Genomic DNA, 57671 nt, shown 5'->3' with positions numbered 1-57671 from the left:
CCGTGAAGACGGCGAGCGACCCGTCGCGCCGGGTGATCGTGATCCGGTCGCCGGCGGTGGCGTCGGCGAGGTCGGCGAAGACGCCGCGCTTCCCGTCGCCGTCGACGTGCCCGACGACCACGGCCGGACCGCGCTCCCCGGGCGTGGGCCCGTGGCGGTACCAGCCGGCCTGCTCCGGGGTGTGCACCGACGGCACCTCGATCCGCCGCCGGGCGTCGACGCCGACCGGCACGAGCGAGGAGCAGGCGTCGAGGCGGTCGACGGTGATGGCGAGGGGGTCGGACGCGGCCATCGGTGCCGGGTCGGCACGCCACGGCGTCGTGACCGGCGGGCACGGGTCGGCGCTCGCCCCGGCCCCGGCCCCAGCCGAGGTCATGGTCGCGGTCGCCACGCCCATCGCCGCGCACGCGGCGCTGAGGACGAACGCGAGCACGGCCAGGAACCGGACGACGAGCGAGGAGTCGACCGGGGGGTCCGCGCGACGGTGCCGGTTCACCGCTGCGACGACGGCCGGCGTGCCGCGACGGCACCCGCCACCAGCAGGCCGATCCCGCCGCCGGACCACCAGAGCACCGACGAGGAGACGGACAGGGCCGGGACCTCCTGCTCCACCACCTCCTCGAGATCGGCCGCCGACCCGTCACCGGTCGGCGCTGCGCCGACGGGGATCACGTCGAACGCCTCGGTGCCGTTCGCGTCGTAGACCGTCGGCGCGGCGGACGCCGGTCCGGCCGTCCCGAGGAACAGGAGGGCCGACATCCCGGCCACCACCGCGCAGTGCCTGGATCGCTGCATGATCACTCCACAGACGACTCACGACCCTCCCGCCCCGCGCGGGAGGAGCCGACGCAGTCAACTCCAGTGAGTGTTCAAACCACACGTAGCGTGACGGCGCGTCGGCCGACACCTTCGGGGGATCCCGGCGGACGCGACGGATCGGGCGCAACGGACGTGGGTACCGCCCGAGTCGCCTCCCGGGAGATGTTCTCGGACCGCAGAGCGGGGGGCCGGATCACGTCCCGCGACGTAGCGTGGAGAGGTGAGCTCTTCTGCTGCTCCCTCCGTTCCTCCTGTTCCCGCAGGTCTCCCCACCACCGCCGGTGAGCTGGCCCGCAGCGGCCACCCGGCGGCGACGGTCCGCGGTGTGCGGACCGAGCTGCGTGAGAACCTGCTGGCTCGCCTGCGCGCCGGCTCCCAGGACGGCAGCGACCCCTGGCCGGGGATCGTCGGGTTCGACCGCACCGTGCTGCCCCAGTTCGAGCGCGCGATCCTCGCCGGGCACGACGTGGTGCTGCTCGGCGAGCGCGGCCAGGGCAAGACGCGGCTGCTGCGCAGCCTCGTGAACCTGCTCGACGAGTGGACCCCGGTCATCGAGGGTTCCGAGCTGGGCGAGCATCCCGCCGAGCCGATCATCCCGGCCAGCAGGCGCCGTGTCGCCGAGCTCGGCGACGACCTGCCGATCACGTGGCGGCACCGCGACGAGCGCTACGCCGAGAAGCTCGCCACGCCCGACACGAGCGTCGCGGACCTCATCGGCGACGTCGACCCGGTCAAGGTCGCCGAGGGCCGCAGCCTCGGGGACCCGGAGACCATCCACTACGGCCTCGTGCCGCGCGCGCACCGCGGCATCGTGACGATCAACGAGCTGCCCGACCTCGCCGAGCGCATCCAGGTCGCGCTGCTCAACGTCATGGAGGAGCGCGACATCCAGGTGCGCGGCTACACGCTGCGCCTGCCGCTGGACATCATGCTCGTGGCCAGCGCGAACCCCGAGGACTACACCAACCGCGGGCGGATCATCACCCCGCTCAAGGACCGCTTCGGGGCCGAGGTCCGCACCCACTACCCGCTCGAGGTCGCCGGCGAGGTGGCCCTGACGCGCCAGGAGGCCCACCTCGTCGCCGAGGTGCCCGACCACCTCGTCGAGGTCCTCGCGCGCTTCACCCGCCACCTGCGCCAGTCCGGCGCGGTCGATCAGCGCAGCGGCGTGTCCGCCCGCTTCACGATCGCCGCGGCCGAGACCGTCGCGGCCGCCGCGCTGCGTCGCGCCGCGGTCACCGGCGAGGAGGTCGCCGTGGCCCGGCCCGTCGACCTCGAGTCGGTGCCGCCGGTGCTGCGCGGCAAGCTCGAGTTCGAGTCGGGGGAGGAGGGCCGCGAGGCCGAGCTGCTGACCCACCTGCTGCGCCGCTCGATCACCGAGACCGCCCGCGCCCGGCTCGCCGGGGTCGACCTGTCCCCGCTGGCCGACGGCGTGTCGGCCCTGGAGGGCGACCGCCGGGTCGTGACCGGCGACCGGGTCGCGGCCCGCCAGGTGGTCGACGCCCTGCCGTCGATCTCGGTGGTCCACACCGTCGCCGAGCGTCTCGGCGCCGCGGGCACCGAGGCGCCCGGCCCGCTGGCCAGCGCCGTCGAGCTCGCCCTGGAGCACCTCTACCTCACCCGCAAGCTCGCGAAGGACAACCTGTACGGCGGGGACGCCGAGGACGGAACGGTGGCCTATGGCGGCTGAGCCCACCGGCCCGGAGGGGCAGGGCCCGAGCGGGCACTACTCCTACGGGCGGTACGACGACGGCCCCGACCCGCTCGCCCCGCCGTTCGATCTGCGCGAGGCGATGGACCAGCTCGGCCGCGACGTGATGGAGGGCACCTCGCCGCGGCAGGCGATGCAGGAGCTGATGCGCCGCGGGCTGCGTCAACAGGATGGGGAGGAGCAGCAGGGTCTCGACGACCTCATGCGCCGGCTCAACGAGCGGCGCAGCCGGCTGCAGCGCACCCACCGCCTCGACGGCACGCTGCAGGAGATCCGCGAGCTGCTCGAGCAGGCGCTCGAGGCCGAACGGAACTCGCTGCAGGCCGAGGACTCCGACGATGCCCGCTTCCGCGAACTGCAGCTCGACGCGCTGCCCCCGTCGCCGGCGGGCGCGGTACGCGAGCTGCAGGACTACGACTGGCGCAACGCCGAGGCGCGGGCCGCCTACGAACGGATCCAGGACCTGCTCGGCCGGGAGGCGCTCGACCAGCGCTTCCAGGGCATGAAGCAGGCGATGGAGAACGCGACCCCGGAGGACGTCGAGCGGGTCCGCGAGATGATCTCGGATCTCAACGACCTGCTCGAGGCGCACGGCCGGGGTGAGGACACCACCGACCTGTTCCGCGAGTTCATGGGCAAGCACGGCGAGTTCTTCCCGGAGAACCCGCGGACCACCGACGAGCTGATCGACCTGCTGGCGGAGCGGTCGGCGGCGGCCCAGCGGATGATGAACTCGCTGTCGGCCGAGCAGCGCGCGGAGCTCGAGGGCCTCATGCAGCAGGCCTTCGGCGACCCACGGCTGGCCGAGCAGCTCTCGCGGCTCGACCAGCAGCTGCAGGGCATGCGCCCGGGCGAGGACTGGCAGGGGCGCGGCCGCTTCCGGGGCGAGGACCCCCTCGGCATGGGCGAGGCGACCCGGGCCATGGAGGAGCTCGGGCAGATGGACGCCCTGGCCGAGCAGCTCTCGCAGTCCTACCCGGGCGCGCGCATGGAGGACATCGACCTCGAGGCGCTCGAGGCGACGCTCGGCGAGCAGGCCCGCGTCGACGCGCAGCGCCTGGCGGAGCTCCAGCGTGAGCTCGAGCGGCAGGGGGTGTTCCAGCGTGCGGCGGACGGCTCGCTGATGCTCTCGCCCAAGGCGCTGCGCCAGCTCGGGCAGTCGTCGCTGCGCGACGTCGTCGGGTCGCTGTCGACGCGACGTGGCGAGCGGGAGACGCAGCGCTCCGGCGCGGCGGGCGAGGCGACCGGTGCCACGCGGCCCTGGTCGTTCGGCGACACGGAGCAGTGGGACGTGCCGCGGACGCTGCTGAACGCGGAGATGCGGCACGCGTCCGGGGACGCGCGGGCCCTCGACGTCACCGACGTCGAGATCGTCGAGACCGAGCAGCGGACCCGCGCGGCGGTGGCCCTGTGCGTCGACACCTCGTGGTCGATGGTCGCCGACGGGCGGTGGGTGCCGATGAAGCGCACGGCGCTGGCGCTGCACCACCTGGTCTCGACGCGGTTCCGGGGCGACGCGCTGCAGCTCGTCACCTTCGGGCGCCACGCCAAGGAGGTCGAGCTCGGGGAGCTGACCGCGCTGGAAGGGGCGTGGGAGCAGGGCACGAACCTGCACCACGCGCTCCTGCTGGCCGGGCGGCACCTGCGCAAGAACGCCGACGCGGCGCCGGTCGTCCTCGTCGTCACCGACGGCGAGCCGACCGCGCACCTCGAGCCCGACGGGCACGCGGCGTTCGACTACCCGCCGAGCCCGGAGACCCTGCGGGCGACGCTCGGCGAGGTCGACGCGCTGGCGCGGCTGAACGCGGCGATGACGGTCTTCATGCTCGGGGACGACCCGCGCCTGGAGGCGTTCGTGGATCTCGTCGCCCGGCGCGCCGGCGGACGGGTCGTGAACCCCGATCTCGACGGGCTCGGAGCCGCCGTGGTGAGCGACTACCTGGCGAGTCGCCGACGACGCTGAGCGCATCGGCGCAACGGCGAACGCCCTGACCGGGTGAACGAACCGCCCGCACTCGGGCGTCACGACTACGAGGGGCGACACCGCGTACGCTCGACCGTGGCTGGAGCCGATCCCCCCCCCGCGGCTCCCGGCCACCCCGGCCGGGTCCGTCATCCCGTGCAGGGGCGACGTGCTCGCCCACGACGGCCCTGCTGACACGACCCGGCCGGGGTTCCACCCGGGTGTTCGCGCCGGACGCGCGAGCGGTTCGCCACGAGCACCGGACGCCGCGGCCCGTCGGGCTTAGGCTCGTGACCATGCGAGCCTGGTCATCGGTCGACATTCCGCGGGTCCCCGGAAGCCCGCCCCCGCTGCGCCTGCACGACACCGCGAGCGACAGCGTCCGGCCGACCTCGCCCGGAACGACCGCGCGGATGTACGTCTGCGGCATCACGCCCTACGACGCCACCCACCTCGGCCACGCCGCGACCTACCTGGCGTTCGACCTGATCAACCGTCTGTGGCTCGACGCGGGCCACGACGTGCACTACGTCCAGAACGTCACCGACATCGACGATCCCCTGCTCGAGCGGGCCGAGCGCGACCGCGACGACTGGGTGGTCCTCGGGATGCGCGAGACCGCGCTGTTCCGCGAGGACATGACCGCCCTGCGGATCGTCCCGCCGCGGGAGTTCATCGGCGCCGTGGAGGCCGTCGACGAGATCAGCGAGCTGGTGGGCAAGCTCCTGGCCAGCGGCGCGGCCTACCGTGCCGACGACGAGCGCTTCCCGGACGTCTACCACGACCACACCGCGACCCGGGACTTCGGCTACGTCTCGCGCTACTCCGAGGCGCGGATGCTCGAGGTCTTCCCCCAGCGCGGCGGCGACCCCGAACGGCCCGGCAAGCGCCACCCGCTCGACGCGCTGCTGTGGCGCGTGGCCCGCGAGGGGGAGCCGTCCTGGGCCTCCGACCTCGGCGAGGGGCGCCCCGGATGGCACGTCGAGTGCGCCGCGATCGCGCTGAACCGCCTCGGCGACCAGTACGACCTGCAGGGCGGCGGGTCCGACCTCGCCTTCCCGCACCACGAGTTCGGCTCGGCCCACGCCGAGGCGCTCACCGGCGCGCACCCGCTGGCCCGGCACTACTGCCACGCCGGGATGATCGGCCTCGACGGCGAGAAGATGTCGAAGTCGAAGGGCAACCTCGTCTTCGTCTCCCGCCTGCGCGCCGACCGCGTCGACCCGATGGCGGTGCGCCTCGCCCTGCTCTCCGGACACTGGCGCAGCGACCGGTCCTGGACCGCCGACCTGCTCACCGCCGGCCAGGCGCGTCTGCACCGCTGGCGCGAGGCGGCCGCGGCCCGGACCGGCCCGGACCCCGAGGACACGATCGCCCGCGTGCGCGCGCACCTCGCCGACGACCTCGACACCCCGGGCGCGCTGGCCGCCCTCGACGCCTGGGCCGACGAGGTGCTCACCCGCCGGGGTGGCGAGTCCTGGACCCCCGACGGCCCCACCCGCATCGCCGACGCCGTCGACGCGCTGCTGGGCGTGCCGCTGCGATAGGCGCTGGATCGGCTCCGCGCGGGTACCTGGACCCCATGGCCCGCAACGTCCTCGGCGGCGAGCTCGCCGACTGCAGTCACGACCCCGTCACCGGCTTCTACCGCGACGGCTGCTGCCAGACCGGTCCCGAGGACGCGGGCGTGCACACCGTGTGCGCCCGCGTCACCGAGGAGTTCCTGAGCTTCAGCGCGTCCCGGGGCAACGACCTCACCCGCCCGGCGCCGCACTTCCCGGGCCTCACGCCGGGCGACCGCTGGTGCCTGTGCGCGGACCGGTGGTCCGAGGCCCTGGACGCCGGCGTCGCCCCGCCGGTCGTCCTCGAGGCCACCCACGCCCGCACCCTGGAGTGGGTCGACCTCGCCGACCTGGAGAAGCACCGCGCCCCGCAGTGAGCGGCACGCCGCGCATGTCGGCGGGTCGGTGGAGCTGCGGGACGTCCCGGTCGCTGCCTCGTCGTCTCGATCTCTCGATCCCTCGCGGCCGATCGGCCCACGCGCGGCGTGCTGATGCGGTAGGCATCGCTGCGTGCCCTCGAACTCAGCGGGGTCGAGATCCCCTGTCGGCGCGCTCCTGTCGCCCATGCGACTTCCGCCGCCGACGACGACCCAGGTGCAGGCGCACCGGTTCGCCGTGCGCCGCCTGGAGTCCGCGCTGGTGGGCCGCGACCCGACGCCGCGGCACGACCCCGGTCGCCGGCAGAACCGCGCGCTGCTCGTCGGCGCGGCCCTGGGGGCGCTCGCGCTCGCCGGGTTCGCCGTCGTCGGGCTGGTCCGGGGCGACGAGGACTGGCGTGACGAGGCCGTCGTGCGCGGCGAGCCCTCCGGCGCGCTCTACGCCGTCGCCCACGGCCCCGACCGCCTCGTGCCCGCGCTCAACCTGACCTCGGCGCGCCTGCTCGCCGCGGCCGCCGGGAACGACGACGTCCTGGGCCCGCCGGTCCCGGTGCGCGACGACCTGCTCGCCGAGGCCCCCCGCACCGCGCCGGCAGGTATCCCCGGCGCGCCCGCGGTGCTGCCGGATCCCGCGGCTCCCGCTCCCGACGCCTGGGCCGTGTGCGACCAGGTGACCCTCGACCCCTCGGTGCCCGATCCGGCCGCCGACCCCGCGCTCACGACGGTGGCGCTCGGGGGCCTGCCGTGGCCGGGACGTCCGCTCGCCCCGGACGAGGCCCTGCTCCTGCGCGGGGGAGACGGCGCGTTCTGGCTGGTCACCGAGGGACGGCGCGCCCTGATCACGCCGGGGGCCGGGGCCGTCGTCCGGGGCCTCGAGCTCACCGGCGCCCGTGCGCGGGCCGCCAGCCCGGCGCTCCTGGGCACCCTGCCCCAGGGCCCGCCCCTGCAGCAGGTGACCGTGCCCGGCACCGGCACGACGCCCACCGACGCGCGGACCGCCGCGCTCGGCGTCCAGGTCGGCACGGTGGTCAGCCCGGACGACACGCGCTTCTTCCTCGTCGCCGCCGACGGGGTGCAGGAGGTGCCCGCGGTCGTCGCCCAGCTCGCCCGGTTCGCCAACACCGACCCCACCGCCGACCCGGGCATCGCCGCCGTGCCGGCCGGGCGCCTCGTCGAGGCCCCGCGCGTGTCGGTCGTCGACGTCCGGGCCTACCCCGCGACGTTCCCGCGCCCGGTCACCTACGACGCGGCCACCACCGTCTGCGTCCGCCCCGACGCGACGGGCGCCGCGGCGGTGTTCGCCGCGCCCGCCCTGCCCGGCCCGGCCGCGCCGACCCCGCTGGTCGGCCCGCCGCTCGACGGCGCCTGGGTCGCCGGCGCCGGCGCGTACGTCCTGCCCGTGGCGCCCGGCGCCCCGGCCGGAGCGGCGGTGCTCGTCGACCCCGGCGGCCGCGTCCACCCGGTGCCCGACGCGGCCGCCGCGGCGGCGCTCGGCCTCGGCACCCCGCGCCCGGCACCGCGCGCCGTGCTGGATCTCCTCCCGCGCGGGCCCTCGCTGGATCCCCTCGCGGCACAGACCGCCCGCTGAGGTTTCCGGTACGGCAGGGTGCCGGGCATGAGAGGTGCGCTCGCCGCGCCGTGGGCGCTGTGGACGGTCGTGCTCGTCGTCGCCTTCGGCACCAACGTGCCGACGCCCCTGCTCCTGGTCTACCGGGAGACCCTCGGACTCGCACCGACCACGCTGACCGCCGCGTTCGGCGTGTACGCGGCGGGGCTGATCCCCGCGTTGCTGCTCTCGGGCCCCGCGTCCGACCGCCTCGGGCGCCGGCCGGTGGTCGTGCCCTTCGTCGTGCTCGCGGGGCTCGTCTCGATCCTCTTCCTCGCCGCGAACTCGTCGGTGCTCGTGCTGTTCGCCGGGCGGTTCCTGCAGGGCGCGGTGTCCGGGGTGGTGTTCAGCGTCGGCACCGCCTGGCTCGGCGAGCTGGTCGGGGAGCCCGGACGCTCGGCCCGGCTGACCACGATCGCGTTGGCCATCGGCTGGGCGGGCGGTCCGCTGGTCGCCGGGCTGATGGGGCAGTGGGTGGTGCTCCCGACCGTGCTGCCCTACCTCGTGCACGTGGCGCTGATGGTCGTCGCGGTGGCGCTGCTGCCGCTGGTCCCCGAGACGCTCCCGACTGATCGCCGACGCGTGGGCGGCCCGATCGTCAACCTCGGCGTCCCGGCGGGCACGCGGCGCGCGTTCGTGCTCGTCGTGGTGCCGATCGCGGTCGGGGTGTTCGCGTTCCCCTCCACCGCGGCCACCGTGCTGCCCCTGCTGCTCACCCCGCGGATGCCGCACATCGCGGTCGCGATCGCCGGCATCGTCGCCGGGGTGACCCTGTCGACCGGCGCCCTCGTCCCGGCGCTGGCCCGTCGCCTCGGCGCGCAGCGGGCGGGCCCGGTGGGTCTGGCTCTCGGGGCGGCCGGGCTCGGGCTGGCGCTCCTGTCGCTCGCGACGGGTGCCCCGTCCATGCTGCTGCCGGTGCTGCTCCCGGTGGCCCTGCTGCTCGGCGCGGGCTACGGGCTGTGCCTCACGGCGGGGCTGACGATCGTCGCCGGCCTCGCGCTGCCCAGCGAGCGCGGTGCCCTCACCGGCACGTTCTACGCCTGCGCCTACCTGGGCTTCGGCGTGCCGTACCTGCTCTCGGCGCTCGCGGGGGACGGCAGCCTCACCGGCCCGCTCGCCGGGCACGCGATCGTCGCGGCCCTCGCCGGCGCGGCCCTCGCCCTGCCCGCGGCGCGCCGCCTTGTCGCGCCCTGACCCATCTCACCGCCGCGGCGCCAGCATCCCCGCGGCCAGCAGCACGACGCCGGCGAGACCGAACCCGGCCACGGGGGAGAGGTGGTAGGGCGCGAGGAACAGCGCGGGCGACGCGGAGGCCCCGAGGAAGCGCCCGGCCTGAACCACCGACACCCCGCCCGCGGTGGTGCTGCGCAGGACCAGGGTGTTGACGGCGACCAGCACGAGCTGCGCGGCCGCGCCCGCGAGCGCCCACACCGCGGCGACCGCGACCGCCGACGGCAGCACCCCGACCGCACCGACGAGCAGGGCGCCCGCGACCGCCCCGACGCGGATCGTCACGCCCGGACCGAAGCGGTCCACGCCGGACCCGATGAGGCGCGCGGTGAGCAGCCCGCAGACGCCGAAGCCGGTGAGGAGGGCGCCGCGCACCGCGGCACCGAGGGTGAAGGCGTCCTCGACGCGCAGGGCGACGAGGAACGACAGCCCGCCCAGCGCGCCCCACGCGAGCCCGGCGACGAGCCCGAGCCGCAGCACCGAGGGCCGCCACGCGTCGCGCAGGCGCGGCGGCCCGGCCGGGTCCCGTGGGGGATCGGCGGGGATCCCGGCGACCGCGAGCAGCGCGGCCACCGCCGCCACACCGATGAACGCGAGACGCCAGTCGACCGCGGCGGCCAGCCCGCCCACCAGCGGCGCGAACGTCATCCCGGCCGCCTGCAGCGAGCCCATCACCCCCAGCGAGCGGCCCAGACGTTCGCGCGGGCCGACCGCCGCCAGCGAGGCGAGCAGCAGCGGCGTCGTGAACGCGTTCGCCGCCCCCTGCAGCGCCCGCGCGGCGAGGAAGAGCCATCCCGTGCCCGCGATCGCGCCGAGCAGCGAGAACACCACGTACGCCACGTAGGCCACGCGCACCGTGCGACGCGCGCCCCAGCGCTGCCCGAGCGTTCCGGACACGAGCATGAGCAGCGCGAACGGCAGCAGGTACGCCGTCAACGACGCGGAGGCCGCCGACGGCGACAGCCCGAGGTCGGCGCCGAGCTCGGGCAGCATCGACGCCGTGATGCCGCCGCCGAACGGCCCGAGGAACCCGCCCGCGTAGAGCGCGCCGACGCGGACGCGGTCGACGACCGACCGTGGAGGTGCCTGGGTCACCGCTCCCAGGGACCCTTGCCGGGCCCGGGCGGGCCGCCGGCGGTGCCACCCGGGCCCGGCGGGCCGCCGCCCGGACCGCGGCGGCGCAGGTAGCGCTCGAAGTCTGCGGCGATCTCCTCGCCCGAGGCCTCCTCGAGGTCGGTCTCGGCGTCGCCGGCCTCCTCGAGGGCCTTGACGTACTCGCGCACCTCGTCGTCCTCGTCGGCCATCTCCGAGACCGTGCGCTCCCATTTCTCGGCCTGCTCGGGCAGGCCGCCGAGCGGCACCTCGACGTCGAGGACCTCCTCGACGCGCTGCAGCAGGGCGATCGTGGCCTTGGGAGCGGGCGGCTGGGAGACGTAGTGCGGCACCGCGGCCCAGAACGAGATCGCGGGGATGCCGGCCTGCACGCAGGCGTCCTGCAGGACGCCTGCGATCCCGGTGGGCCCCTGGTAGCGCGAGCGCTGCAGGCGGTAACGGGCCGCCGACGCCTTGTCGAACGAGGTGCCGGTGACGGGCACCGGGCGGGTGTGCGGCGTGTCGGCGAGCAGCGCGCCGAGCGTGATCACCGTGCCGACACCCAGCTCGCGGGCGTAGGAGATGATCTCGGAGCAGAACGCGCGCCACTTCATGTTCGGTTCGATCCCGCGCACGAGCACGAGGTCCTGCGCGGACCCCGGCGGACGGCAGCGGGTCAGGCGGGTGGTGGGCCAGTCGATGGCCCGGCTCACGCCGTCGACCAGGCGCATCGTGGGCCGCGAGACCTGGAAGTCGTAGTACTCGTCGGGGTCGATCGCGGAGAGCTCGGTGGCGTCCCAGTGCAGCGCGAGGTGCTCGACGGCGGTACTGGCCGCGTCCCCGGCGTCGTTCCAGCCCTCGAACGCCGCCAGCATGACCGGCGCGGCGGGATCCGCGGGTGCCGCGGCGGGGTCCTCGTTGACGTCCGGGGTGTCTTCCGGGGTGTCTTCCGGGGTGGGATCCGGAGTGGTCTCCGGGGTCGGGACGGGCTCGTCGGGGCGGTCGTCGGGCACGGACACGCGAACAGCCTACGACTCGTGACGAGGCTCGCAGTGCGCCTGGCACTGCTCCTCGATCACGTTACGATCGTGTGATGACTACTTCGAGTGAGTCTGCATTCCTGTCCGCTCTGCATTCCCGAGTACTCATCGGTGATGGTGCCATGGGAACCGCACTCCAGGACCAGGACCTCTCGCTCGACGACTTCCAGCAGCTCGAGGGCTGCAACGAGATCCTCAACGTCTCGCGTCCGGACGCCGTGCTGGCCGTGCACCAGGGCCACCTCGAGGCCGGCAGCGACATCATCGAGACGAACACGTTCGGCACGAACTGGCCGAACCTCAACGAGTACGACATCCCCGACCGGATCCGCGAGCTCGCCCTCGAGGGCACCAAGATCGCCCGCCAGGCCGCCGACGAGTACGCCACGCCCGATCACCCGCGCTTCGTCTTCGGCTCCAACGGCCCCGGCACCAAGCTGCCGACCCTCGGCCACGCGCCCTACGCGCAGCTGCGTGACGCGTACATCGAGTCGGTGCTCGGCCAGCTCGAGGGCGGCGCCGACGCGATCCTCGTCGAGACCTGTCAGGACCTGCTCCAGTCCAAGGCCGCCATCCTCGGCGCCTACCGGGCGATGGACCAGTACGGCAAGCGCGTCCCGGTGATCTGCCACGTCACCGTCGAGCTCACCGGCACGATGCTGGTCGGCTCGGAGATCACCGCGGCGCTCACCGCGCTCGAGCCGCTGGGCATCGACGGCATCGGCCTCAACTGCGCCACCGGCCCCGCCGAGATGAGCGAGCACCTGCGCGCCCTCTCGCGGCAGTCGCGGATCCCGGTCAGCGTCATGCCCAACGCCGGCCTGCCCGAGCTCGGCCCGAACGGCCCCGAGTACCCCCTGGGGCCCGACGAGCTCGCCGACTACTGCGCCTCGTTCATCACCGACTACGGCCTCCAGCTCGTCGGCGGCTGCTGCGGCACCACGAACGACCACGTGCGCGCGCTGGCCGAGAAGTGCCGCGACCTCACGCCGCTCGAGCGCGACCCGCAGCCCGAGCCGGGCATCTCCTCGATGTACCACTCCGTGCCGTTCCGGCAGGAGACCGGCCTGCTGATGATCGGCGAGCGCTCCAACGCCAACGGCTCCAAGGCCTTCCGCGAGGCGATGGTCGAGGAGGACTACGAGCGCTGCGTCGACATCGCCAAGGCGCAGACCCGCGAGGGCGCGCACTGGATGGACCTGTGCATCGACTACGTCGGGCGTGACGGCGTCGCCGACATGGACCGCCTCGCCCACGACGTCTCGACGGCCTCGACGCTGCCGGTGGTGCTCGACTCCACCGAGCCCGAGGTGCTCGAGGCCGGCCTGGAGCAGCTCGGCGGGCGCTCGGCGATCAACTCGGTGAACTACGAGGACGGCGACGGGCCGGACTCGCGGTTCCAGAAGATCATGCGGCTCGCCAAGGAGCACGGCGCCGCGGTCGTCGGCCTCTGCATCGACGAGGAGGGCCAGGCCCGTACCGCGGAGTGGAAGACCCGCGTGGCGTTCCGGCTCATCTCCGACCTGGTCGAGAACTGGGGCATGCGGGTCGAGGACATCATCATCGACTGCCTGACCTTCCCGATCTCCACCGGCCAGGAGGAGGTCCGCAAGGACGGCATCGAGACGATCAACGCGATCAAGCAGCTCAAGGAGCGCTACCCGCAGGTCCAGACCACGCTGGGCCTGTCGAACATCTCCTTCGGCCTCAACCCGGCCGCGCGTCAGGTGCTCAACTCGGTGTTCCTCAACGAGTGCACCGAGGCGGGTCTCGACACCGCGATCCTCAACTCCGCGAAGATCCTGCCGTTCTCGCAGATCGACTCCGAGCAGCGCGAGGCCGCGCTCGACCTCGTCTACGACCGCCGCGAGTCCCGCGACCCGCTGCAGCACTTCATGAACCTCTTCGAGGGCGTGTCGGCGCAGTCGGCCAAGGACGAGCGCGCCGAGAAGCTCGCGGCGATGCCGCTGTTCGAGCGCCTCGCGCAACGGATCATCGACGGCGACCGCAACGGCCTCGAGGCCGACCTCGACGCCGGCATGCAGGAGAAGGACCCGCTGGAGATCATCAACACCGACCTGCTCGGTGGCATGAAGGTCGTCGGCGACCTCTTCGGCGCGGGCAAGATGCAGCTGCCGTTCGTGCTCGCCTCCGCCGAGGTCATGAAGGCCGCCGTGGCCCACCTCGAGCCGCACATGGAGGCGACCGACAACTCCGGCAAGGGCAAGATCCTGCTGGCGACGGTCAAGGGCGACGTCCACGACATCGGCAAGAACCTCGTCGACATCATCCTGTCCAACAACGGCTACGACGTGGTGAACATCGGCATCAAGCAGCCGATCAACGCCATCCTCGAGGCCGCGGACGAGAACTCCGTCGACGCGATCGGGATGTCCGGGCTGCTGGTGAAGTCCACCGTGGTCATGAAGGACAACCTGCAGGAGATGAACGACCGGGGTGTCGCCGACAAGTACCCGGTGCTCCTCGGCGGCGCCGCGCTGACCCGCTCGTACGTCGAGAACGACCTCGGCGAGCTGTACCAGGGCGACGTCCGGTACGCGAAGGACGCGTTCGAGGGCCTCAAGCTCATGGACTCGGTCATGACCGGGGAGGGGCCCTCGGACGAGGAGAAGGAGAAGATGGCCGAGCGCAAGGAGCGCCGCGAGCGCTCCGAGCGCATCAAGGCCAAGCGCGAGGCCGAGGCCGGCGAGGAGAACCCCGCGTTCGACCCGACCGCGATCTCCGATGTCGCGCGACGCATCGAGGTCCCGGCGCCGCCGTTCTGGGGCACCCGCGTGGTCCGCGGCCTGCGGCTGCAGGACTTCGCCGCCCTGCTCGACGAGCGCGCCACCTTCTTCGGGCAGTGGGGCCTGCGCGGCCAGAAGGGTGACGAGGGCCCCTCGTACGACGAGCTCGTCGAGACCGAGGGCCGCCCGCGCCTGCGCTACTGGCTCGACCGGCTGCAGGCCGAGGGCATCACCAGCCACGCCGCTCTCGTCACCGGGTACTTCCCGGTGATCTCCGAGGGCCAGGAGGTCGTGGTGCTCGACGAGGCCAAGCCGGACGCGGGCGAGCTGCACCGCTTCGCCTTCCCGCGCCAGAAGCGCGACCGGCGCCTGTGCCTCGCGGATTTCTTCCGCACCCGCGACGAGGCCCGCGAGCTCGGCGGCGTCGACGTCATGCCGATGAACCTCGTGACGATGGGCCAGCCCATCGCGGACTTCGCCAACAAGCTGTTCGCGGACAACTCCTACCGCGACTACCTCGAGGTCCACGGCCTCGGCGTGCAGCTCACCGAGGCGCTGGCCGAGTACTGGCACCGCCGCGTCCGCGAGGAGCTGACGTTCGCCGACGGCTCGACGATGGCCGACCAGGATCCGGCGGACGTCGGAGAGTACTTCAAGCTCGGCTACCGCGGCGCCCGCTTCTCGCTGGGGTACGGCGCCTGCCCGGACGTCGAGGACCGCGCGAAGATCGTGGACCTGCTCGACCCGAGCCGCATCGGTGTCGAGCTCTCCGAGGAGGACCAGCTGCATCCCGAGCAGTCGACGGACGCGCTCGTCGTGCACCACCCGGAGGCGAAGTACTTCAATGCCTGATCTCCTCCCGGGGCGATGACCGAGCTGCAGGCTGTCCTGTGGGACATGGACGGCACGCTCGTCGACTCCGAGCGGCTCTGGGACGTGTCCCTGGCCGACCTCGCCGCCCACCTCGGCGGCACGCTGACCCCGGCGACCCGCGAGGATCTCGTGGGCTCGTCGCTGCGGCACTCGGTGTCGACGGTGCGCGCCGAGGTCGGCCTCGACCCGGGTGACGAGGACGGCGTCGAGGCCGACGGCCGGTGGCTGATCGAGCGCACCAAGGTCCTGTTCGCCCACGACCTCCTGTGGCGCCCGGGTGCCCCGGAGGCGCTGGCGGCGGTCCGGGCGTCGGGTGTGCCGACCGCGCTGGTGACGAGCACCTACCGAGAGCTGACCGACGTCGCGCTCGACACCGTCGGGCGCGGGTTCTTCGACGTCACGGTGTGCGGCGACGAGGTGCCGGCGACCAAGCCGGACCCGGCGCCCTACCGGCGGGCCGCCGAGCTGCTCGGCGTCGACGTCACGGCGTGCGTGGCGGTGGAGGACTCGCCGACCGGGACCCGGTCCGCGGTCGCGGCCGGCGCCACCGTCCTCGTGGTCCCCTCGGAGGTGGCCGTGCCGCCCGGGGAGCGCCGGGTGCTGCGCGAGAGCCTCGTCGGGACCACGGTGGACGAGCTCCGCGCGGCGCTGGGCTCCGGGGCCGCCGCGCGGCGGGACCACCGGACGCGAGCCGACGTGCACTGAGCGCGTGACGGCCGTGGCCGAGCGGAGGGCGAGCCGTGAGCGAACGGGGGATACGGGACCCGCTCGTGGGCGTGTCCCGGCGCCCGACCGTCCGTTCGGCGCGTCGCGGAGCCCGGAGGGCGCAGCGGGACGGTGGCGAGCGGGAGGAGCCGGGACAGTGGGGACATCCCGTGGTGTGCGACCAGTTTCGGCGACGTGCGACGATGGCTCGACGTGAAGACGTTCGACGAGCTCTTCGACGAGCTGACCGTCAAGGCCCGGGACCGACCGGAGGGGTCGGGGACCGTGGCAGCTCTGGAAGCCGGGGTCCACGCCCAGGGCAAGAAGGTGCTCGAGGAGGCCGGCGAGGTGTGGATCGCGGCCGAGTACGAGACCGACGACAAGCTGGCCGAGGAGATCTCCCAGCTGCTCTACCGCGTCCAGGTCATCATGCTCGGTCGCGGGCTCACCCTCACCGAGGTCTACAAGCACCTGTAGTTCGACACCTGCGGGTGTCGGGAGGAGAAGGACCCATGCTCCGCGTCGCCGTTCCCAACAAGGGATCCCTGGCCGAGGAGGCGTCGACGATGCTGCGCGACGCCGGCTACCGGCAACGGACGGACAGCCGCGACCTGAGCCTGCACGACGAGGCCAACTCGGTCACGTTCTTCTACCTGCGTCCGAAGGACATCGCGACCTACGTCTCCGAGGGCCAGCTGCACCTCGGGATCACCGGGCACGACCTCACCGAGGAGTCCAGCGCCTCGGTGAAGCAGCTGCTCCAGCTCGGCTTCGGGCACTCCAAGTTCCGCTACGCCGCGCCCCTGCGCAACGAGTGGAGCATCCAGGACCTGGCGGGCAAGCGGATCGCCACCTCGTACCCCCGGCTCGTGCGGGCGAACCTCGCGCAGCAGCGGATCGCGGCCAAGGACGTCATCCGCCTCGACGGCGCGGTCGAGATCTCGATCGAGCTCGGCGTCGCCGACGCCATCGCCGACGTCGTGAGCTCCGGGCGGACCCTGGCCCAGCACGGCCTGGTGACCCTCGGGGACCCGATCACCGAGTCGCAGGCGGTCATCATCGACCGCAACGCGAAGTTCGACCAGGTGCCCGACGCCCCCGACACCGAGCGCGAGAAGTCCCGCTTCGTCGAGCGGCTGCGCGGCGTCGTCTACGCCCGCCGCTACGTGATGCTCGACTACGACTGCCCGACCGACCTTCTCGAGCGTGCCGTCGAGCTGACGCCGGGCATCGAGTCGCCGACCGTCGCGCCGCTGTCGAACGACAAGTTCGTCGCCGTCCGCTCGATGGTCGAGCGCAAGCGGGTCAACGACATCATGGACGAGCTCGCCGAGCTGGGCGCCACCGGCATCGTCACCTCGTCGCTGCAGTCCTGCCGCGCGATCGGCTCCGCGAACGGGCACTGACGCCTAACGGGGGCGCACCGTGAGGGCCTGCGCGGCCCGGCCCACGGGGCCGTGCTCGTCGTGCACGACCGCGAACGCCGTGCCCAGCCCCTCGGGACCGATGACGCTGTCGGCGTCGAGCCCGACCCAGGCGCCGCGTGGGGCGCGGTGGACGTGCAGGGTCAGGTCGGTGTTGACGAACAGCCAGTCGTTGAGGTCCAGGCGGGCCGCGGCGCCGTTGGTGGAGTCGGCGACGGCCGCGAGGCACTGCCACGGCGTCGGCTCCTCGCCCTCGACCACCGGCGCGCGCAGGCGCCCCCACGCCCGCCCGGGCCCGGACTCGCCGAGGTGACCCCGCAGCCACCGCCAGTCCACGGCGTCGAGGTAGCCGGGCAGCCAGCCCTCCGGGGCCGGGACCACACGGCCCTCCTCCGGACCCGGCATCGCCGGCCCGGGGTCGGTGGCCGCCGCACGCGTGTCGGTGACCGCCAGGCGCCACCCGGTCGCCCGCGCGACCGACCGGCCCGCCGCGGCGATCTCCGCGACGACGAGCTCGATCGTGCGTCCGGGCCGCTCGACCCGGGCGTGCACGGTCAGCTCGCCCATCGGCACCTTGCCGAGCACCTCGACGGTGACCCGCGAGAGCAGCAGCTCCTCGCGCGGCGCGCACCGCTCGAGCGCGCGGACCAGCAGCGCGCTCGGCGGGCCCATGTGCTGGGCGTCCGGGAACCAGGGTCCGGCGGTCGAGCCGGTCGCGAGCACGCGCAGGGTGTCGTCGCCGCTCTCCGCCGGCGGCAGGAGGCGGAAGAACGGCTCGGTGACGTTCGTGGTCATGCCTCTCCTGGGCGGGGCGGGTACGCCGGACGGCCGTGATCGCGGCGGTTAGGGTCGAGTCCTCACCCGGGGGGACGGGAGTTCGATGACGGGATCGAGGAGCCGTGTCCTGCTGGCGGTGCTGATCGCGGCGGTGGCCGTCGCGGGCGTGGTGGTCGCGACGCGCACCCCGACCGCCACGGGACCGCAACCCTATCGGGGGCCGTCCCGCGATCTCCGCGCTCATCCCTTCGCCTGGGACTCGGTCTGGAACCTGCCGCTGGCGGGGTCCGCGCAGTACACGCCGTTCAGCACGCAGGCGCGGGACGTCTACCTCGACATCGAGAACATCACCGTCGACCCGGCCGCCCCGGTCCGCGACCTCGACTCGGACAACGGCTCGCCCCGGGTCCACGTCGACCCGCGGCTGTCCGCGGACGGGTCGTACAACAACTGCTCGACGTTCCTCGCCGACACTCCCGACGACGAGACCGTCGTCGCCGGCCAGCCGCTCGAGCTCGCCCCCGGGGGCACCCCGTCGTGGAACTACACCTACCCCGCGGTCTCGCTGCGCGGCGACGGCCGGCTGGGATGCCACGGCGGGTCGAACCTCTCCGGCATCGGTGGCACCATCCGCGTCGGCGAGATGACCTCGCCGGATCCGCTGCGGCACGCCCTCAAGATCAACCTCAACTGTCAGCTCAGCTGCAGCACGGCCCACGACGGCTTCCGCTGGCCGGCGACGAAGGCCGACGCCGCGTTCCGCGACCAGTACCGGGGCTCGAACCCCGACGTCAACATGGGCACGCTGCTCGCGATCCGGCCCGACGCCGACCTGAGCTGGATCACCGAGAAGGACGTCCGCAAGATCGCCGAGGCCTTCCGCGACCACGGCGCCTACGTCGTCGACGAGACCGGCGGGTCGGACACCAACGCCATCAACGCCCAGGCGGGCGCGGAGCCCGAGCTCCCGAACATCGACTCACCGCAGATGGTTCGGCTGGTGAGCTCGCTGGCGGTGGTCACGAACAACGGGCCGGAGACCCCCGGCGGCGGGCCGCTCGGCTCGCCTCGCCGGGTGTCGTGCGCGCTGCCCTTCCCCGACGGCACCGGCGGCGCGCCGCCGGGCTGCTGAGGGATCACCCGGAGTCGCTGGTCCGGGGGCGGGGGAGGGGCGTGACTGCGTCGCCCGGCCACCCGGGGTACGGCGGCGGCGTGCCGTCCCAGGCCGGGCAGAGCGGCTTGAAGGCGCAGAAGGTGCACCCGGGGCCGGGGTTCGGGCGGAAGTCGCCGGTGGGTGCCGCGCGGCGGATCGCGGCCCAGACGGCGCCGAGCACCCCGGCGAACCTCTCGAGCTCGTCGGCGCGGGGCCGCAGGGTCAGCGTCGTGGTGTCGGCGAGGTGCAGCAGCCGCAGCGTCGGGACCACGCCGCGGCGGCGGGCGAGCAGCAGCGCGTAGAAGCGGACACCGAACATCATCGGCCCCTCGGCGCGCAGCGAGGGCGAGCGCCCGCTCTTGTAGTCGACGACCGTGAGCCCGTCCGCGCCGGTGTCGAGCCGGTCGAGGTAGCCGCGCAGCGGCGTGCCGTCCTCCAGCTCCGCCTCCACGCCCAGCTCGCGGGCCTCCGACACCACCGCCCGCGGATCCTCGAGCGCGAAGTAGCGGGCGAGCAGACCGTCGATCCCGGGCTCCTCGCCGAGCACCGCGCGCTCGTCGGAGCCCAGCTCGTCGAGGACGTCCTGCGCGAGGGCCCGCGCCGCGTCGGGTCGGCGTGACGCGGGGTCGAGGGCGTGCAGGCGCTCGAGCACGGCGTGTACCACCGTGCCCCGCAACGCGCCGGGCGACGGCGTCTCGGGCAGGCGGTCGACCGCGCGGAACCGGTAGAGCAGCGCGCACCGGCGGAAGTCGACGGCGCGGGACGGCGAGAGCGCGGGCGCGCGCGGCGCCTCGACCCCGACCTCCGTGCTCATGTCCGCGAGGCTAGATCAGCGCACCGACACCGCCGGTCCCTGCGCGACCGGCGCTGCGGGCCGCGCACCGTGCCCCTCGCCGACACGGCGACGCCGGTCCCTAGGGTGGTCCGCCGTGCACAGCGAGGAACCCGACGAGCAGCGCGGGCCCGTGCGCAGCGGCCCGTTCCGCCCTGGCGACCGGGTGCAGCTCACCGACCCCAAGGGCCGGCACTTCAGCCTCGTGCTCGAGCGCGGGCAGAGCTATCACACCCACCGCGGGGCGATCGACCACGACAAGCTCATCGGCGCCCCCGAGGGCAGCGTCGTGCACTCCGCGGCCAACACCCCGTACCTCGCGCTGCGCCCCCTGCTGCCCGACTACGTGCTCGCCATGCCCCGCGGCGCGCAGGTGATCTACCCGAAGGACGCGGCGCAGATCCTCATGTGGGGCGACGTGTTCCCGGGCGCGCGGGTGCTCGAGGCCGGCGCGGGCTCGGGCGCGCTGACGTGCAGCCTGCTGCGCGCGGTCGGCCCCGAGGGTCACGTGCGCTCCTACGAGATCCGCGCCGACCACGCCGAGCACGCGGTGCAGAACGTCGAGCGCTTCTACGGCGAGCGCCCCGAGAACTGGGACCTGCGGGTCGGCGACCTCGCCGACCACGACCCCGGCGAGACCGCCGACCGCGTCGTGCTGGACATGCTCGCGCCGTGGGACGTGCTGCCCGTCGTGCGCGACACCCTCGTGCCGGGCGGCGTGCTGGTCGGCTACGTGGCGACGACGACGCAGCTCTCCACGCTGACGGAGGCGCTGCGCGAGCAGGCGTGCTGGACCGAGCCGCAGGCCTGGGAGACGATCGTCCGGCCCTGGCACGCGGTCGGGCTCGCGGTGCGCCCCGAGCACCGCATGATCGCCCACACCGCGTTCCTGCTGACCGCTCGGCGCCTGGCCGACGGCGTGACGCCGCCGCGCGTGCAGCGGCGGCCCAGTCGGGGCTGACCCAGCGTGAGCACCGGTGCTGCTCGGTGCTGGAGGAATCACCCTGGGTGACCTCGCGCAAGGGGTCTGCGTGAGAAGTCCGTCACCGGGACGCTACTCCACGGACACCTCGATTCGCGGGTACGGTTTGCGGCACGGAGTAGCGGAGGAGGGCGCCGTGACGAATGACGACGACCCCAGGGGCCGATCCGACAGGGCAGACAGCGGCCGGGACCGCGGCGAACGACATGACCGTGGCTCGGCGGACATGGCAGCACAGGTGCGCTTCCTCGAGGACGAGGTCGCGCTGTTGCGTCGCAAGTTGACCGAATCCCCTCGGCATGCGCGCATCCTCGAACAGCGCCTCGGCGAGGCACAGCAGCGCGTCTCGCAACTGACCGAGCGGAACGACAAGCTCACGGAGACCCTCAAGGAGGCGCGGGCCCAGCTCGTCGCGCTCCGCGAGGAGGTCGACCGGCTCGCGCAGCCCCCGTCGAGCTACGGCGTGTTCCTCGAGGGCTTCGAGGACTCCACCGTCGACGTGTTCACCTCCGGGCGTCGGATGCGTGTCGCCGTGTCGCCGGCGGTCGAGGTCGCCGAGCTGACCCGCGGGCAGACCCTGCGGCTCAACGAGGCGCTCACGGTCGTCGAGGCCGGCACCTACGAGCGCGTGGGCGAGGTCGTGGCCCTGCGCGAGGTCCTCGTCGACGAGGACGGCACCCGCAACCGCGCCCTGATCATCGGGAACGCCGACGAGGAGCGGGTGATCCACCTCGCGGACTCGCTACTCCTCGACGACGCGCCGGAGCTCAAGCCCGGCGACTCGCTGATGGTCGACACCCGCGTCGGCTACGCCTACGAGAAGGTGCCGAAGGCCGAGGTCGAGGAGCTCGTCCTCGAGGAGGTCCCCGACGTCGCGTACACCGACATCGGCGGGCTCACCCGGCAGATCGACTCCATCCGCGACGCGGTGGAGCTGCCGTTCCTGCACGCGGACCTGTTCCGGACCTACCAGCTGCGCCCGCCCAAGGGCGTGCTGCTCTACGGCCCGCCCGGCTGCGGCAAGACGCTCATCGCGAAGGCCGTCGCCAACTCGCTGGCGAAGAAGGTCGCCGAGACCCGCGGCGAGGACAGCCGCGACGTCAAGGCGCACTTCCTCAACATCAAGGGCCCGGAGCTGCTCAACAAGTTCGTCGGCGAGACCGAGCGGCACATCCGGATGATCTTCCAGCGGGCGCGGGAGAAGGCGTCCGAGGGCACCCCGGTGATCGTGTTCTTCGACGAGATGGACTCGATCTTCCGGACCCGTGGCTCCGGTGTCTCGAGCGACGTGGAGACGACGATCGTCCCGCAGCTCCTGAGCGAGATCGACGGCGTCGAGGGGCTCGAGAACGTCATCGTGATCGGCGCGTCCAACCGCGAGGACATGATCGACCCCGCGATCCTGCGACCGGGCCGGCTCGACGTGAAGATCAAGATCGAGCGTCCGGACGCCGAGGCGGCGCAGGACATCTTCTCGAAGTACCTCATCGACGGTCTGCCTCTGCACGAGGACGACATCGAGGAGTTCGGCGGCAACCGTGCGGCGTGTCTCGACGGCATGATCGAGCGGGTCGTCGAGCGGATGTACGCCGAGACCGACGACAACCGGTTCCTCGAGGTCACCTACGCCAACGGGGACAAGGAGGTCCTGTACTTCAAGGACTTCAACTCCGGAGCCGTCATCGAGAACATCGTCGGGCGCGCGAAGAAGTCGGCCATCAAGTCCCAGCTGGAGAGCTCGCAGCCGGGTCTGCGGGTGCAGCACCTGCTGGACGCGGTCGTCGACGAGTTCGCCGAGTCCGAGGACCTGCCCAACACGACCAACCCCGACGACTGGGCCCGGATCTCGGGCAAGAAGGGCGAGCGGATCGTCTACATCCGCACGCTCGTCACCGGCAAGGGCGCGACCCAGGGCAAGGAGATCGACACCGCGTCGAACACCGGCCAGTACCTCTGACACCAGGTACCACAGGTACCGTGTCGTCATGAACGACCAGCCACACCGGCCGTCCCGCCAGGACCGCAACGAGGTCCGCGGGGCGGCCGGTGTCGCGTCGGAGGCCGTCGACATCGTCTCCCGCCCGGTCCAGGGCACCCACGAGGCGATCGCGGGCACCGTGTTCGGCGCGCTGCGCCGGGTCGGTCTCGGCCCCGCGTCGACGCCGGTCCAGGTGGTGCACGACGGCATCACCTCGAGCGTGTACGCCGCCGTCCGCGGCATCTCGCAGGTGGCGGGGCGGGGGATCGGGGCAGCGGCCGCGCTCGCCCGTCCCGGAGACTGGCGGCCCATCACCGGCACGCCCGCGGGCGCGGTGCTCACCGGGGCGGTGAACGGGCTCGTGGGCGACCACATGGTGGCCCTCGACAACGACCTCGCGGTCCCGATGACGCTGTACACGTCGACCATCGGGGACACCGAGGACGAGCACGCCGAACTGCCCGGCGACCCCGAGGCCCTGCACGCGGTCGTCGCCGACCACCCCGAGCGAGACCTGCAGCGCCTCGTGCTGTTCGTCCACGGTCTCGGCGAGACCGAGCACGCCTGGCGTCTCTACGGCGAGGCCAGCGCGGGGGAGGGCTACGCCGAGCGCGTGGCGTCGGCGACCGGGGCGACGCCGCTGCTGCTGCGCTACAACAGCGGGCAGCGCATCGCGGACAACGGCGCGGCGCTGTCGCTGCTGCTCACGGACCTGTGGCACCGCTGGCCCGCGGACGTCGAGCGCCTCGACCTCGTCGGGCACTCCATGGGTGGGCTGGTGCTGCGCCACGCCTGCCACCACGCGGTGCAGACCGGCCAGCCGTGGGTCGGCGCCGTGCGGCGGATGGTCTACCTCGGCTCTCCCCACCGCGGGGCACCGCTGGCCCACCGGGTCGACCAGCTGGCCTCGCAGCTGTCGCAGTGGTCGGCCTCCTGGACGCGGAGCAGCACGGGGAGCACGCCGACCGGGAAGCTGGACCGCGTGGTGGGGACCTGGGGCGAGTTCCTGGACCGCCGCTCGGCCGGCATCCGCGACCTGGTCGCCGGGGTGTCCGACACCGAGGTCCCGCTGCTCGCGCACGCCTCGCACCACGCGGTCGCCGCCTGCGTCACGAGCTCGCCGCAGCACCCGCTCGCCAACGCCCTCGGCGACCTGCTCGTGCCCGTCGACTCGGCGGGCGGCGCGATCACCGACGTCGAACCGTTGACGTCGTCACACCACTTCCATCTGCTGAACGACCCGGACGTGCACGACCATCTCCTGCGATGGCTGACAGCGGAGAACGGGCCGGAGGACGAGCCGACCCCGTAACGGGTCGTCGCGCACGTCTGGTCGTGCTGGGCGCGCTCACCGCGGCCGCCCCGCTGTCGCTGGACACCTACCTGCCCGCGCTGCCGGCGCTGACCGCCGACCTCGCCACCACGCCGTCGGTCACCCAGCTCTCGCTCACCGCGTGCCTCGTCGGCCTCGCGCTGGGCCAGCTCGTCGCCGGGCCGCTGTCGGATGTCCTGGGCCGGCGCCGCCCGATGCTGCTCGGGGCGGCCGGGTTCGCGGTGGTGTCGGTGCTCTGCGCGGTGGCGCCGACCGTCGAGGTGCTCGTCGTGCTGCGCCTGGCCCAGGGGCTGCTCGGGGCGGTCGGGATCGTCGTGGCCCGCGCGGTGGTCCGCGACACGAGCGACCGGACGACGTCGGCGCGGGCGTTCGCGACGCTCATGCTGGTCTCCGGCGTGGCCCCGATCGTCGCGCCGGTCCTGGGTGGGCAGCTGCTGCGCGTGACGAGCTGGCGCGGGGTGTTCGTCGTGCTGGCGGTCTACGGAGCACTCACCGGGCTCGCCGTGCTCGGGCTGGTCCGCGAGTCGCTGCCGCGCTCGCGCCGGCGCTCGGGCAGCGCCGTGGCCACGCTGGCGTCGTTCCGGGTGCTGCTGACCGACCGCCGGGTGATGGCGTGCGTGCTGTCCGCCGGGCTCGTGTTCTCGGCGATGTTCGCCTACATCTCCGGGTCGACGTTCGTGCTCCAGGACCTCTACGGCCTCTCGCCGCAGGCGTTCTCCGGGGTGTTCGCGGCCAACTCGGTGGCGATCGTGGCGTCGGTGCAGGTCGCGGGGCGTCTCGTAGGGTCGGGGCGGGTGCGCCCGGAGCGCCTGCTCGTCACCGGGCTCGGCGTCGCGCTCGTCGGCACCGGCGGGCTGCTGGTCTCGACGCTGCTCGACGCGGGCCTGGTGGGCCTGCTGAGCGGGCTCGTGCTCACCGTCGTCGGTGTGGGCTTCGTGCTGCCCTGCGCCACGACCCTGGCGCTCGCCGACCACCCCGACCACGCCGGAAGCGCGTCGGCGCTGCTGGGCGCCTCGCAGTTCCTCGTCGGTGCGGGGACCGCCCCGCTGGTGGGGCTCGCCGGGAGCCGTTCGGCCGTGCCCATGGCCGCCACCATGGCGACCGCGGTCCTGCTCGGCGCCGTGGTCTTCGGCCTGCTGTGGCGCGGCGAGCGCAGCGAGACGACGACATCGGGGGAGCACGCCGAGAGGGAGAGCCCGACATGACGGACCGGACAGGGCCCAGGACGCCCAGCGCAATTAGGGTCGTGGCATGACCGCGAGCCGCATCATGGGCACCGAGATCGAGTACGGCATCTCCGTCCCCGGCGACCCGGCCGCGAACCCGGTGATCACGTCGACGCAGATCGTCCTGGCGTACGCAGCGGCCGCCGAGGTCCCGCGCGCCCGGCGCGCCCGCTGGGACTACGAGGTCGAGTCCCCGCTGCGCGACGCCCGCGGCTTCGACCTCGGCCCGAGCGCCGGCCCGCCGCCGGACACGGGCGACCTCGACGACCTCGGCGCCGCCAACGTCATCCTCACCAACGGCGCGCGCCTCTACGTCGACCACGCCCATCCGGAGTTCTCCGCACCCGAGGTGACCACCCCGCGCGACGCGGTCGTCTGGGACAAGGCGGGCGAGCGGGTCATGGAGGACGCCGCCGAGCGCGCCGCGACCGTCCCGGGCACCCCGCGCATCCAGCTCTACAAGAACAACATCGACAACAAGGGCGCGAGCTACGGCTCCCACGAGAACTACCTCTGCGCCCGCCAGACCCCGTTCCCGACGATCATCACCGGGCTCACGCCGTTCTTCGCGTCGCGGCAGGTCGTGTGCGGCGCGGGCCGGGTGGGCCTCGGGCCGTCGGGCGACGAGCCGGGCTTCCAGCTCTCGCAACGAGCGGACTACATCGAGGTCGAGGTCGGCCTGGAGACCACGCTCAAGCGCGGCATCATCAACACCCGCGACGAGCCACACGCCGACGCCGACAAGTACCGGCGCCTGCACGTCATCATCGGCGACGCGACCCTCGCCGAGTACTCGACGTTCCTCAAGGTCGGCACCACGGCGCTCGTCCTCTCGATGATCGAGGCCGGCGTCCGCTTCGACGACCTGCGCCTGCTCGAGCCGGTGCGCTCGGTGCACCGCATCAGCCACGACCCGACGCTGAAGACCGTCGTCGACCTCTCCGACGGGCGGAAGATGACCGCCCTGGACATCCAGCTCGCCTACCTCGAACGGGCCTGGAAGCACGAGGAGACCGCGGGCGACGGCGAGATCGACCCGATGACCCGGGAGGTGCTCGAGACCTGGCAGCAGGTGCTCGACGACCTCGGCACCGACCCGCTGCGCTGCGCCGACCGTCTCGACTGGGTGGCCAAGCTCAACCTGCTGCAGAACTACCAGCAGCGCGACAACCTGCCCTGGGACTCGCCGAAGCTGCACCTCATCGACCTGCAGTACGCCGACGTGCGCCAGGCCAAGGGTCTCTACAACCGTCTCGTGACCCGGGGCTCCATCAAGCGCCTGGTCACCGAGGAGGAGGTCCGCTCCGCGGTCACCCACCCTCCCGAGGACACCCGCGCCTACTTCCGCGGCCGCTGCCTGGAGCGCTACCCCGGCGAGGTGGCCGCCGCGTCGTGGGACTCGGTCATCTTCGACCTGGGCCGCGAGTCGCTGGTGCGCATCCCGACCCTCGAGCCCCTGCGCGGCACCCGCAAGCACGTCGGCGAGCTCATCGACAACTCCGCGGACGCCACGGCGCTGGTCGAGGCACTGACACGGGGCTGATGGAGCGCGGCGTCACGGGCAGATGTCGCCCGCGATCTGTAGGGTTCGAGGCGCAGTACCCCGATGTGAGGAAAGACCCCGGGAGGCAGCCATGGCGCAGGAACAGACCCAGCGGCAGGGCGGGGGCGACGACGGCGAGGGCAGCGAGGACAGCACTGCTGCCGGCCAGGAACGCCGCGAGAAGCTCGGCGAGGACGTCGACACGATCCTCGACGAGATCGACGACGTGCTCGAGGAGAACGCGGAGGACTTCGTCCGCGCGTACGTCCAGAAGGGCGGCCAGTAACCTCCCGGCGGAGTCAGGTACTCCGTACGGCCTAGAGACACCACGCCGCCCCCGCCGCCCGGGTCAGAACAGCACCCGGGCCGCGGGGGCGGTGGTCCATTCCCCGACATCCCCGATCGCACACCGACCGCACACCGACCGCACAGACCTCAGGAGCGCCCCACCGATGGAGCCCTCGTCGGCCCTGCCCCCGGCCTACTTCTCCGCCGGGACGGCCTCGTTCGTCGACTTCCTGCGGGAGGTCCGGCCCGACCTTCTGCCCGGGGCGGGTGCCCGGACGGTGACCGCGGAGCAGGCCGGCACCGATCATCGGGCGGGGACCGTGCACGGCACGACGATCGTGGCCGCGACCTTCGCCGGGGGCGTCGCGATCGCCGGTGACCGGCGCGCGACGATGGGCAATCTCATCTCCTCGCGCGACATGCAGAAGGTCTACGTCACCGACGACTGGTCGGCGGCCGGGATCGCGGGCACGGCGGGGATGGCCGTGGAGACGGTCCGGCTGTTCACCGTCGAGCTGCAGCACTACGAGAAGATCGAGGGCGTCCCGCTCACCTTCGACGGCAAGGCGAACAAGCTCGCCGGCATGGTGCGCGGCAACCTCGGCGCCGCCATGCAGGGGCTGTCGTTCGTGCCGTTGTTCGTCGGCTTCGACGTCGACGCAGCCGACCCGGCGCGCGCCGGGCGCATCGTGTCCTACGACGTCGTCGGCAGCCGCAACGAGGAGACCGACTACGCGGGCGTCGGCTCCGGCTCGCTGTTCGCGAAGTCGTCGCTGAAGAAGCGCCACGACCCGCAGGGCTCCCGCGACGACGTCGTGCGCGTGCTCGTCGAGGCGCTCTACGACGCCGCCGACGACGACACGGCCACCGGCGGCCCCGACACCATCCGCGGCATCAACCCGATCGTCGTGACGATCGACGCCGAGGGCGCGACGATGCTGGGCGACGAGGAGGTCGGCACCGTCGCCGACGCCGTCATCGCCGGACGTCGCGAGCGTCCCGGCGGCTGACGCTCCCCGCGCGAAGAATCCGTAGACCCACCAGACTCAGGAGCGCTCCCCGCCATGACGATGCCGTTCTACGCGTCGGTCGACCAGCTGATGCGCGACCGCTCGGACCTCGCGCGCAAGGGCATCGCGCGGGGCCGCAGCGTCGTCGTCCTGACGTTCTCGGGCGGCGTGCTGTTCGTGGCGGAGAACCGGTCGAACTCCCTGCGCAAGGTCTCGGAGATCTACGACGCGCTCGGGTTCGCCGCGGTCGGGCGCTACAACGAGTTCGAGAACCTGCGCACCGCCGGCATCCGGTTCGCCGACGTCCGGGGCTATTCCTACGACCGCCGCGACGTCTCGGGGCGCTCGCTCGCCAACGCCTACGCCCAGATCCTCGGTGCGAGCTTCATCGAGCAGCAGAAGCCCTTCGAGGTCGAGCTGTGCGTCGCCGAGGTCGGCGAGACGCCGGACCGCGACAAGCTGTTCCGCATCACCTACGACGGCTCCATCTCCGACGAGCCCCGGTTCGTGGTCATGGGCGGCACCACCGAGCCGATCAGCGCGGCCCTGCGCTCGTCGTACGACGCCGAGCTGGACATGGCCGGCGCCCTGCGCATCGCGGTCGACGCCCTGCAGTCCGCGAACGGCAGCGCGTCGGGCTCGGGCACCTCCGGCTCCGAGGACCGCACGCTGGGCGTCGACGCCCTCGAGGTGGCGGTGCTCGACCGCAGTCGCCGCCCCCGTCGCGCCTTCCGCCGCGTCACCGGCGCCGCCCTGGCCGCGCTGCTGCCCGCCGCGGAGACGAGCGGCGACGGCGCCCCCGCCGAGGACACCGGCGCCGGCGACGAGGTCTCGGGTGCGGGCGGAGCCGACCCCCACGCCTAGTCTCGGTTCACGGCCCGGGACGCAGGTCGTCCGACCGGCCGGCGTGGATGCGTGACCACTGCGCGGTGGGGCGTCCGTCGGTTCTGGTGTCCTCGACGTGGGACTGCGGCCATCCTTCCGGCGAGTCCTCCCACGGTTCCTGTCGTCCGTAGACGGTGAGGTCCATGAGGCGATAGTTGACGTCGACCGCCTCGACGCCGCGGCGGGTCGTCCAGTAGGTCTCGAAGACGCGGTCGCCGCGTCGCAGGTAGCAGACGACATGCATCGCGCCGATCCTCCGCCCGACCAGGAGGGTCGCGAGGGACTGCTGCGCGGAGTACCAGGGCATCGTCCAGCCCATGAAGTCGTGGTAGCGGATGCTCTCGTCGTAGGGGCCCTGGCAGAACACCGCGTAGGTGATGTCCCGGGAGTGGACGTAGGACAGTTCGTCGACCTGGGTGTTGTTCCAGGTGCACCCTTCGCACTGCTCGGCCGCGGGACGGCCCGCGTACCACATGAAGTAGTACGCGATGAGCTGCTGCCGACCCTCGAAGGTGTCGATCAGCCGGACCGGACCGTCGGGCCCGGCCAGTGGTGTGCCGGCCTCGACTTCGACCACCGGTAGCCGCCGTCGGGCCGCGGCGATCGCGTCGCCGGCTCGGGTGTGCGCCTTCTCCCGGAGCCGGAGCTCCGCGAGGTCGGCCTCGAAGCTCTCCCGATCGGTGATCGCGGGTTCGGGTGCGTTCTCGATGGTCATCTCCATGGTCTCCTCATCGCTCACGACGGTGATCGGCGAGTCCGTGCCGGACGAGGGCGCAGGCCAGGCATCCGAAGGCGGCGGTGGTGGCGATGGTCCGCACGATGTTCCAGGCTCTCCAGCGGGCCTCGTCGAAGGCGGCTCGCACCGCCGCCGGGTCCGTGATGCGGTGGGGGTCGCCGGCGAACCTGATGACGGCGTTGAGCGGCTCGTGGTGGGCCACGGTGATGACCACGGTCGCCAGGTAGGCGACGAAGGCCACGGCGACCCAGCGCAGCGCCGTGCGACCGCCGCCTCGCCGGTGGAGGAGGACCGCCGCGAGGCCTGTGAGCACCAGCGCACCGACGAACGTGACCATGAACAGGGGGCTGGTCATGATCGCCCGGTCCAAGACCTGGAAGACGCCGATGAACGCGCGGTCGTCGAGGCCGGTCAGACCGGGCACGACCGAGACGTCCCAGGCGTAGAAGAACCCGGCCATGAGTCCCGTCGCGACGGTGGCCAGCAGCAGGACGGACCGATGCGTGGTCTCGATCATGCTGGGCCCCGTTCACCGTCGCGGTCGGCTCTGGCTGTGGCCACGATCGGTCCGGGGGAGGTGGCTGAACAAGCGCGGGATGCGGAAGGATCGTTCACCGAGAGGTTCACGAACACGCGGAGCGGGTCACGGGACGGTGGAACAGCGGGATATCGAGATCTTCTTGACCCTCGCCGACGAGCTGCACTTCGGCCGGGCGGCGGGACGGCTGCACGTGTCGACCTCCCGCGTCAGCCAGACGATCAAGAAGCTGGAACGGCGTATCGGCGCGCCCTTGTTCGAGCGCACCAGCCGCCGGGTCACGCCGACCCCGATCGGTCGCCGCCTCGGCGACGAGTTGCGAGTCGCCTCCCAGCACATCCATGACGCCGTCGACCACGCGATGAGCGCTGCCCGCGACGTCTGCGGGGCACTGCGGGTCGGGTTCATCGGTGCCGCCTCCGGCCAGTTCGTCGTCGAGGTGGCCGAGGCGTTCCGCGCCGAGCATCCCGGCTGCGAGGTCTCGTCCCACGAGTTCCAGTTCGGCAGGAGCAGCCTCGGCCCCCTCCGGAACGACGAGATCGACATGATGCTCGGCACCCGGCCGACCGACGGCGCTCGCCAGGCGGACCTCACCGCCGGCCTCGTCCTGGCCGAGGAGGACCAGCTGCTGGCCGTGTCGGCCCGGCACCCGTACGCGCGTCGCCCGTCGGTGTCGCTCGTCGACCTCGCCGGCACCACGATCCTCCGCACACCGCAGGCGATCCCGCCCTACTGGGACCGAGCGCTCGTCCCCGCGCACGCACCCGACGGCCGGCCCGTCGAACGAGGACCGTCGTTCGACACGGTCCAGGAGATGCTCGCCCTCGTCGGCGCCGGTGTCGGGGTCTATCCCGTGTCGACCCAGTTCACCAGCTACTACGCGCGCCCCGACGTCGTCTACGTGCCCCTCCACGACGCCCGGCCCTACGAACGGCGCTTCCTCTGGCGCTCCGCCGCCGAGACCGCCACGATCCGGGCCTTCGACCAGACCGCCGCCACCCTGGCCAGGGCCCGCGGGAGCTGACCCGCACGCACACCCGGTCAGGCGGGTGTGTGCCGGGGTGGCGTGAGGTGCCCGTCGTCCGGTGGCCGGTACACCGGGATCGCGCCCGGCGCGATCCGGAAGACGAAGCGGTCGGCGTCGGGCTGCACCTCGCCGTCGGTCGCGAGCCCGACCGGCTTCCCGATGACGCGCACCGTGAGGCGCGTCCGCGAGTGGGCCACGTACACCCGGCTGCGCGACAGGGTCCCGGCCGCCACCGACACGACGAAGCGGGTGCGCGAGAACGGCACGTCGGCGCGCAGGTAGCGCACGTCGAGCTTGCGGGCGTCCAGACGCGGCCGGAACAGCGGCGCCATGCCCCGGGGCTCGTAGCCGCCGTTGCCGACGAAGAGCAGCCAGATGGTGCGGCGCTTGCCGTCGAGCTCCACGACGAGCGGCGTCGCCTCCGCCAGCACCCGGACCAGCGCGAACGCGGCGGCCGGCCACTTGCCCCAGCGGCCCTCCCAGCTCTCGCGGAGCTTCACCATGTCGGGGTATCCGCCGAGGCTCGCGGTGTTGACGAACGCGACCGCGCGGTCGTCCTCGCCGGCCCCGATGTCGACCACCCCGACGTCCACGAGCACGGCGTCGCCGTCGCGCGCCGCGGCCAGCGCCGTGGCCGTGTCGTCGATGCCGACGTCGCGGGCGAAGTGGTTGAGCGTGCCCTCGGGCAGCACCATCAGCGGCACGCGCCGCCGCTGCGCCAGGCCCGCGAGCGCGGCCACCGAGCCGTCCCCGCCGGCGACGCCGACCGCCTGGGGCGGGGCCCCCTCGGGGGTCGGGCGGTCGAGGGCGGCCTCGACCTCCTCGACGAAGTCCACCCCCGGTTCGGGGACGATCACCTGGGCCCGAGGGAGCACGTCGTGGATCACCGACGGCGGGGCGGGCGCCTCGTCGTCCTCCCGCTCGTCGGGAACGCCGATGACCGGGGCCACGATCTGCCCGATCGTCTCCAGCGGCCCCGGCGTGCCGGCCGACGTGTTGGCGACCACGACGAGCCCGGCGCCGTCCCCGAGGGCGGGCGCCCCGCCGGCCGGACGGGCGCGTGCGGGGGCGTGGCGGACCACCGGCCACCAGCGCCGCGTCAGCAGCGCCACCCCGATCCCGAGGGCGGCGCCGGCGAGGACGTCCTCCACCGTGCGTTCCCCGAGCACGACCCGGGCCGTCGAGACGCCGACCGTGACCGGGGCCAACACGGCGCCGATCAGCGGCGACTCCATGACCGCGGCGGTGACGAAGGCCGAGGACGAGGCGGCGTGCGCCGACGGGAAGCGCCGGCCCCACGGGCGCGCGCGGGGCAGCAGGGGTTTCGCGAGGGCGTGAGCGATCGCCGAGGTCGCGGCAGCAGCCATCACGCCCCGCACCCCGGAGCGCCGGCGCGGCCCGCGTCCGGACGCGAACAGGCCGCCGGCCACGACGGCCCAGAGCACCCCGCGGTCCGCGGTGCGGTCGAGCCGGCGCATCCAGCGCGGGCCGGCCGACGCATGAGCGCGTGGGGAGCCGTACCGGGAATCGCGCACGGGGTCAGCGCGCCGTGGCCCGGTGCGGCCACAGCGACTCGTCGCGGCGGTAGACCGGCACCGGGTGGTCGGCGACCCGGTAGCGCAGGCGGCGGCCGCGGCCCACGACCTCCCCGTCGGCGGCGACGTCGACGGGACCGTCGAGCAGCTCGATGTCCAGTGATCGCATGGCGCTCTCCTGGTAGATCCTGTTGTGCCCGAGCACGCCGGTGGCGAGCGCGACGAACGCCCGCACCCGGGCCAATGGCCGGTCCGCGCGCAGGTAACGGACCTCCAGCACGCCGGTGTCGAGCCGGGGCCGGTACGACGGCACCATCCCGGTCGGCACGTAGGGCCCGTTGCCGACGAACAGCATCCACACCGACCGCTCGACCCCGTTGAGGCGGACCCGGATGGGCCGGCTGCGCGCGAGCGTCACGAGCAGGGCGGCCACGGCCGAGGGCCATTTGCCCCATCGCGGCTGCCACTTCTCCCGGAGGCGGACCATCTCCGGATAGCCGCCGAACGCGGAGGTGTTGACGAAGACGATGCGCTGGGGCTCCTGGCGGCCCTCGACGTCGGCGTGCACCCGCAGCTCTCCGAGGTCGACCGCGACGGCCTCGCCCGCGCCGGTCGCGTCGATCGCCTCCTGCGTGTCGTAGACCCCGACGTCGCGACCGAAGTGGTTCAGCGTCCCGGCCGGAACCAGGGCGAGCGGCAGGTCGAGGTCCTCGGCGACGCGGGCCGCCGCGGCCACCGAGCCGTCGCCGCCGGCGATGCCGACCGCGCGGGTCCCGGGCTCGCGAGCGGCGTCGACGAGCGTCTCGACGAGGTCGGCGCCGTCCTCGAGGCGCAGCACCCGGGCCTTGGGCAGCGCCGCGACGAGCTCCTCGTAGGGGTCGACGCCCGCCCTGCCCGAGCGACTGTTCACCAGCATCACCAGGCCCTCGCCCTCGGGCAGGACCGGGGCGCCGGCGACGGGGCGGGCGGCGGCCTCGTCGATGTCGCGGACGGGCAGCCAGCGCCTGGTCGCCAGCGCGGCACCCGCGCCGAGGGCGACACCGGCGGCGACGTCGCTGGTCCAGTGCACCCCGACGTGGATGCGGGAGTAGGCCACGGTCGCCGCCAACGGCGCGACCCAGGTCGCGGCCTTCGGGCTCTCCATCGCCACGGCGGTCGCGAACGCGGCGGCGGAGGCCGCGTGGCCCGAGGGGAACGAGGACGAGGTCGGCGGGTAGTCCAGGGAGCGGAAGGTCGGCAGCAACTCGGCCGCCGGGCGCCGGCGGGGGACCAGGGGCTTGAGGACGCCGTTGGCCAACAGGCTCGCGCCCGCGATCGCCAGCACGCCGCGCAACGCGCCCCGGCGGGTGTGGCGGGTGCCGGCGGCGAGCGCCGCAGCCACCGCGAACCAGAGCTTGCTGTGGTCGGCGGAGCGGCTCAGCGCAGCCAGCGCAGGGTCGGCGGCCGAGTAGGGCAGGTGCCCGATCGCCGTCGTGATCCGGCAGTCCTGGTCGTTGACGTCGGCCAGGCGCCTCCTGCTGCCCCGGGCGCCCTGGCGCACCCGCCGACCCACGCCGCGTGAGATGTCCGATGCCAGGTCTCGTGCCGGGAGCGCCACGGCACCGAACCGTAGTGATCCGGGGTGGGTGGCCGGTGACGGCGGGTGACCCGGGGCGTCACGCGGACCCGATGCGGGGTCGAGCTCACCCGTCGCTTCGTCTGCCTCATCTCGCGCCGCACTGGCTTAGGGTGGAGGGATGCAGCGGAGGATTTACGGGGTCGAGACCGAGTTCGGTGTCACCTGCACCTTCCACGGCCAGCGACGCCTCTCGCCCGACGAGGTGGCCCGCTACCTGTTCCGCCGGGTCGTGTCCTGGGGACGGTCGTCGAACGTGTTCCTCCGCAACGGGTCGCGCCTCTATCTCGACGTCGGCAGCCACCCCGAGTACGCCACCGCGGAGTGCGACTCGCTCACCCAGCTCGTCGCCCACGACAAGGCGGGCGAGCGGATCCTCGAGGACCTCCTGCTCGACGCCGAACGACGCCTCGCCGACGAGGGCATCGGCGGCGACATCTTCCTGTTCAAGAACAACACCGACTCGGCGGGCAACTCCTACGGCTGCCACGAGAACTACCTCGTCGGCCGGTCGGGCGAGTTCTCCCGCATCGCCGACGTCCTGCTGCCCTTCCTCGTGACGCGCCAGCTCATTGCGGGTGCCGGGAAGGTGCTGCAGACCCCGCGGGGCGCGGTGTTCTGCCTCTCACAGCGCGCCGAGCACATCTGGGAGGGCGTCTCGTCGGCGACCACCCGCAGCCGCCCGATCATCAACACCCGTGACGAGCCCCACGCCGACGCCGAGCGCTACCGGCGCCTGCACGTCATCGTCGGCGACTCGAACATGTCCGAGGTCACCACGCTGCTCAAGGTGGGCACCACCCACCTCGTGCTCGAGATGATCGAGCAGGGCGTGCAGTTCCGGGACTTCACGCTGGACAACCCGATCCGCGCCATCCGCGAGATCAGCCACGACCTCTCCGGGCGCCGGCCGGTCCGTCTCGCCGGCGGTCGCGAGGCCAGCGCGCTGGACATCCAGCGCGAGTACCACGCGCGGGCCGTCGAGCACGTCGCGCGCCGCGGGTCCGACCCGGTGACCGACCGCGTGGTCGAGCTCTGGGGCCGCACGCTCGACGCCGTGGAGCGCCAGGACCTCTCGCTCATCGACCGCGAGATCGACTGGGCGATCAAGCACCGCCTGGTGCAGCGCTACCGCAATCGCAACGACCTCGGCCTGTCCAGCCCTCGGGTGGCGCAGCTCGACCTCGCCTATCACGACATCCGGCGCGGCCGCGGCGTGTTCGACCTGCTGCAGCGCAAGGACATGGTCGACCGCGTCACCGACGACGGCGAGATCGAGGCGGCCAAGGACACCCCACCCCAGAGCACCCGGGCCAAGCTGCGCGGCGACTTCATCGCGGCCGCCCAGGCCGCCGGGAGGGACTTCACAGTGGATTGGGTCCACCTCAAACTGAACGACCAGGCCCAGCGAACCGTCCTCTGCAAGGACCCCTTCCGCGCCGTCGACGAACGGGTGGACCGGCTGATCGCGACCTTGTAATCGAGGCCACGTCGGCGGCGTGCGTCGGGGGCGCGCGAGGTAGGCACGATCCGCACTGAACGACGACGCCGAGGACGGCACGAGACCGCGATGCAGCACCAGCCCCGCACCTCCCGACTGCACGGCCCCGTGGCGACACCGAGCACGTTGCACCCCAGCACGACCCACGGGGCCGCGCCGGCCCCGGTCGACACGTCGGTCGTCGGCACGGTGCTCGGTGGGCGCTACCGGATCGGGGAGTGCATCGGCGCCGGGGCGATGGGCGTGGTCTTCACCGCCTGGGACCGGCGGCTGCGGCGCACCGTCGCGGTCAAGCAGCTCGCCGCGCGCGGTCACCGCGACGCCACCGAGGAGCGGGTCGCCCGGGCCCGGGCCATGCGTGAGGGGCGGATCGCCGCCCGCGTCGTGCACCCGCGCGCCATCGCGGTGTTCGACGTGGTGGTCGACGGTGATCAGGGGAGTGGGCGGGGTCCCTGGCTCGTCATGGAGTACCTGCCGTCGCGATCGCTGGCCGCGGTGCTCGCCGCGCAGGGACCGCTGGAGCCCGCCGAGGCGGCCTGGATCGGCACCCAGGTCGCCGAGGCGCTCGCCGCGGTGCACGAGGCCGGCATCGTCCACGGCGACATCAAGCCCGGCAACGTCCTGATCACCGACGAGGGCGTCGCCAAGATCACCGACTTCGGCGTCTCGCGCGCCACCTGGGACACCACGTCCACCGGCGGGGGGATGGTGGCCGGGACGCCCGGCTACTTCGCCCCGGAGGTCGCCCGGGGCGGCGATCCGTCACCGGCCTCGGACGTGTTCTCCCTCGGCGCGACGCTCTACGCCGCCGTCGAGAACCAGCTGGTCTGCGGGCACCACGACAACACCCTCGCCGTGCTGCACGCCATGGCCGAGGGAAAGCTGCGCCCGGCCGAGCGCGCCGGGGTGCTGGGGCGTCCGCTCGCCGCGATGCTGCGCCTCGACCCGTCGCACCGACCGGACACGGCCGCCGTCGAGCGCGCGCTGCGGGCCCGCGCGGGCACGACGCCGTTCATCCCGGCCGCGGTGACCGACACCGCCGACGGTGCCGCTGACGCCGATGTCGCCGTTCCCGCGCCGCGCCCGACCGGCACCGCGGACCTCCCGGTCGGCGCCGGCGAGGTGGGGGAGGAGTCCGCGGCGCTCGGCGACGGGATCGATCCGGAGGCCCCCGGCGACGTCCCGGCCCCCGCGCCGACGCGGCCTGCCGGCGCCGACCGGCGTCGCCCCTCCCGTCGACCCTCGCGCCGGGTCGCCGCGGTGATCGCGGTCTCGGCGCTCGTGCTCGCCGGCGGCATCGGCGCCGCGCTGGCCGCGGGCGGCGGGCGCACCGTCGCCGCGCCGACCCCGCCGACCGCCGCGTCGACCCCGTCGACGTCGACCTCGGCAGCCCCCGCCTCGGCGTCGGAGGCCCCGCCTCCCAGCGTGGCCGCCCCGCTCTCGCCGAGCGATCCGGCGGCTCCGGGCGACCCGGCCACCGTGGTCGTCGACTACTACGCCGCGCTGCCCGGCGACATCGACCGCGCGTGGGCCACGCTGTCCGAGCGGGCGCAGGACGAGTCGGGCGGGTACGGCGGCTACCAGCGGTTCTGGTCGGGGATCCGCGAGGTCCGGACGTCGAACGTCGAGGCCCGTGGCGACACGGTCTTCGCCGACATCGAGTTCACCACCGCGAACGGGCGGATCAGCCGCGAGACCTACCGGTTCGAGGTCGATCGGGACGACGACGGCCAGGTCCGCATCCAGCGCGCGCAGCGCAGCAGCAACGACTCGACGTGAGAGCCGTTCCGGACACGGGACGCGCCGGGCCCGGCCGTTCGAACACCTGGGCGAGACCTCGGTAGGCTCACGCCCGTGACGACCAGCCCGTCCTCGCGCGCCGAACGCCTGGTCAACCTCGTGCTCTGCCTGCTCTCGACGCGCCAGTACCTCAGCGCCGAGCGCATCCGCGCGACGGTGCCGGGCTATGCGGACGTCGCCTCCGACGAGGCCTTCTTCCGCATGTTCGAGCGGGACAAGGCCGAGCTGCGCGAGCTCGGGGTCCCGCTGGAGACGGGGCGGTCGTCGATGGCCGAGCCGGTCGACGGCTACCGCATCGCCCGGGGCGACTACGAGCTGCCCGACATCGACCTGGCCCCCGACGAGGCCACCGCCGTCGCGCTGGCCGCGCGGCTGTGGGACTCCCCGGCGCTGGCGGGCGCGGCGCGCTCGGCGCTGCAGAAGCTGCGGGCGGCCGGGATCGCCGTCGATCCCGACGCCGCGTCCGCGGTGCAGCCGCGCCTGCAGGCCGCCGAGCCGGCGTTCGCGCCGCTGCTCGCGGCCAGCCGCGCCGGCCGCGTCGTCACCTTCACCCACCGGTCGCACCCCACCGCCGACGCCCGCACCCGCACCGTCGAGCCCTGGGGCGTCGTGTCGTGGCGGGGCCGCTGGTACCTCGTCGGCCACGACCGCGACCGCGACGACGTGCGCTGCTTCCGGCTCTCGCGCATCGGCGACGACGTGCGCGCGCTCGGGGCGCGCGGTGCGGTCACCCCGCCCGCGGACGTCGACCTCGTCGCCCTGGTCGCCGCGTCCGCCGGGCCACCGCCGCCGTCGGGCACGGCGCGCGTCCGGCTGGTGCCGGGACGCGCGGAGGGCCTGCGGCGGGGGTCACGACCCGACCCGGGCGGCGACCCCGACGTCGTCGAGATCGACCTGTCCCGCGTCGACACCGCCGCCCGCTGGGTGGCCGCGTACGGCCCGGACGCCGTCGTCCTCGACCCGCCGGAGCTGCGCGAGGCCGTCGTGGCGCTGCTGCGGGGCTCGCTCGTCACCCTCGAGGCCGGGAGCGTCCGATGACCGCCGCCGGGGTGTCCGAGCGACTGCCGCGCCTGCTCACGCTCGTGCCGTACCTGCTGGCCCGTCCCGGCATCGCGGTCGCCGACGCAGCCGCGGACTTCGGGGTGCCCGAGGCCCAGCTGCGCCGCGACCTCGAGCTGCTGTGGATGTGCGGCCTGCCGGGCTACGGGCCGGGCGACCTGGTGGACCTGTCGTTCGAGGGCGACACGGTCACGGTCACCTTCGACGCCGGCATGCGCCGCCCGCTGCGCCTGTCCGGTGCGGAGGCGGCCACGCTCGCCGTCGCCCTGCGCGCGCTGGCCGACGCGCCGGGCATGGTGGACGCCGACGCGGTCCAGCGTGCCCTCGCGAAGATCGAGGACGCCGCCGGGAAGGCGGGCGTCACCCACGACGCTCCCGAACCGGCCGGCGAGGGCGTGGCCGTCGGGCTGGGACGCCGGCCGGGACGCGCCGAGGACGAGGTGCGCCGCGCCGTCGAGAGCGGCCGGGCCCTGCGGCTGACCTACTACTCGGCGTCCCGCGACGCCGTGGGCCGCCGCGTCGTCGACCCGATGCGCCTGCTGCTCGTCGACGCCTCGGCCTACCTCGAGGCGTGGTGTCGCCGCGCGGAGGGCGTGCGCCTGTTCCGCCTCGACCGGGTCGACGACGCCGAGGTGCTCGACGAGCCCTCCGCCCCGCCCCCGGGCGCCCGGGGCCGCGAGGGGTCGGGGGAGGACCTGCTGCGCCCCGACGACGGCGCCTACGTCGCCGCGCTCGTGCTGCACCCGGCGGCGCGCTGGGTGGCCGAGTACTACCCGGTCGAGGATCTGCACGCCGACGACGACGGCTCGGCGCGCGTGACGATGCGCTACGGCGACCGCGACTGGATGGTGCGCCTGCTGCTCGGGCTCGGCGACACCGTCGACGTCCTCGCCCCGCCGGAACTCGTCGAGGCCCGCCGCGCCCGCGCCCGCGAGGCCCTGGCGGCGTACGGCGAGGGCGACTGAGGATCCGGGCTCCCGGCGACCGGCGACCGGCACGTTCGGCAGCCCGCGGGCGTGTCGATCATGCGCACGGTGCTCCTCGCGGCCCGGGGCGGCCGGCCCGCGCGAACCACCGGCGTGTCGCGCGCCGACGATGTGGCGATCCTGGCGTGTGACGCCAGCGATGCCGCATCGCTCGCACCGCGCACGCCGCCTGCCGGGAGGCCGCGCGCGGGCGTTCACCGTGCGGTCACCCTTCCCGGCTAGGGTCGGGGCCGTGCCGTACCTGCTGAGCGTCGTCGTGGTGCTCGTCGCGCTGGTCGGGCTCGGTCTCGTGGTGGCCGCGCTCCTCAAGCCGGTCAAGCGGTTCGCGCTGGTCTCCGGCGTGGCGCGCGAGCAGATCGGCCAGGACGTCGGGCTGATCACGGCGCGGGTGGCCGCGCTGAAGGTCCGCCTCGCCGAGCGCCGCGCGTAGGATCAGCGGCACCGTGGAAGGAGCCACACCGTGAGCGAATGGGTCATCATCGCCATCGTCGGCGTGGTGCTGCTGTTCAGCGCCAAGAAGCTGCCCGACATGGCACGCGGCCTGGGCCAGTCGATGCGCATCTTCAAGGCCGAGACGCGCGGCCTGCGCGAGGACGAGAAGGCCGGGCAGGCCGGGCAGGCGCAGAACGGGACCGCCGAGCCGCAGGCCCCGGGCCGTCAGCTGGACGAGCGACCGTCGGCGACCAACTCGGTCACCAACTCGGTCACCAACGGCACGGCCGCCCCCGAGGACGACACCCCGGCCACGCGTCCGGGCACCACGTCCTCCTGAGCAGGGCGTGACCTCCTCCGGGGACGCGCAGCGAAGCGGAGCCGACCCCCTCGGGAACGGGTCCCGCGCCCGGTGGTGGCGCAGCCTGCGCTGGCCGGGAACGCGCCGGCGGGCCAACCCCGACGGCACGATGACGCTCGTCGAGCACATCTACGAGCTGCGGCGCCGTCTGGCCGTCGCGCTGCTGGCCATCGCGCTCGGGACGGCGCTCGGGTTCATCTGGTACACGTCCTACCCCTTCGGCCTGCCCTCGCTGGGCCAGATCCTCGCCGAGCCCTACTGCGCGCTGCCACCGGAGAACCGGGTCCAGCTGGGCGGCGGCGAGGAGTGCCGCCTCGTCGCGTTCGGGGTGTTCGAGCAGTTCGTGCTGCGTCTCCAGGTCGCGGCCACCGCCGGGGCGCTACTGTCGAGCCCGGTCTGGTTCGCCCAGATCTGGGGCTTCATCACGCCCGGTCTGTACGCGAAGGAGAAGCGCTTCGCGTACACGTTCGTCACGGTCGCGGTGGTGCTGTTCACCGCGGGCGCCGTCCTCGCCTACTTCGTCGTCACCCAGGCGCTGCAGTTCCTGTTCACCATCGGCGGCGACATCCAGGCCACGGTGCTGCGCGGGTCCGACTACTTCAGCCTGCTCCTCGCGCTGCTGGTCATCTTCGGGGTGAGCTTCGAGCTCCCGCTGCTGGTGATCATGCTGAACCGCGTCGGCGTGGTCGCCTACGACCAGCTGAAACGCTGGCGCCGCGGCCTCATCTTCGGCCTGTTCGTGTTCGCGGCCATCGCGACCCCCGGCCAGGACCCGATCTCGATGCTCGCCCTGGGCGTGTCGCTGGTCCTGCTGCTGGAGTTCGCCATCCAGGTGGCGCGGCTGCACGACAAGCGCGAAGCGCGCCGGCGCCTCGAGCAGGGCTGGGACGGCTTGGATCCCGACCAGCCCTCGCCGCTCGACGACCGTCTCGGCTCCACCACCCCGCCCCCCGGCCCGGCGCCGCGGATCCAGCCGGTGGACACGACCGAGCGGGGCAACGACGGATCGGCCGACCGGTGGGACGTCACCTGAGCCAGCGGCACGCCGTCCCGATGTGTCAGTGTGGGTAGGTGGCCACTCGCTCTCCCGCCGAGGCCTACGAGCAGGCTCGCACCCGCACCGCCCACCCGGAGCTCGGCCGGTTCGCCACGGAGCTCTCGTTCGAGCTCGACGACTTCCAGCGCCGTTCCTGCCTGGCCCTCGAACAGGGCCACGGCGTGCTGGTGTGCGCGCCGACGGGCGCCGGCAAGACGGTCGTCGGCGAGTTCGCCGTGCACCTGGCGCTGGCCCGCGGGCAGAAGTGCTTCTACACGACGCCGATCAAGGCCCTGTCGAACCAGAAGTACGCCGACCTCGTCGAGCGCCACGGCGCCGAGGCGGTCGGGCTGCTGACCGGCGACGCGGCGATCAACGGCTCGGCGCCCGTGGTGGTCATGACCACCGAGGTGCTGCGCAACATGCTCTACGCCGAGTCGTCGGCGCTCGGGGGCCTCGCGTACGTGGTGATGGACGAGGTCCACTACCTGGCCGACCGCTTCCGCGGCGCCGTGTGGGAGGAGGTCATCCTCCACCTGCCCGAGCACGTGCAGATCGCGTCGCTGTCGGCGACCGTGAGCAACGCCGAGGAGTTCGGCGACTGGCTGGTCACCGTGCGCGGCGACACCACGGTCGTCGTCGACGAGACGCGCCCGGTGCCGCTGTGGCAGCACATGGTCGTCGGGCACCGCATGTTCGACCTGTTCGCCGAGGAGCGCCGCGGCGGCACCTCGTCGCTGAAGGTCGACCCCACGCTCGTGCGCGCCGTCGCCGAGGTCGACCGCGGGCCCTCGGTCCGGGGCGGCCGCGCCCGCTCGGGGCCGCCCGGACGTCACGGCCGCGGCGGCGACCGCCGCGGGGGACCGGGTCGCTCCGGCCCGCCCGGGCGCGGCGGAGGGTCCGGCTTCCGGCCGCCGTCGCGTGTCGACGTCATCGAGCGTCTCGACGCCGCGGGGCTGCTGCCCGCGATCACGTTCATCTTCAGCCGGGCCGGGTGCGACGCGGCGGTCGTACAGTGCGTGCGCTCCGGGCTGCGCCTCACCGGGCCCGACGACGTCACCGCGATCCGCGAGGTGGTGGAGCGTCGCACGTCGGGCCTGCCGGACGCCGACCTCGAGGTGCTGGGTTACTGGGAGTGGCGCGAGGGCCTCGAGCGCGGCGTCGCGGCCCACCACGCGGGCATGCTGCCGGCGTTCAAGGAGACCGTCGAGGAGCTCTTCGTCCGCGGCCTCGTCCGGGCGGTCTTCGCCACCGAGACGCTCGCGCTGGGCATCAACATGCCGGCGCGCACCGTCGTGCTCGAGAAGCTGGTGAAGTACAACGGCGAGGCGCACGTCGAGCTGACGCCGGGGGAGTACACGCAGCTCACCGGGCGTGCCGGGCGCCGCGGCATCGACGTCGAAGGGCACGCGGTCGTGGTGTGGACGCCGGGCGTCGACCCCGAGCAGGTCGCCGGCCTGGCCTCGACGCGCACCTACCCGCTGCGCTCGTCGTTCCGGCCCGGCTACAACATGGCCGTCAACCTCGTCGACCGCCTCGGCGTGGAGGACGCCCGCGAGCTGCTCGAGCAGTCGTTCGCCCAGTTCCAGGCCGACCGCAGCGTCGTCGGGCTCGCCAAGCGCCTCGAGCGCAACCGCGAGGCCCTCGCCGGCTACGCCGAGGCCGCCGGGGGCCGCTCGGGCGAGGAGGAGGACTTCGCGAGCTTCGCCGAGTACATGGACCTGCGCCGGCGGGTGACCGACCGGGAGAAGATGCTCTCGCGCCAGGGACGGTCGGCACAGAAGGCGGACGCCGCGGCGTCGCTGGAAGCGCTGCGGCCCGGCGACGTCATCGCGGTGCCCGGCGGCAAGCGGGCCGGCCTCGCCGTCGTGCTGGACCCGGGCGTCGACCGCAGCCCCCGCGGCCAGGAGCCGCGCCCGCTCGTGCTCACCGAGGACCGGTGGGCGGGCCGGCTCTCGCTCGGCGACTTCCCCGAGCCCGTCACCGCGCTCGGCACGATGAGACTGCCGCGCAAGGTCGACCACCGCGTGCCCCGGGTGCGCCGCGACCTCGCCAACGCCCTGCGCGAGACGGGCATCGAGCCGCCGTTGCCGGGCGGGTCCGCCCGGAGACGCCGTGGCGCGGCCGACCACGAGGACGCCGAGCTCGCGGCGCTGCGCCGTGCCCTGCGCTCGCACCCCTGCCACGCGCTGCCCGACCGTGACGACCGCGCACGCTGGTTCGAGCGCCACCAGCGCCTCGAGCGCGAGACCGAGCAGCTCCAGGCACGCGTGCGCTCGACGACGCACTCGCTCGCGCGCACCTTCGACCGCATCCGCGGGCTCCTCACCGAGCGGGGATACCTCGACGACGCGCCGGACGCCGAGCAGGACATCACCGAGAACGGGCGACGGCTCTCACGCCTGTGGGGCGAATCCGACCTCCTCGTCGCCGAGTGCCTGCGCAGCGGTATCTGGCGCGGCCTCGGTCCCGCCGACATCGCGGCCGTCGCGTCGGCGCTCGTGTACGACAGCCGCCGTGACGACGGCGGCGTCCCGCGCGTGCCCGACGACGCCGTCACCGCGGTCGACGAGACCGTGCAGCTCTGGCACGACCTGGTCGCCGACGAGCGCCGCCACCACCTCGACAAGACCCGCGAGCCCGACCTCGGCTTCGCCTGGCCGGTGCATCGTTGGGTCCGCGGTGACACGCTGGCGACGGTCCTCGCCGGGGCCCGGGCGCACGGCACCGAGCTCAGCGCGGGAGACTTCGTGCGCTGGTGCCGACAGGTCGTCGACCTGCTGGACCAGATCCGCACCGTCGCGGGCGGCGAGGACACCGTCGGACGTGCCGCCGCCGACGCGGTGCGCGCCATCCGCCGCGGTGTCGTCGCCGTGGGGGAGGGCTGAGCCGTCATGAGCGAGGCGGACGGGACACGCCGCGGAGCGGAGCTCGACCCGTCGAGTGATGCATCCCGATCGCCCTGGGCCCCGCCGAGCTCGGAGCCCGAGCAGACGTCCGGGCAGACGTCCGGGCAGAAGACGGAGAAGACGGACACCGGCGACGGGGGCTTCGTCGCCCCGGGCGCGACGCCCGCCGACCCGGCAGCGGATGTCGCGACACCGCCGCAGGGCGTGCGCGCCCAGCACACGCACTACGACGCGCCGTCGGACGCCGGCACGCAGCAGTACCCGGTCGCACCGGGCTACGGCCCGCCGCCCGGCCACCAGCAGCAGCCCGGGTACGGCCCCCCGCCCGGCTACGGCCGGCAGGGTTACGGCCAGCAGGGTTACGGCCAGCAGGGTTACGGCCAGCAGGGTTACGGCCAGCAGGGTTACGGGCCGCCGCCCGGGTACGGCCAGCAGCCCGGCCACGGTCGGCAGGGGTACGGCCCCGCGTCGCCGGTCTGGGCGCCGCCCGGAGCCCCGCCGGGGCAGGGCCGAGACCCCTGGGGCCCGCCGCCGCGTCAGCGCCAGCCGTTCCCCTGGAAGGTCGTCGGCCTCGTCGTCGGGGCACTCCTGCTGATCGCGCTGATCGTCGTCGGCCTGCTGGCGTTCGTGGTCGGGCCGCGGTTCGCCCGGGTGGACGTCCTCGACGCGGACTCGGTCGCGCAGGGCGTGACGCACGTGGTCACCGAGGACTGGCGCCGCCAGATCACCGACGTGCGGTGCCCGTCGGACCAGGAGGTCCGGCCCGGCGTGCGGTTCACGTGCTCGGCGACCGTGGACGGGCGCGCAGTGCAGGTGCCGGTGTCGGTCGTCGACGCCGAGGGCACCTACTCGGTCGGTCAGCCGCGCTGATGGCGACCCTGGACGACGTCCGGGCCCTCGCCCTGGCCCTGCCGCGCACCGACGAGAAGGTGTCGTGGGGGTCGGCGAACTGGCGGGTGTCGTCGAAGAGCTTCGTCTGGGAGCGCCCGCTGCGCCGGGCCGACGAGGCCGCCCTGGAGGCCGCCGGCGTCCCGCGGCCGGACGGCGACGTGCTGGGTGTGCGGGTCGCCGACGAGGGCGTCAAGCACGCGCTGATCGCCGACGACCCCGCCGTGTACTTCACGACGCCGCACTTCGACGGCTACGCCGCGGTGCTCGTGCGGCTCGAGCGGATCCGTGCCGACGAGCTGCGCGAGCTCGTCGAGGAGGCGTGGCTCCTGCGCGCCCCGAAGACGATCGCGGCGGCCTGGCTGGCCGAGCAGGGCCGCGCCGGAACCTAGGAGGGCGCTTCCTCCCCCTTCAGGGCCGCGACGAGCCGGTCGACCGAGCCGGTGAGGTTCCAGCGCTCGGCGAGCTCGGTGAGCTTGTCGGTGTCCACCGGCGCGTGGGGCAGGGTGCGGCGCTCGCCGGTCCAGTCGAGCGGGGCGTCGGGCGCGACACGCACGACCTCCGGCGCCTTGACCAGGTAGTCGCCCGCCTTCGCCATCTTGGCGCGCACGGCCGAGGACATCCGGTCGTCGGAGCGGTCGAGCACCGCGTTGATCATCTCGTCCCAGGAGCCGAACGTCGACACGACCTGCGCCGCGGTCTTCTCGCCGATGCCCGCGACACCCGGCAGGCCGTCGGAGGGGTCGCCGCGCAGCATCGCCATCTCGGCGTAGCCGTCGCCGGCCCGCGCGACCGGGACGCCGTAGCGGGCGGCGACGTCCTCGGGGCCGTAGAGCTCGTATTTCGACACACCGCGAGCGATGTAGACGATCCGCACCGGGGTCGGCTCGTCGCGCACGAGCTGGAGGAGGTCGCGGTCGCCGCTGACGACCTCGACGGCGTCGATCGCCTCGGTGGCGCACAGGGTGCCGATGACGTCGTCGGCCTCGTAGCCCTCCGCGCCGGCGGTCGCGATCCCGGCGGCGGCGAGGACCTCGAGGATGATCTCCACCTGCGGGCCGAGCTCGGGCGGGGCGGCTTCCGCGTCGGGCGCGCCCCCGACGGGGGAGGAGGGGTCGCCCATCGAGGGGTCGACGCGGTGCGCCTTGTACGACGGGATCGCGCGCACGCGGAACGCCGGACGCCAGTCGCGGTCGAGGCACGCGACGACGGCGCCCGGCCGCCGCTCGCGGACCAGGCGGGCGACCATGTCGCAGAAGCCGCGCGCGGCGTTCACCGGCGTGCCGTCCTCGGCGGTCAGCGACGCGGGTACCCCGTAGAAGGCGCGGAACCACAGGCTAGCCGAGTCGAGCAGCATCACCGGCGCGGCTCGTCCCGAGGATCCGGCTCCGACATGTTCCGCGTCCATACCCGGCAGCTTCCCACGCTTCGGGCCGGCCGACGTCCGGCCTCGTCGCCGCGGCGGTCGAGGCCGGCCGGACCCTGAGACGCGCCGGCTGCTCCGGCGACGACCCGCGCGTAGCCGGTCCCGGCCGCGAGGAGCACGAGCCCCGCGCCGAGGAACGCTGCGACCCGCGCGAGCCCGTCGAGGGCGGTGAGGTCGAAGAGCACCAGCTTGACCACGGCCGCGACGACCAGCACCCCGCCGAGGATCCGCGGCAGCGACGACTGCAGGCCGCGGACCAGCAGCACCAGGGCGACCGCGGTCCACGACACCGTCACGAGGACGTGTCCGACGAGGAACGCGTCGCGCGTCGGCGAGACGAGCAGCGCGCTCGCCACGACGGTTCCGGTGGCCCCGTAGAGCCCGATCACCCCGAGCCCGCCGACGGCGACGGCCTGCTGGACGCGGTCGCGCAGGACGTCCAGGCGGGCGAGCGCGACGACCGCCGCGGCGGCGGCCGCGCTGAGCAGCAGCGACGTGGCGAGCGCCCCGACCAGCTCCCCGACGGCCGCGGTGGTGGCCGTGCCGCCGGGGGCGACGAGGACGAACGGGCGGGCCGGGAACCCGGCGACCAGGGCGGGCGGCGCGTCGGTGGCCAGCGCGGTCGCCCCGCCGACGAGGGCGAGCGCGGCCCCGGCGAGCAGCGGACCGAGACGGCGGGTGGCGCCGGCGGCGACCGCGAGCACGGCGGCCTCGGCCAGCAGGGGCACGGAGACCGGTCCGGAGTCGACGGCGATCAGCGTCGCGACCAGCAGCGACGCGGTGCCGGCGGTGCCGGCGACGAGGGCCAGCGGACGGTATCCGGCCTCCGGCGCGGCAGCTCCGCCGCGCTGCGTGCCGGCTGCGGCCCGGTCCCAGGCGACCACGGCGAGGAGCAGGGCCACCGCGACGCCGCCGGCGACGAGCGCGCCGGGCGCCCGGGCCAGGCCCGGCGCCACCAGGAGCACCGGGAGCACGGGCAGGCCGAGCAGCGAGGCGGCTCCGGCGCGGCCCGGCGCCCCGACGGCGACGGCCGAGGCGGCCCCGGCGGTGAGGACCGCGAGCACGGCGACGGTGGTGGGCAGGTCGGAGAACGTGCTTCCGGCGAGGAAGCGGATCGCCGCCCCCAGCGCGGCGAGGGTGCTCGCGATCGCGGCCACGGCGGCGACGACCGGCCACGCCCGGCGGCGGGCGACGGCCACGGCGGCCACCTGCGCGGCGAGCAGCACGGCGACCAGCGTCGGGGTCGGCGCGCCCACCACGAGCGGCGCCGCGAGGGCCGAGGCGACGAGCACGCCGAGCGCGAGACCCCGGTGGCGCCAACGGTCGGCGAGCACGAGGCCGCCCGCGGTCACGGCGAGGGCCAGGGGAGCGGCCAGCGCGAGGGGGAGGAGGGCGAAGAGCGCCACGGCGGCCACGTCGGCGAGGAAGAGGGCGGCCACGCCGGTGGCGACGAGGGCCACGGCGCCCGCGGGAGCCTCCGCGGCCCCCGCCCGGTGACGCACCCGGACCCCGACGCCGACGAGCGCGAGACCCAGCAGCGCGCCGCCGATGACGCGCGCCTCCGGGCCGAACCACCCGCGCCCGGCGGCCAGGACCAGCAGGAGCACCACGCCCAGGACGGTCGTCGCGGCGCCGGTGACCGCGAGCAGCCGCGCCGGCGTCCACGACACGCGCGAAGGGCGCGGCGGGCGCGGCGGGCGCGGGGGCCGGCCGGAGCCGCGGTGGGGCGGCGCGGGCACGTGGCGCGGGGCCCACGCGGGCGGGGGAGCCCAGGCGGGGAGCGGAGCGGGCGCCGGTGCCGGTGTGATGGTCGTACGCAGCGTCTGCAGGTTCGCGCGGATCCGCTCGACCTCGCGGGAGAGGCCGGCGAGGTCGCCGTCGAGGCGGGCGAGGACCGCGTCCTGCGGGACCGGGGTGCTCATGACCCGGAGCTTCCCGGAGCGGGGCCCCGGCACCCAGGGGACATCTACTCATCCCGCGGGCCGCCTGACCTAGGCTCGGCGACCATGAGCAGCGAGCACGTGGCCGCCCGGCTCGAGCGCGCCCGGGCCGCCGCCCGGCAGGCCGGGGTGGACGCCCTGGTCGTGACCCCGGGGCCGGACCTCCAGTACCTCACCGGCGTCGTGAAGCACTCGCACGAGCGCCTCTCCGCGCTGCTGCTGCCCGCGCAGGGCGACCCGGCCTTCGTGGTCCCGACGCTCGAGCGGCCCGGGCTCGACGGGTCGGCGGTCGAGACCATGGACGTGCTGACCTGGACCGACGGGGTCGACCCCCACGCGCTCGCCGCCTCGCGACTCGGTGCCGTCCGCCGGGTCGCGGTGGCCGCCGACATGCCGGCCCTGCACGTCCTGGGCCTGCGCGACGTGCTGTCCGGCGCGACGCTCGAGCTCGCCACCCCGATCCTGCGACAGCTGCGGATGCGCAAGGACGCCGAGGAGATCGCCTCGCTGCGCACGGCGGGCGCCGCCATCGACGACGTCCACGCCCGCGTGCCCGCGTGGCTCGTCCCCGGGCGTACCGAGGCCGAGGTCGGGGCCGACATCACCCGCGCGATCCTCGAGACCGGCCACGCGGAGGCCGCGTTCGTCATCGTCGGCTCCGGCCCGAACGGAGCCAGCCCGCACCACGAGGTGTCCGACCGGGTCCTGCGGACCGGGGACGTCGTCGTCGTGGACATCGGCGGCCCGCTGCCCGACGGCTACAACTCCGACTCCACCCGCACCTACGTCGTGGGGGAGCCCGACGCCGAGGTCCGGAAGGTCTACGCCGTGCTCCAGCGCGCCCAGGCCGCCGCCGTCGACGCGGTCCGCCCGGGTGCGACGGCCGCGAGCATCGACGAGGCCGCCCGCGCGATCATCCGGGACGCCGGGTACGGCGAGTTCTTCGTGCACCGCACCGGCCACGGCATCGGCCTCGAGGTGCACGAGGAGCCCTACATCGTCGACGGCAACGACCTCCCGCTCGAGCCGGGCATGGCCTTCAGCGTCGAGCCGGGCATCTACTTCCCGGGCCGCTGGGGCGCCCGCATCGAGGACATCGTGGTCGTCACCGAGTCCGGCTGTGAGTCGGTGAACCGCCGCCCCCACGACCTGCAGTCGTGCTGACGGCGGGCCCCGAGCCCGCCCGCCCCGCGACGCCGCGCTGTCCCGCGTTCGCCGCGTGGCCGCGGCTCGCCGGCGCCGTCGTCGCCGGGCTCCTGCTCTACGTCGCGTTCGCGCCGCTCGGCGCCTGGTGGGCCGGGCCGCTGGGGATCGCGCTGGTCGTCAGCGTCGTCGACGGGCGCCGTCCGCGGTCCGCGTTCGGGCTCGGGCTGCTCGTCGGCGTCGCCTACCAGTGGCCGCTGCTGCACTGGACGGGCGAGTACGTCGGCGGCGTGTGGTTCCTGCTGCTCGCGGCCCTGACGGTGGTCATGGCGGTGCCGATCGCCCTGATGCCGCTGGTGTCGCGGTTGCCCGGCGCGCCGCTGTGGGTCGCGTGCCTGTGGACGGCGGGCGAGGCGTTCATCGAGCGCGCCCCGTTCGAGGGCTTCCCGTGGGCCAAGCTCGCCTTCGGCCAGCCTGGCGGACCGCTCGCCCCGCTCGCCTCCCTGGGTGGCGCGCCGCTGGTGACGTTCGCGGTCGCCCTGACCGGCGCCGGGCTCTGGGCCCTCGTGCGGGCCGCCCGTCCGCCGCGCCGGGCCGCGCCGCTCGCCGGTGCCCTCGTCGCCGTGCTCCTGGGTGCCGTGGCGGGCCTGGCCGTCTGGCCCTCGGTCGGCGCGAACCCGCCGGGGCCGACCGCGACGGTCGCCGCGGTCCAGGGCAACGTGCCCCGCGCGGGCCTCGACTTCAACGCCCAGCGCCGCGCGGTGCTCGACAACCACGTCCGGCAGACCCGCGTGCTCGCGCAGGACGTCCGCGCCGGCCGCACGCCCCGGCCCGACCTGGTGATCTGGCCCGAGAACTCCTCGGACATCGACCCGATCCGCAACGTGGACGCCGGCGCGGAGATCCAGGCGGTCACCGACGAGATCGGCGTCCCGGTCGTCGTGGGCGCCGTGCTGTCGGGCACCCGCGCCCCCGACGGCACGCTCGTGCAGGGCCCGCGGAACACCGCGATCGTCTGGCTCCCGGGCACCGGCCCGGCCGGGACCTACACCAAGCGGCACATCCTGCCCTTCGGCGAGTACATCCCGCTGCGCCCCGTCGCCCGCGCGGTCTCGCCGCTGGTCGACCGCGTCACCGACTTCGAGCCGGGCACGGGCTCGGGCGTGCTGCCGGCCGGTCCGGTGCGCCTCGGCGTGGTGACCTGCTACGAGGTCGTCTTCGACGACGCCGTGCGCGACGCCGTCCGAGGCGGCGCCGGCCTGCTCACGGTGCCGACCAACAACGCGACCTTCGGCTACAGCGACATGACCTACCAGCAGCAGGGCATGTCCCGGCTCCGCGCGATCGAGCACGACCGAGCGGTGGTGATCGCCGCGACCAGCGGGCAGAGCGCCGTGGTCGCGCCGGACGGGTCGCTGGTCGCGCGCACGGGCGCGCTGTTCACGCCCGGCCTGCTCGTCGAGCAGGTGCCGCTGCGGACGACGACCACGCTCGCGACCCGCCTCGGGCCCGCCCCGGAGTGGGCGCTGGTCGCGCTCGCAGCGGTCGCGCTCGCCGTCGGGCTGGTGCGGCGCCGGCGGGAGCGCGGGTGAGCGGCCCGGCCCCCGACGGGTCGGACGTCCTCGTCACCGTCCCGACCTACAACGAGCGCGAGAGCCTGCCCGGGCTCGTGACCCGGCTGCACCACACGTTGCCCGGTCTGCGGGTCCTCGTCGTCGACGACGGCAGCCCCGACGGCACCGGCACGCTCGCCGAGGAGCTCGCGGCCGCCGACCCCCGGGTCCGGGTGCACCACCACACTCCGCGAGCCGGGCTCGGCGCCGCGTACGTCGACGCGTTCTCCCTGATCGTCGACGGGCGGTGCGGCGGCTGGAGCGACGGCTGGGCGCACGACGTCGGGTGGGTCGTACAGATGGACGCCGACGGCTCGCACGCGCCCGAGGAGCTCCCGCGGCTGCTGAGCGCGGCGGCGGACGCCGACGTCGTCCTCGGCTCGCGCTATGTGGCCGGCGGCGCGACGGCGGGCTGGGCGTGGCACCGCCGCCTGCTGTCGCGGGCCGGCAACGTGTACTCGCGGCGCGCGCTGCGGCTGCCGCTGCACGACGTCACCGGCGGCTACCGCTGCTTCCGCCGGGCGGCGCTCGCCGAGCTCGGGATGGCGACGGTGGCCTCGGAGGGCTACTGCTTCCAGGTCGACGTGGCGTTCCGGGTGGACCGAGCTGGCCTGCGCGCCCGCGAGGTGCCGATCACGTTCGTCGAACGCGAGCACGGCGTGTCCAAGATGAGCGGCGCGGTGGTGCGCGAAGCGCTCTGGCGGATCACGTCGTGGGCGGTGCGGGACCGGGTGCGCCGGCGGCGAGCCCGTCCCATGCGCTGACGACTCGCCGGGCACACGAAAGGGCCGCCCCGGCGACGCGGGACGGCCCTCGGTGCAGCGGAGTCAGGCGCTCTCGGAGCGGCGCTCCTTGAGCAGCCCCAGGCGCTCGTCGAGCAGTTCCTCCAGCTCCGGCACGGAGCGGCGCTCGAGCAGCATGTCCCAGTGGGTACGCGGCGGCTTGGCCTTCTTCTGCTCGGGCTCGGTGCCGTCGATGCGCTTGCCCTCGTCGCCGTGCAGACGGCACTCCCAGGTCACCGGCGCCTCGGCGTCGTCCGAGAACGGCACCTCGAAGTCGTGGCCCTTGGGGCAGCGGTAGGCGAAGGAACGACGGGGGGCGAGGTCGTGGTCGCGGTCGGTCTCGTAGCTGACAGCCCCGAGACGGCTACCACGGAGGACGCGGTCGGCCATGATGGTGTCCTTTCCTCGACTGCGAGTGCACCCGAGACGCGCGGCGCCGGGCACGGGGTGGTCAACGCCGGACCACCGCTGTTCGTTCCCACGATGGCCGCCGTTCATCGCATCCGTGACCCGACTCACCGGTCCGGGCGCACACGGGGTGAATACCCTCCCCTGGCAACGCCCACACGACGCCGGTTGTGCCCCGCCCGTCAGCCCGCTCCGTCGGCGGGTGCCGTCCACACCCCGCGGGTGACGAGCACGTCGCGCAGCAGGTCGGGACGGTCGGTCATGAGGCCGTCGACCCCGAGGTCGAGCAGGCGGTGCATCTCGGAGGTGCGGTCGACCGTCCAGACGTGGACCTCGATACCGAGATCGTGGGCGGCCGCGATGAGGGCGGGATCCACGACCGACAGCGCGCCGACGCGCACCGGCAACTGCGCGAGGTTCCCGCGCACCCGCAGCGCTCGCTCCAACGGCCCGCGCAAGGACGACGGCGAGGTCGCCCGGGCCCGCAGCCGCACCGCCGAGCGCGTCGCGATCCCCGTCACCACCCGGTCGCCGAAGCGCGAGCGCACCGCCTGCAGCCGCCCCTCGTCGATGCTGGCCACCGCCACCCGCTCGGCGACGTCGTCGCGTTCGAGCAGCCGCAGCATCGGCTCGAGCGTGCCCGGCGCCTTGAGATCGACGTTGAAGAAGGTCCCGGGGAGTGCCTCGAGCACCTCCTCCAGCCGGGGGAGCGGCTCCCGCCCCCGCAGGCGCACGCCGGCCAGGTCGGCCCAGGGCATGGTGCGCAGGACACCGGGGTGCCCGGCCACCCGGCGCAGCGTCGCGTCGTGGTGCACGACGAGGACACCGTCGGCGGTCGCGTGCACGTCGGTCTCGAGGTGCGTGTATCCCTCGTCGACCGCCCGGCGGAAGGCGGCGAGCGAGTTCTCCAGACCGTCGAGATCACCGATGTGCCAGCCGCGGTGCGCGAACGCACGGGGTGTCCGGCCGGCGAGGTACGGGTGCGGAGTGTTCGGGTGGTGGGCCCGGGTCACGGGCCCTGAGTCTGCCCGGTCCGCGTGCTCGACGCTCCCACTGATGCACACAGCCGTGAGGCTTCGCACGTTTCGGGGAATCGGCGGGCCACCTTGGGGGCTCCTCTGTACGTGCAGTAGCCTCAGCGGTCACACTGGGCTGAGGGGAGCGCAGATGCCCAAGGGGTCGGGGGGTGAGCCCTCCTGGTGGGCGTCGGGCGAGGTCCCCGACGAGCTCCCGACCTGGGCACGCCGCGGCCTCGAGGAGTCGCCCACCGAGCTGACGCCCTCCGGGCCGGTCACCGACACCGGGCGCCACCGCCGACGTCGCGGAGCTGCCGCCCCCGGTGCGGGCACCTCCGGTCGCCTGCGGGGCTGGGGCCTGGCGGCCGCGTCGGTCGCGGCTGCGGCCGCGGTCGTCCCGGCCGCGATCTCGACACTCGTCCACAACGGGGAGAACACCGCCCTCCCGCGCGTCGGCACGTTCCCGGTCGTCGCGCCGGGCGACCTGCCGGGCCAGGGTCTGCCGCCGACGGCCGGCCCCGCGCCCGGGCGCGGGGCTCCCGCCGCCGATCCGGGCCCTCCGGGCGCGCCCGCCGACGCCTCCGTGCTCCCGCCGATGGACGACCCGACCGTTGCCATCGCCCGGCCCCCGCGCTCCGCGACCGTCACCCCGCGCGCCCTGGCCCGCGACGACGACGAGACCACCCGCACCCCCACCTCGCGCCCGACCTCCGGTACCTCGACCGCGGACGGCGACGCGGACGACGACGAGGGGGGCGACACCGAGACCCCGACGACGCGGGGCGACGATGACGACGACGACTCCGGGACCGCCTCCGGGGGCTCGAGCAGCGGCTCCTCGGGTGGCAGCTCCGGCTCGTCCGGGGGCTCGTCGGGCTCGAGCGCCGGCAGTGACGCCGGCAGTGACGCCGGCAGTGACTCGGGGAACCGCAGCTCGGGTGACCCGTCGCGCCGCAGCAGCCTGCTGGGAGAGGTCGGCGACGCAGCCGGCGACGCCGTGCGGGGTGTGGGGCGCACCGTCAACGGCCTGGTCGGCTAGGCAGCCGACCACCGGTCGCCGGACGCCTCGCACGGCGAGAGAGGCACCTGCGGCAGGTCCCGCGGCCGCGACGATCCTGGGGAGCTGCCGGTCGTGTCGACACGCCGGCGCCCCTCAGCCCGCCGACGGCGACTCGGGCAGATCGGGGCGCGTGATGCCCTCGCCCAGCGCGGCGGCGTAGAGGTCCCCGTCGGCCTCGATCCGCGCGAGCACGTCGGCGGGGGAGAAGGTCAGCTCCCGGGCCTGCTGCGCGGCCTCCACCTCGTCCCAGGTCAGCGGCGTCGACACGGTGGGGGCACCGTTCGCCGCCCGGGCGCGCAGCGAGTAGGGCGCGACGGTGGTCTTCGCGGTGTTGTTCTGGCTCCAGTCCACGAAGATCTTCCCGCGCCGCCGCTCCTTGGCCATGATCGCCGTGACGGAGCGCGGGGTCTCGCGGGCCAGCAGCTCGGCGACGCCTTTCGCGTACGCCGAGGTCCGGTCCGGGTCGTCGACGCGGATCGCGGCGCTGACCTGCATGCCCTTGCTGCCGCTGGTCTTCGGGCAGGGCTCGAGCCCGTCGGCGAGCAGCACCTCGCGCACCCGCTGGGCGACCCGCGCGCAGTCGACGACCGTGGTGCCCTCGCCCGGGTCGAGGTCGAACACCAGCTCGTCGGGCGGCAGCACGGTGTCGTCCTCGTCCACGCGCCACTGCGGCACGTGGAGCTCGAGCACCGCGAGGTTGGCCAGGTACACGAGCGTCGCGAGCTCCTCGACCACGATGAAGTTCGCCGTCGTCGAGCCCCGGCTGCTGCCCGGGGTCGGCACGGTGACACTGCGCATCCAGTCCGGGGCCTTGGCGCCCGCGTTCTTCTCGTAGAACCACGGCGCGGAGATGCCGTCGGGGAAGCGGCGCAGGGTCAGGGGCCGGCCGGCGAGGTGGGGGAGCAGGGTGTCGGCGACCCGGGCGTAGTAGTCGACCACGGACGCCTTGGGCACGTCGGGGTAGAGCTCCTTGTCGAGGTTCGACAGCCGCAGGCCGCGCCCACCGACCGAGACCCGCGGCGACTGGGCCGACGTGTCGCGCGCCGACCCCGCCGCGGCCGGGGTGTCGGACTTCCGGCGCTGGACGAGCCAGTCCTTCTCGTCCTGGTCGTCGCGGTCGGGCTTGAAGAACACGAACCGGCCCGAGACGCGCTCGCCGTGCAGGGTCACGGCGACCTCCCGGTCGGACCACTTCTCGGTCTCGTAGCGCCCGGTGTCCCAGATGGTCATCGAGCCGCCGCCGTACTCGCCGGCGGGGATCTCGCCGTGGAAGTCGAGGTACTCCAGCGGGTGGTCCTCGGTGTGGACGGCGAGCCGCGGGGCCCCCGGCTTGTCCGGCAGCCCCTTCGGCACCGCCCAGCACACGAGCACGCCGTCGCGCTCGAAGCGCACGTCGTAGTGCAACCGGCGGGCGTGGTGCTCCTGGACGACGAAGCGGTCGCCGGTGGGCCGTTGCGTCGACGGCAGCTCCGCTCCGCTGCGTGCCGCGGCGCCGCCGACCTCTCCGAACGGCTCCGGCGTGCGCGCGGGGTCGCGCTTCGCGTGGTACTCGGAGAGGTCGGGCACGAGGCAGGTCTACCCGACCCGGCGCCCCGCCGGCACCTCGGCCGCGAAACCGAAGAACGCGAGCATGGCGGCGGAGACGTCCGGGCCGGCCGGGTCGGCGTAGGACGCGTCCGCGGGTCCGCCGGACCAGGCGTGCCCCAGACCGTGCACCGTCCACGACTCCGCCAGCACGCGGCCACCGGGTTCGGTGAAGCGCTCGCGCGTCCAGGCGTGCCCGCCGGGTGCGCACCCCGTGGTCCGATCCAGCCGACCGGGCGCGGCGCCGATCAGCGCCGAGCGCAGGACCGCCTCGCCGTTGCCCGGCGCCACGGTGCGGTCGGCGTCACCGTGCACGACCACGAGCGGGACCGGGCCGGCGTCCGCGACCGAGGCCGGCGGCGACGACATCGCGGCGAACGCCGAGCCGACGTCGCGCGCCGCCCGGTAGGGCAGCCCGGAGTGCACACCGGCGGCGCAGTACAGGTCGGGGTACGTCGCGGCCATGACCGCCGCCATCGCCGCCCCGGCGGAGAACCCGGCGACGGCCACGCGCGCCGGGTCGCACCGCAGCTGCGCCGCCACGGTCCGGGTGACCTCGGCGATCATCCCCGGCTCCCCGGCGTCACGGGCCTGGTCGCCGGGGCGGAACCAGTTCCAGTAGCCCATCGCGTTCGCCGAGCGCGACTGCTCCGGGTAGACGAGTGCGACGCCCGCGCGCTCGGCGGCCTCGTCCATGCCGGTGCACGCGGCGAACCGGTCGGCGTCCTGCGTCCCACCGTGCAGCATCACGACCAGCGGGGCGCCGGGCGCGAGGCCGGCGGGGACGTGCCGGCGGTAGGCCAGGCCGGCTGCCGACCCCCGGGTCGCGGTCCCGGCCCGTGACGACGACGGCCCCGGCGCCGACATCCGGGACACGCCACCGCCCCGACGCCCCTGGATCCGTGCCGTCGCGTCGACCAGGCGGCCCTCGCGCACGAGGCGGGTGGCCTCGTTCATCCTACGGAACATGGCGTCCTCCAGAGGGACCGGGGAGGGTGTCTCTATGGGGTTGTCAAGCCGCGAGGGGCTCGGGTGCTCGCGCTGGGGCGCGGTAGGGCTGGTGGTCGCGGAGCATGGCGTAGATGACGTCGGTGCGGCGGCGGGCCAGGCATATCAGGGC

50 protein-coding genes (1 of these 50 running past the window's edge) are annotated in these 57671 nt (G+C 74.3%); 34 read left to right on the top strand and 16 right to left on the bottom strand.

The window, feature by feature from the left end:
• Both AC2A1K_RS06640 and AC2A1K_RS06635 read right to left on the bottom strand, forming a co-directional pair.
• On the bottom strand, positions 1-496 hold the 5' portion of the coding sequence (locus AC2A1K_RS06640; protein WP_483895533.1) for a class F sortase. 170 nt of this gene lie to the left of the window's left edge; 496 of the gene's 666 nt are visible here — the first part of the coding sequence; it begins with the start codon at positions 494-496; the stop codon falls past the left edge of the window.
• Positions 493-795: a hypothetical protein gene (locus AC2A1K_RS06635; protein WP_483895532.1), complete on the bottom strand. Its 303-nt coding sequence runs from the start codon at positions 793-795 to the stop codon at positions 493-495. Before AC2A1K_RS06635 ends, AC2A1K_RS06640 begins: the two co-directional genes overlap by 4 nt.
• Before the next feature lie 244 nt (positions 796-1039).
• On the opposite strand from AC2A1K_RS06635, the gene AC2A1K_RS06630 reads away from it, so the two are divergent.
• The 6 genes from AC2A1K_RS06630 to AC2A1K_RS06605 all read left to right on the top strand — a co-directional run bounded on the left by AC2A1K_RS06630 (position 1040) and on the right by AC2A1K_RS06605 (position 9232).
• A complete protein-coding gene (locus AC2A1K_RS06630; protein ID WP_483895531.1) occupies positions 1040-2509 on the top strand; it encodes an ATP-binding protein in 1470 nt (489 codons plus the stop codon).
• On the top strand, positions 2499-4493 hold the full coding sequence (locus tag AC2A1K_RS06625; RefSeq protein ID WP_483895530.1) for a VWA domain-containing protein: 1995 nt from the start codon (positions 2499-2501) through the stop codon (positions 4491-4493). The genes AC2A1K_RS06630 and AC2A1K_RS06625 overlap by 11 nt, the downstream gene beginning before the upstream one ends.
• Positions 4494-4789: 296 nt before the next feature.
• Positions 4790-6040, top strand: coding sequence for a cysteine--1-D-myo-inosityl 2-amino-2-deoxy-alpha-D-glucopyranoside ligase (gene mshC / locus AC2A1K_RS06620; RefSeq protein ID WP_483895529.1), 1251 nt, complete (start codon positions 4790-4792; stop codon positions 6038-6040).
• Positions 6041-6075: 35 nt separating this feature from the next.
• Positions 6076-6432: a DUF2237 family protein gene (locus tag AC2A1K_RS06615; protein WP_483895528.1), complete on the top strand. Its 357-nt coding sequence runs from the start codon at positions 6076-6078 to the stop codon at positions 6430-6432.
• A 187-nt stretch (positions 6433-6619) separates the two neighbouring features.
• The gene (eccB, locus tag AC2A1K_RS06610; RefSeq protein ID WP_483895527.1) at positions 6620-8020 is read left to right on the top strand and encodes a type VII secretion protein EccB; all 1401 of its coding nucleotides are present in this window, start codon (positions 6620-6622) and stop codon (positions 8018-8020) included.
• A gap of 27 nt (positions 8021-8047) precedes the next feature.
• Positions 8048-9232, top strand: a complete 1185-nt coding sequence (locus AC2A1K_RS06605; RefSeq protein ID WP_483895526.1) for an MFS transporter — start codon at positions 8048-8050, stop codon at positions 9230-9232.
• Between the two features lie 6 nt (positions 9233-9238).
• Here AC2A1K_RS06605 and AC2A1K_RS06600 read toward each other — a convergent pair whose 3' ends face one another.
• On the bottom strand, positions 9239-10363 hold the full coding sequence (locus AC2A1K_RS06600; protein WP_483895525.1) for an MFS transporter: 1125 nt from the start codon (positions 10361-10363) through the stop codon (positions 9239-9241).
• A complete protein-coding gene (locus AC2A1K_RS06595; protein WP_483895853.1) occupies positions 10360-11235 on the bottom strand; it encodes a PAC2 family protein in 876 nt (291 codons plus the stop codon). Before AC2A1K_RS06595 ends, AC2A1K_RS06600 begins: the two co-directional genes overlap by 4 nt.
• Positions 11236-11453: 218 nt before the next feature.
• Between AC2A1K_RS06595 and metH the strand changes: the two genes are divergently transcribed.
• From metH to hisG, 4 genes are all read left to right on the top strand, one after another.
• Positions 11454-14999 (top strand): methionine synthase, encoded by a 3546-nt coding sequence (gene metH, locus AC2A1K_RS06590; protein WP_483895524.1) that lies wholly within the window; start codon positions 11454-11456, stop codon positions 14997-14999.
• 15 nt (positions 15000-15014) lie between these two features.
• A complete protein-coding gene (locus AC2A1K_RS06585) occupies positions 15015-15725 on the top strand; it encodes an HAD family hydrolase (RefSeq protein WP_483895523.1) in 711 nt (236 codons plus the stop codon).
• Positions 15726-15938: 213 nt separating this feature from the next.
• Entirely contained in the window at positions 15939-16202 is a 264-nt protein-coding gene (locus AC2A1K_RS06580; RefSeq protein ID WP_483895522.1) for a phosphoribosyl-ATP diphosphatase, read from the top strand.
• Positions 16203-16237: 35 nt separating this feature from the next.
• The gene (gene hisG / locus AC2A1K_RS06575; protein WP_483895521.1) at positions 16238-17131 is read left to right on the top strand and encodes an ATP phosphoribosyltransferase; all 894 of its coding nucleotides are present in this window, start codon (positions 16238-16240) and stop codon (positions 17129-17131) included.
• Positions 17132-17134: 3 nt separating this feature from the next.
• On the opposite strand, the gene AC2A1K_RS06570 is transcribed toward hisG, so the two are convergent.
• Positions 17135-17944: a thioesterase family protein gene (locus tag AC2A1K_RS06570; protein ID WP_483895520.1), complete on the bottom strand. Its 810-nt coding sequence runs from the start codon at positions 17942-17944 to the stop codon at positions 17135-17137.
• An 85-nt stretch (positions 17945-18029) separates the two neighbouring features.
• On the opposite strand from AC2A1K_RS06570, the gene AC2A1K_RS06565 reads away from it, so the two are divergent.
• The gene (locus tag AC2A1K_RS06565; protein WP_483895519.1) at positions 18030-19058 is read left to right on the top strand and encodes a hypothetical protein; all 1029 of its coding nucleotides are present in this window, start codon (positions 18030-18032) and stop codon (positions 19056-19058) included.
• Positions 19059-19062: 4 nt separating this feature from the next.
• Here AC2A1K_RS06565 and AC2A1K_RS06560 read toward each other — a convergent pair whose 3' ends face one another.
• Positions 19063-19893: a RecB family exonuclease gene (locus AC2A1K_RS06560; protein ID WP_483895518.1), complete on the bottom strand. Its 831-nt coding sequence runs from the start codon at positions 19891-19893 to the stop codon at positions 19063-19065.
• Between the two features lie 151 nt (positions 19894-20044).
• Between AC2A1K_RS06560 and AC2A1K_RS06555 the strand changes: the two genes are divergently transcribed.
• From AC2A1K_RS06555 to prcA, 8 genes are all read left to right on the top strand, one after another.
• Positions 20045-20872 (top strand): tRNA (adenine-N1)-methyltransferase, encoded by an 828-nt coding sequence (locus AC2A1K_RS06555; RefSeq protein WP_483895852.1) that lies wholly within the window; start codon positions 20045-20047, stop codon positions 20870-20872.
• Between the two features lie 157 nt (positions 20873-21029).
• A complete protein-coding gene (arc, locus tag AC2A1K_RS06550; protein ID WP_483895517.1) occupies positions 21030-22850 on the top strand; it encodes a proteasome ATPase in 1821 nt (606 codons plus the stop codon).
• 28 nt (positions 22851-22878) lie between these two features.
• Positions 22879-24183 (top strand): esterase/lipase family protein, encoded by a 1305-nt coding sequence (locus AC2A1K_RS06545; protein WP_483895516.1) that lies wholly within the window; start codon positions 22879-22881, stop codon positions 24181-24183.
• Positions 24138-25409 carry a multidrug effflux MFS transporter gene (locus AC2A1K_RS06540; protein WP_483895515.1) on the top strand — a complete coding sequence of 424 codons (1272 nt, stop codon included), beginning with the start codon at positions 24138-24140 and terminating at the stop codon, positions 25407-25409. The genes AC2A1K_RS06545 and AC2A1K_RS06540 overlap by 46 nt, the downstream gene beginning before the upstream one ends.
• Before the next feature lie 46 nt (positions 25410-25455).
• On the top strand, positions 25456-26973 hold the full coding sequence (dop, locus tag AC2A1K_RS06535) for a depupylase/deamidase Dop (protein ID WP_483895514.1): 1518 nt from the start codon (positions 25456-25458) through the stop codon (positions 26971-26973).
• A 91-nt stretch (positions 26974-27064) separates the two neighbouring features.
• On the top strand, positions 27065-27259 hold the full coding sequence (locus AC2A1K_RS06530; RefSeq protein WP_337698589.1) for a ubiquitin-like protein Pup: 195 nt from the start codon (positions 27065-27067) through the stop codon (positions 27257-27259).
• 166 nt (positions 27260-27425) lie between these two features.
• Positions 27426-28271 (top strand): proteasome subunit beta, encoded by an 846-nt coding sequence (gene prcB, locus AC2A1K_RS06525; protein WP_483895513.1) that lies wholly within the window; start codon positions 27426-27428, stop codon positions 28269-28271.
• 54 nt (positions 28272-28325) lie between these two features.
• On the top strand, positions 28326-29135 hold the full coding sequence (gene prcA / locus AC2A1K_RS06520; protein ID WP_483895512.1) for a proteasome subunit alpha: 810 nt from the start codon (positions 28326-28328) through the stop codon (positions 29133-29135).
• A gap of 7 nt (positions 29136-29142) precedes the next feature.
• Here prcA and AC2A1K_RS06515 read toward each other — a convergent pair whose 3' ends face one another.
• Positions 29143-29895 (bottom strand): DUF899 family protein, encoded by a 753-nt coding sequence (locus tag AC2A1K_RS06515; protein WP_483895511.1) that lies wholly within the window; start codon positions 29893-29895, stop codon positions 29143-29145.
• Positions 29885-30409, bottom strand: coding sequence for an anthrone oxygenase family protein (locus AC2A1K_RS06510; RefSeq protein WP_483895510.1), 525 nt, complete (start codon positions 30407-30409; stop codon positions 29885-29887). Before AC2A1K_RS06510 ends, AC2A1K_RS06515 begins: the two co-directional genes overlap by 11 nt.
• A 136-nt stretch (positions 30410-30545) precedes the next feature.
• Here AC2A1K_RS06510 and AC2A1K_RS06505 point away from each other — a divergent pair, with 136 nt between their 5' ends.
• The gene (locus AC2A1K_RS06505; RefSeq protein ID WP_483895509.1) at positions 30546-31454 is read left to right on the top strand and encodes a LysR family transcriptional regulator; all 909 of its coding nucleotides are present in this window, start codon (positions 30546-30548) and stop codon (positions 31452-31454) included.
• Positions 31455-31471: 17 nt separating this feature from the next.
• Here AC2A1K_RS06505 and AC2A1K_RS06500 read toward each other — a convergent pair whose 3' ends face one another.
• Positions 31472-32992, bottom strand: coding sequence for a diacylglycerol kinase family protein (locus AC2A1K_RS06500; protein WP_483895508.1), 1521 nt, complete (start codon positions 32990-32992; stop codon positions 31472-31474).
• 4 nt (positions 32993-32996) lie between these two features.
• The gene (locus tag AC2A1K_RS06495; RefSeq protein WP_483895851.1) at positions 32997-34499 is read right to left on the bottom strand and encodes a bifunctional phosphatase PAP2/diacylglycerol kinase family protein; all 1503 of its coding nucleotides are present in this window, start codon (positions 34497-34499) and stop codon (positions 32997-32999) included.
• Between the two features lie 229 nt (positions 34500-34728).
• On the opposite strand from AC2A1K_RS06495, the gene pafA reads away from it, so the two are divergent.
• The 10 genes from pafA (at position 34729) to AC2A1K_RS06445 (ending at position 45971) form a co-directional block, all read left to right on the top strand.
• A complete protein-coding gene (gene pafA / locus AC2A1K_RS06490; protein ID WP_337698584.1) occupies positions 34729-36087 on the top strand; it encodes a Pup--protein ligase in 1359 nt (452 codons plus the stop codon).
• A 90-nt stretch (positions 36088-36177) separates the two neighbouring features.
• Positions 36178-37887, top strand: a complete 1710-nt coding sequence (locus AC2A1K_RS06485; protein WP_483895507.1) for a serine/threonine-protein kinase — start codon at positions 36178-36180, stop codon at positions 37885-37887.
• 75 nt (positions 37888-37962) lie between these two features.
• Complete coding sequence (locus tag AC2A1K_RS06480) at positions 37963-38946, top strand: helix-turn-helix transcriptional regulator (RefSeq protein WP_483895506.1); 984 nt, start codon at positions 37963-37965, stop codon at positions 38944-38946.
• Positions 38943-39932, top strand: a complete 990-nt coding sequence (locus AC2A1K_RS06475) for a helix-turn-helix transcriptional regulator (protein WP_483895505.1) — start codon at positions 38943-38945, stop codon at positions 39930-39932. Before AC2A1K_RS06480 ends, AC2A1K_RS06475 begins: the two co-directional genes overlap by 4 nt.
• 253 nt (positions 39933-40185) lie before the next feature.
• Positions 40186-40383 carry a hypothetical protein gene (locus tag AC2A1K_RS06470; protein WP_483895504.1) on the top strand — a complete coding sequence of 66 codons (198 nt, stop codon included), beginning with the start codon at positions 40186-40188 and terminating at the stop codon, positions 40381-40383.
• Positions 40384-40413: 30 nt separating this feature from the next.
• On the top strand, positions 40414-40725 hold the full coding sequence (gene tatA, locus AC2A1K_RS06465) for a Sec-independent protein translocase subunit TatA (RefSeq protein ID WP_483895503.1): 312 nt from the start codon (positions 40414-40416) through the stop codon (positions 40723-40725).
• Positions 40726-40732: 7 nt separating this feature from the next.
• Positions 40733-41779 carry a twin-arginine translocase subunit TatC gene (gene tatC, locus AC2A1K_RS06460; protein ID WP_483895502.1) on the top strand — a complete coding sequence of 349 codons (1047 nt, stop codon included), beginning with the start codon at positions 40733-40735 and terminating at the stop codon, positions 41777-41779.
• A 38-nt stretch (positions 41780-41817) separates the two neighbouring features.
• The gene (locus tag AC2A1K_RS06455) at positions 41818-44670 is read left to right on the top strand and encodes a DEAD/DEAH box helicase (RefSeq protein WP_483895501.1); all 2853 of its coding nucleotides are present in this window, start codon (positions 41818-41820) and stop codon (positions 44668-44670) included.
• 6 nt (positions 44671-44676) lie between these two features.
• A complete protein-coding gene (locus tag AC2A1K_RS06450) occupies positions 44677-45561 on the top strand; it encodes a DUF4333 domain-containing protein (protein ID WP_483895500.1) in 885 nt (294 codons plus the stop codon).
• On the top strand, positions 45561-45971 hold the full coding sequence (locus tag AC2A1K_RS06445) for an MmcQ/YjbR family DNA-binding protein (RefSeq protein ID WP_483895499.1): 411 nt from the start codon (positions 45561-45563) through the stop codon (positions 45969-45971). The genes AC2A1K_RS06450 and AC2A1K_RS06445 overlap by 1 nt, the downstream gene beginning before the upstream one ends.
• Here AC2A1K_RS06445 and AC2A1K_RS06440 read toward each other — a convergent pair.
• Together AC2A1K_RS06440 and AC2A1K_RS06435 are read right to left on the bottom strand one after the other, a co-directional pair.
• Positions 45968-46936 carry a 5'-3' exonuclease gene (locus AC2A1K_RS06440; protein ID WP_483895850.1) on the bottom strand — a complete coding sequence of 323 codons (969 nt, stop codon included), beginning with the start codon at positions 46934-46936 and terminating at the stop codon, positions 45968-45970. The genes AC2A1K_RS06445 and AC2A1K_RS06440 overlap by 4 nt on opposite strands.
• Complete coding sequence (locus AC2A1K_RS06435; RefSeq protein WP_483895498.1) at positions 46936-48927, bottom strand: DUF2339 domain-containing protein; 1992 nt, start codon at positions 48925-48927, stop codon at positions 46936-46938. Before AC2A1K_RS06435 ends, AC2A1K_RS06440 begins: the two co-directional genes overlap by 1 nt.
• 84 nt (positions 48928-49011) lie before the next feature.
• Between AC2A1K_RS06435 and AC2A1K_RS06430 the strand changes: the two genes are divergently transcribed.
• From AC2A1K_RS06430 to AC2A1K_RS06420, 3 genes are read left to right on the top strand one after another with little or no spacing between them, the layout of a single operon-like run.
• On the top strand, positions 49012-50109 hold the full coding sequence (locus AC2A1K_RS06430) for a M24 family metallopeptidase (protein ID WP_483895497.1): 1098 nt from the start codon (positions 49012-49014) through the stop codon (positions 50107-50109).
• On the top strand, positions 50103-51680 hold the full coding sequence (lnt, locus tag AC2A1K_RS06425; RefSeq protein WP_483895496.1) for an apolipoprotein N-acyltransferase: 1578 nt from the start codon (positions 50103-50105) through the stop codon (positions 51678-51680). Before AC2A1K_RS06430 ends, lnt begins: the two co-directional genes overlap by 7 nt.
• Positions 51677-52465, top strand: coding sequence for a polyprenol monophosphomannose synthase (locus tag AC2A1K_RS06420; protein WP_483895495.1), 789 nt, complete (start codon positions 51677-51679; stop codon positions 52463-52465). The genes lnt and AC2A1K_RS06420 overlap by 4 nt, the downstream gene beginning before the upstream one ends.
• 63 nt (positions 52466-52528) lie before the next feature.
• Here the strand turns inward: AC2A1K_RS06420 and AC2A1K_RS06415 are convergent, their stop codons facing one another.
• Together AC2A1K_RS06415 and AC2A1K_RS06410 are read right to left on the bottom strand one after the other, a co-directional pair.
• Complete coding sequence (locus AC2A1K_RS06415; RefSeq protein WP_133828683.1) at positions 52529-52873, bottom strand: RNA polymerase-binding protein RbpA; 345 nt, start codon at positions 52871-52873, stop codon at positions 52529-52531.
• Positions 52874-53073: 200 nt separating this feature from the next.
• Positions 53074-53904, bottom strand: coding sequence for a glycerophosphodiester phosphodiesterase family protein (locus AC2A1K_RS06410; protein WP_483895494.1), 831 nt, complete (start codon positions 53902-53904; stop codon positions 53074-53076).
• Positions 53905-54058: 154 nt separating this feature from the next.
• Between AC2A1K_RS06410 and AC2A1K_RS06405 the strand changes: the two genes are divergently transcribed.
• On the top strand, positions 54059-54946 hold the full coding sequence (locus tag AC2A1K_RS06405) for a hypothetical protein (protein WP_483895493.1): 888 nt from the start codon (positions 54059-54061) through the stop codon (positions 54944-54946).
• Positions 54947-55060: 114 nt separating this feature from the next.
• Here the strand turns inward: AC2A1K_RS06405 and ligD are convergent, their stop codons facing one another.
• Positions 55061-56533 (bottom strand): non-homologous end-joining DNA ligase, encoded by a 1473-nt coding sequence (gene ligD / locus AC2A1K_RS06400; RefSeq protein ID WP_483895492.1) that lies wholly within the window; start codon positions 56531-56533, stop codon positions 55061-55063.
• Positions 56534-56542: 9 nt separating this feature from the next.
• Complete coding sequence (locus tag AC2A1K_RS06395) at positions 56543-57508, bottom strand: extracellular catalytic domain type 1 short-chain-length polyhydroxyalkanoate depolymerase (protein ID WP_483895491.1); 966 nt, start codon at positions 57506-57508, stop codon at positions 56543-56545.
• Positions 57509-57671: the final 163 nt, after the last annotated feature.

It is taken from the genome of Actinomycetospora sp. 2LY8.5 (assembly GCF_057180585.1).
Note: the sequence above shows the minus strand (reverse complement) of the source record. Positions and strands in the feature narration are given on the sequence as shown.

What these genes read in the sequence shown, in the direction of transcription:
- AC2A1K_RS06635 (WP_483895532.1), bottom strand. Translation starts at nt 795, where the DNA reads ATGCAGCGATCCAGGCACTGCGCGGTGGTGGCCGGGATGTCGGCCCTC.
- AC2A1K_RS06625 (WP_483895530.1), top strand. Translation starts at nt 2,499, where the DNA reads ATGGCGGCTGAGCCCACCGGCCCGGAGGGGCAGGGCCCGAGCGGGCAC.
- mshC (WP_483895529.1), top strand. Translation starts at nt 4,790, where the DNA reads ATGCGAGCCTGGTCATCGGTCGACATTCCGCGGGTCCCCGGAAGCCCG.
- AC2A1K_RS06615 (WP_483895528.1), top strand. Translation starts at nt 6,076, where the DNA reads ATGGCCCGCAACGTCCTCGGCGGCGAGCTCGCCGACTGCAGTCACGAC.
- eccB (WP_483895527.1), top strand. Translation starts at nt 6,620, where the DNA reads ATGCGACTTCCGCCGCCGACGACGACCCAGGTGCAGGCGCACCGGTTC.
- AC2A1K_RS06605 (WP_483895526.1), top strand. Translation starts at nt 8,048, where the DNA reads ATGAGAGGTGCGCTCGCCGCGCCGTGGGCGCTGTGGACGGTCGTGCTC.
- AC2A1K_RS06595 (WP_483895853.1), bottom strand. Translation starts at nt 11,235, where the DNA reads ATGCTGGCGGCGTTCGAGGGCTGGAACGACGCCGGGGACGCGGCCAGT.
- metH (WP_483895524.1), top strand. Translation starts at nt 11,454, where the DNA reads ATGACTACTTCGAGTGAGTCTGCATTCCTGTCCGCTCTGCATTCCCGA.
- AC2A1K_RS06585 (WP_483895523.1), top strand. Translation starts at nt 15,015, where the DNA reads ATGACCGAGCTGCAGGCTGTCCTGTGGGACATGGACGGCACGCTCGTC.
- hisG (WP_483895521.1), top strand. Translation starts at nt 16,238, where the DNA reads ATGCTCCGCGTCGCCGTTCCCAACAAGGGATCCCTGGCCGAGGAGGCG.
- AC2A1K_RS06570 (WP_483895520.1), bottom strand. Translation starts at nt 17,944, where the DNA reads ATGACCACGAACGTCACCGAGCCGTTCTTCCGCCTCCTGCCGCCGGCG.
- AC2A1K_RS06565 (WP_483895519.1), top strand. Translation starts at nt 18,030, where the DNA reads ATGACGGGATCGAGGAGCCGTGTCCTGCTGGCGGTGCTGATCGCGGCG.
- AC2A1K_RS06560 (WP_483895518.1), bottom strand. Translation starts at nt 19,893, where the DNA reads ATGAGCACGGAGGTCGGGGTCGAGGCGCCGCGCGCGCCCGCGCTCTCG.
- AC2A1K_RS06545 (WP_483895516.1), top strand. Translation starts at nt 22,879, where the DNA reads ATGAACGACCAGCCACACCGGCCGTCCCGCCAGGACCGCAACGAGGTC.
- AC2A1K_RS06540 (WP_483895515.1), top strand. Translation starts at nt 24,138, where the DNA reads ATGGCTGACAGCGGAGAACGGGCCGGAGGACGAGCCGACCCCGTAACG.
- dop (WP_483895514.1), top strand. Translation starts at nt 25,456, where the DNA reads ATGACCGCGAGCCGCATCATGGGCACCGAGATCGAGTACGGCATCTCC.
- AC2A1K_RS06530 (WP_337698589.1), top strand. Translation starts at nt 27,065, where the DNA reads ATGGCGCAGGAACAGACCCAGCGGCAGGGCGGGGGCGACGACGGCGAG.
- prcB (WP_483895513.1), top strand. Translation starts at nt 27,426, where the DNA reads ATGGAGCCCTCGTCGGCCCTGCCCCCGGCCTACTTCTCCGCCGGGACG.
- prcA (WP_483895512.1), top strand. Translation starts at nt 28,326, where the DNA reads ATGACGATGCCGTTCTACGCGTCGGTCGACCAGCTGATGCGCGACCGC.
- AC2A1K_RS06510 (WP_483895510.1), bottom strand. Translation starts at nt 30,409, where the DNA reads ATGATCGAGACCACGCATCGGTCCGTCCTGCTGCTGGCCACCGTCGCG.
- pafA (WP_337698584.1), top strand. Translation starts at nt 34,729, where the DNA reads ATGCAGCGGAGGATTTACGGGGTCGAGACCGAGTTCGGTGTCACCTGC.
- AC2A1K_RS06485 (WP_483895507.1), top strand. Translation starts at nt 36,178, where the DNA reads ATGCAGCACCAGCCCCGCACCTCCCGACTGCACGGCCCCGTGGCGACA.
- AC2A1K_RS06475 (WP_483895505.1), top strand. Translation starts at nt 38,943, where the DNA reads ATGACCGCCGCCGGGGTGTCCGAGCGACTGCCGCGCCTGCTCACGCTC.
- AC2A1K_RS06450 (WP_483895500.1), top strand. Translation starts at nt 44,677, where the DNA reads ATGAGCGAGGCGGACGGGACACGCCGCGGAGCGGAGCTCGACCCGTCG.
- AC2A1K_RS06445 (WP_483895499.1), top strand. Translation starts at nt 45,561, where the DNA reads ATGGCGACCCTGGACGACGTCCGGGCCCTCGCCCTGGCCCTGCCGCGC.
- AC2A1K_RS06440 (WP_483895850.1), bottom strand. Translation starts at nt 46,936, where the DNA reads ATGCTGCTCGACTCGGCTAGCCTGTGGTTCCGCGCCTTCTACGGGGTA.
- AC2A1K_RS06435 (WP_483895498.1), bottom strand. Translation starts at nt 48,927, where the DNA reads ATGAGCACCCCGGTCCCGCAGGACGCGGTCCTCGCCCGCCTCGACGGC.
- AC2A1K_RS06430 (WP_483895497.1), top strand. Translation starts at nt 49,012, where the DNA reads ATGAGCAGCGAGCACGTGGCCGCCCGGCTCGAGCGCGCCCGGGCCGCC.
- AC2A1K_RS06415 (WP_133828683.1), bottom strand. Translation starts at nt 52,873, where the DNA reads ATGGCCGACCGCGTCCTCCGTGGTAGCCGTCTCGGGGCTGTCAGCTAC.
- AC2A1K_RS06405 (WP_483895493.1), top strand. Translation starts at nt 54,059, where the DNA reads ATGCCCAAGGGGTCGGGGGGTGAGCCCTCCTGGTGGGCGTCGGGCGAG.
- AC2A1K_RS06395 (WP_483895491.1), bottom strand. Translation starts at nt 57,508, where the DNA reads ATGAACGAGGCCACCCGCCTCGTGCGCGAGGGCCGCCTGGTCGACGCG.